This is a genomic window from Bacillus sp. BS98 (assembly GCF_008432245.1).
GTDB classification, from domain to species: domain Bacteria; phylum Bacillota; class Bacilli; order Bacillales; family Bacillaceae_G; genus Bacillus_A; species Bacillus_A toyonensis.
In genome coordinates this window covers 230,686-279,636 of sequence record NZ_CP043831.1, presented here as the reverse complement: position 1 = coordinate 279,636, position 48,951 = coordinate 230,686, and the positions used below count along the sequence as shown (strand labels likewise).

Sequence of the window (48,951 nt, the reverse complement as noted above, 5' to 3'; positions counted from 1 at the left end):
AAATCAAATGATTAATGAAGCCGATCTAGTTGTAATTGGTGAATATGGAGGTCTTGACTCTAAGTGGAATATGGCACGTAATCCAAGTAATCCATCGGAAGAGGACAAAGAAAACTATGTTGAAGGACATCTATATAATTTCAACATTTCCGAAACAATTAAAGGTGTGAATGAAAATAAACAAATAAAAATCAATCATCGTTTTGCTGAAACAGTTAAGCTTGAAGATTCTAATGCAGTTGTTGCACCAGATGGCACAGTTACAAAACAAGCTACTAAGGTAACTACTAAAGAGGTTCAAAATAAGGATCCTTTATATATCGAGCCTAAAGTTAATAAAAAATATATGATGTTTTTGAAGAAAGATCAATTATTTGGAAACTACTACGGAGCAATTGAACCATTTGCAATTACTTTTGATGAAAATAACAAAGCTGATCTTCAAACAAACATAGAAACTATTAATGAAAGTAAAATGTCTTCCAAGGCAGAAATTGCAGGTAAAACAATTGTATTGAAAAATGAAATACATGAAACTATTACTGACAATATTAGCGGTAAGACCCTTAATGAATTAAAAGATCAAGTAAAACAAAATACTAAGTAATAACCATAACTTATAATAATTTATCCTAATTCATACGATAGTAAAAATTAATTTATTAAAGTTATCATAAATTAAATACAAACTATCTTGAACTACCCCTACTTCCACATCGTTTAGAATTTTGGGATGAATGTCATGAAATAATAAAAAAGAAAGGGCTTATCTTTAAGTAATCCTTAACATAAGCCCCTCCTTCTATCTAATTATTTAAACACATTCGTTTCCATCACTCTATACAGCAATTTCTATAACAATGGATTACCTATTTCAAATAGTGAAAACTACAAATTAGTTGAAAAATTAAATGTTTATGCAGTTGGTTGGACTGCACTATTACCAACAATTGCGGTTATGCATATAATTGAAAAATAGTTCATTTCTAAATTTATAATGTGGCTACACTGAATATTATATAAATGTAGATATAAGACACTTCACTACACTAAAAATATATCTCCTCCTCATATGGTTAAAAGGACAACAGATAGGCTCTTATGCTATTACACATAAGAGCCTATCTGACTAGTATTATAAACAACTATTTATATAAAAGTCTTTCATACTAAATAAAAGATATCTCTACAATTATTCTGGGAAAATGAAGCTAGAGTTCCCTTCACTATTAGCTGAATCCTCTTTTGGGAATGTAATAGTAGATCCTTCATTTCCCTTATTTCCATTATTTATTTCTTGTTCCTCAGGAAACACAATGGAAGAATCATTACTTAAATTTGGTGAAAAACCAAGTTTAGATAAGATGGCTTTTAAGTCAGGTAACACACCAATTTTATCGGTAGTTGGATCATTAGATTTCGTTCCAGTACTAGAATCACTTAAAATATCCCTTAGCTGGCTTGGTGTATATACTTTCCCCTGATTATTTTTTGCGATCCCTTGAATTGATGCAGCAGCACCAGCAATAATAGGTGATGCACTAGACGTTCCGCTAAAGCTAGATGTATATAGATTTGTCATAAATTCACTTGGCTTTGCATCTGTTGTGTCTACTGCATTTCCCCACCCATAAACATCCACTCTACTACCGTAATTAGAGAAATATGAACGTTTATGAGGGACCCTTGCAGAAGCTGCCCCAACCATAATTGCCCCTGAATCTTTAAAATCAGGACTATTACGATTTAAAACTTGTTTACCATTACGGTCTCTAAATTGATCCAAATCATTTCCGCCGTTTGCACCTGCTTCAATAATAATAATTCCCTTATTTGCTCCTATACGAATTGCATCAAATATATCTGGTTTTACTTCTACAGGAAGATAGTTCTTATCTCCATATCCATCATATGTTGCTTGGGCTTCTAATAAAAGGATATCTCCAGCTTGCATATGGTTAACTGCACTTAATATAGCATCTGCTGTATTATATCTACCGTTATCTCTAATCTGGGATACAACTTTTACCTTAGCTTTTGGTGCAATCCCAATTCCGCCTATGTTATTATCTTCTGCCGAAACAATCCCTAAGACTGAAGTACCGTGATCATGGTGTTCACTCTTATTCTGTCCTGATATCAATTCGATTTTCTGATTCACTAAATCTTCATGAGTAAATAACCAGCCATACTCCATATCTACAAAAGTTGTTCCTTTTCCATCTCCACCTTTTATACCCCAGGCATAAGGTGCATTGATTCCTAATGGTGCTGGTTCAAGGTAACCTTGCCTTGTAAGTCTAGGCTCATCATATGGATTAACAGATAAATTTGGTAAACGCTCTTCTGGTGGTGCTTCTTCTTCCTGTAAATATGCCGTTTCAACAAGAGATGATTTCTCAAATTTTACAAGTAATGCTTGTACATCAATATTACCTTGGGTTTCTACAATATAATAGTTTAGCAAATTAGAAGAAATATGATCCGAGTCTTTTATTTCTTCACCTAAATTTTTAATTTCTGTAGGGTTTAAAGAACTAAAAAGTCGATTTATAGTTATATTTGGGTATTCGGCTAAAATTTTAATTAATTCAGGGTCTTGTTTTTCTTCTTTAATAAATTTTTCTACCCCATCCTGATATGGTAAATTTGCTTCATTTTTAAATTTCAAAATTAATTGTTTAGTAACTTGCTTATGTACAGTAGAATTCAATTGCTTATTTGAATAATTGTAAGTAGCGGCGTAGGCAACTTCTGATTTTTCGCTTGGAAGTATACCACCTACCCCATTAAATGCTGTTAACGCAATTGAAGAAACTAGAATTCCCTTAAAAATTTTCAAAATGTGCACCTCTTTTAATTTATATATAATTATAAAAAAATGTATATTACCTAACTTCTTTTCTTATACAAACGTCTTAAATGTAGGCTTATATTTTCAACTCCATTCATTTTTTAATAATTGCTTATACATCACTAATACAACTAATTCAGGTCATCAAATCTATTAATTCAGTTACTCAACTGTAACTATTATAGTTACAGCTATAGTGAATAGTCAACCTTATTTTTTATGCAATTTCGCATTTTTAAAAATACATACTTCTATTAATTTGCTCCTAATTATCTTAAGAGAAGTTGAGCTTCTATCATTTTAAGTACTTACATATATATAATAAAAAGCATATAAGGGGGATGGAAACGTGGTAATTTCAAGACAAGATTCCTGGACTAACGATAACGATTTACTCCTTGCAACAATAGTGCTTCAAAATATTCGTAACGGCGGAACACAATTAGCTGCATTTAAAGAAGCGGCTAAACCATTGGCCAGAACTCCTGCTGCTTGCGGATTTCGTTGGAACTCTTACTTGCGAAAACAATACGAAGAAGAAATACAACAGGCAAAACAAAATCGAAAAGTGGAAAATAACATTTCTCCCTCCCAACAAAAAAAGAAACAAACTCTTTATCTATTAACTTAGATGACATTATTTCATTTCTACAAAATTATAAAGAAATGGATGAATTGACAACTTTACAAAATCAAATTGAATATTTAGAAGCAGAGAAACACTCTCTTTCGCAACGTTTAGCTATGTATGAAGAAGAGTATAGTATGTTACTTAATCATATCGATAAGACAAGAAATTTAATTGTAGCCAAGTGAACTACCCGCCACTTAACGTCCTAACGGACTGTTTGAAGTGGGGGCTTCTCGGTTAGTCGTTACTTTTGGTAGCTAACGAATTCGTCCTAAGACAGCCGAGCTAACTCCCTTGTTCCAAGGGTTATTTTATTGCTATCTATGCTAACGCTAATAGGCGTATTGCTTCATTTTTGATATTAATAGCTGCGTTATAATCTCTATGGAGATTTACACCGCATATACAAGAATAGACTCGCTCAGATAATGACATATTTTTCACGTTTCCACAACTGCTACATGTTTTTGTGGAAGGAAACCATTTGTCTATTTTCACAAGCTGTTTGCCTTGTTCATTTAGTTTATAAGCTAAGAAAGAAGTGAACATACCCCAAGCATTATCAGCGATGCTTTTTCCAAAATGAAGTGCTTGCGATATTCCCTTCATATTTAGATCTTCAATAGCTACAACATCAAAATGAGTAGCTAACTCTTTAGACTTATGATGAAGGAAGTTCTTACGTTGGTTTGCTACTTTTTCATGCAGCTTAGCTACACGGATACGTTGTTTATTCCAACGCCCTGAACCTTTTGTACGTCTTGATAATACTCGTTGAGCATTTGCTAATCGGTCTAACATTTCACGATAGAACTTAGGATAATTGGCTCTCTCATCCTCAGAACTGACGTATAATTGATTCATCGCAAAGTCTAATCCAACAACTGTTTCTACTTCCTTTTGTACGATCTCTTTTTCGTATTCAGTCAAAATGGACACATAGTATTTACCAGTAGGTGTCATAGAAATCGTACATGACTTGATTATATGGTCTTGTGGTATTTCTCTATGCAGTTTGATACGTACCATTTTCAGTTTTGGCAATTTGATATGACCGTTAAGCAATATAATATTTCCGTTCACTACATTCGTTGTATAAGACTTTCTGTCTTTTTTGCTTTTGAATGTTGGGAAGTCATTTTGACCACTAAAGAAATTTTTATAGGCAGTTTGCAAGTTTAGTTGAGCATTTGCCAAAGCTAATGAATCAACTTCTTTTAACCACTCAAATTCTGATTTGTATTTTGCAGGAGTGGGGAGCTTTTGTTTCTTTAGTTGATCCTTATCATCTTTATGTTTTTCATACGCTTCTTTCCGTTCAGCTAACATTCTGTTATACACGAAACGTACACAACCGAAGGTTTTACGCATAAGATGTGCTTGGTCTTCTGTTGGATACAAACGGAATTTATATGCTTTATTCTGCTTTGTCATATCATTTCACCTCACTTTTCACTTTGATTCTCAATATATGTTTTTACTACGTCTATTGGCGAACCACCAGTAGTTAGCAAGCAAAAACTTCTTGACCAAAACATCTCTTTCCAAAGTTTCTTTTTCACTTGTGGAAAGTCTCTTTTAATAAGTCGAGAACTTGCACTTTTATAAGCATTGATGAATTTTGTCATTTCTGTATTAGGGTGTGCCTTGAACAAAATATGAACATGGTCTACATCATGATTCCATTCAACTAATGTGATGTTATAGTTTTCAGATAGTCGAACAAACATATCTTTTGCATAGTTTGACATATCATCATCAAACACATTTCTTCTGTATTTCACGACCAACACAAGGTGATAATACAACAAGAATACTGAATGGTTATTACTATCTAATTTCATTTATATACCAGCCTTTATAATTTATAAGACTGATTATATCAGAGGCAAAATAAAAAGGAAAACCTTTTGGCTACGCCAAACCGAAATTCATCTCCCACCTACCGTTAGGCTACACCCTTCACACGCTTGAGGAAGGAGAATTCTTTCGGGAAATTCGTTAAAAAACTGTATTGTTCTAGGATAGAAAACACTTTTTCTTGGTAAGCATTTAAATTTTTTTGACCAGTAGCTTTATACAAAGGACTGTTTGCAGGTTTTGTTCCATTATAAGCCATAACGGAGAAGTACCAGTTTTCGATTACTTCTAGTCCAGCAGCTTTTACTTTAGGTAGATCTGTTCGCTGATACATGCTACGAAGAACTTTAACACCTGCTTCAATATTATAATTAATATCATATTTTAACTTTTGTTGATCGAACTGAGGTTGATTGGTAATTTGCATAATCCCAATTCCACCATCTTGTGCTATGATTGGCTGGCCGTTTCCATCAAATTGTTTCCATCCACTTTCTTGTGTAGCTACAGCTTTTACAACTTCAGGAGGAAAATTTTCTTTTAATACTGCGTTCGTTAGTAGGCAATTTATGTGCTGGCGAGAGGGATTTTGGTTAGGCTTAATTTCACCATATGGCTCACACGTAGATGCAGCAGAGACATCTTCATACGACCAGCAAAATATCATGAAGCAAGCCAATATCCCTACTCTTAGTAATTGTACTTTCATTCTAGTATTCTCCAATCTATTTAATAATTTATAGTTATACACATTTTACCGTAAAATATTGCTAATATTCTATATTTTAAGAACCCATAGGGTCAATCACGAGAGTGGTAATGGGACACCGCGGTCTTGCAAGTCGGCGATAGCAGAAATGGATTTCGCCTTTGGTAGCAAGAATCCTACTAACGTTAGTCAACTTGCCTCTCTAGGAATAGAAGTTTCAATTTAAATAATGCGTTCTGAGACACTACTCTTCTTCTAAAATAGCGTAATAATATTCATCCCACCATTCATTCCCATGTGGTATACATTTCCTAAAATAGCCTTCTCTTCTCATTCCAATCTTCTCCATCACTCGATACGATGGGATATTTTGTGGCTGACATGTAGCGATAATCCTATGTAATTTCATTTCCTTAAAGCCATATTTCAATGTAGCTTGTGCTGCTTCAGAAGCATATCCTTTATTGCAGTATTTTGGATTGAACACCCAACCAATCTCATAAGTATGCTCACCAAAATATTTATGAAATACTATATGACCAATCAGGATATCTTCATCTATTAATACCACAGGAAAGTTCTTAGCGTTTTTACCAATGTTTTCATTCACAAAGTTCCTTGTATCTTCTTCAGTAAAAACCCCTTCAGGTATGTATTTCATAACATTGATATCTGATGTATACTCATAGACAGCTTGCCAATCTTTGAACTCAAATTTCCGTACTAATAATCTTTCTGCTTTTACAAACATGTACTTTTCCCCCTCAAAAAATTGCAATTATATTTTAAATCCATATATAACCCTTAAAACAAAAAGAACCTGTAGGAATCTCTACAAGTTCTTTTTAGTTTAAGATGAATATACGGGGCAAACAAACTATCTTACAGATTCATCATAGAAACTACAGGGGTAATGCTTTGACAAATACATTATATAACAAATATTAACATCTACAGATTTTAATTTTGAAAATTATGTGAATTAAGAACAATAGTAACTTTTTTCTTAACTATTATTAATTTCATTTACTACTAACTTCTTTTTACTTAAATAAACTGCTCGATCTGATATTTTTGCAACTTCTTGTGAATGCGTAACAACAATTACACATTTATTCTCTTGATGGGCGAGCTCCTGAAACAGCTCAATAATCTCTTTCGCTGTTTCTCCATCAAGGTTTCCTGTTGGTTCATCAGCGATTAGTAAATCGACATTACAAGATAGTGCTCGAGCAATTGCTACACGTTGTTGTTGCCCGCCACTTAATTGCAAGACATTTCGTTTTGCTTCTACTTCTGTGAGCCCTACCTTTTCTAATAATTCTAATGCCCTTGCTTTTTTATTTTGTACCTTCACACCTGTAATTTCCATTGCCGTTAATACATTTTGAAGAGCAGTCATATAGGTAATCAAATTATAAGATTGGAAAATTACAGATACATGTTGATTACGGTATCGATCCAAGCCAATTTTTCTAATATCCTTGCCGTTATACAGTACATAACCATTTTTAGGTATATCCAGCCCACAACCTAAGCTAAGAGTTGTAGTTTTACCAGATCCAGATGGTCCTAAAATCGTGTAGAAATGCCCTTTTTGAAAAGAAAAATTCACATTATCTAGTATCGTTACCTTTTTTCCGTTACTTTCATAATAATAATCTAAGTTTTTAAATTGTAAAATTGTCTCCATATCGAGCCTCCTTATTCATCTTTTAAAAGAATTTGTTTTGGATTTAAGCGTAGAATAGATAATGCCGGAAGAAGCGTTGCTAATATAGCAATAGTCAGTCCAATCCCCCCCATTTTCCCTAAATCCTCTCCTGTTACACTTACATCAATTTTATCTATTGGATCTTCATTTTGGTTTTGTGGAGTACCACCAGCTCCAACCATCATTACACTACCATGTTGTGAATTGTCTTTTTCTTCGCTTGCTGTAGCAATTTCACTCGAAAGTAAGTTATCCCCTACGAATTGAGAAACTTTAGCTCCTGTTGTTAGGGATAATCCAAATGCTAAAATAGCAATACATGCTACTTCTACTACGAACTGCGCCATCAGTTTCCATTTTTTCTCTCCAATAGATAATAAAATCCCCATTTCCTTACGACGCGCTTTAATCGATAACATAATGATTAATCCTAAAATAATCGCACCTGCAATAGATACCATATAGATAATCATTTGAGACGTAGAAGCGATATTTTCTATAGGACCAATCATTTGCTTGTACAATGAATCATGTGCATCTAACTTAAAATAATTAAAATCAATATTAGATTTTTTTGCTTCTTTTTTAAATGCATCAATATACTGTGGATCGTTCAATAAGTACACGACCTGAATGCTACTCATACCTTCATCTGTTTCTAATTTCTTTAAAGTAGAGTGAGGCATATATAGTTTATTAGCTGGATTCATCATAGGAGGGGGATTTTGACCCATTGGTTGCTCATTCGTTTCATAAATACCAATAATTTCAACTTCAAGAGTTTCCTTCTTATCCCCTGATTGAATTTTAACCTTATCTCCCACTTTCAAATTATTTTGTTCCGCTAATCGTTTTTCCATTAAAGTTACATTCTGATCTTGCATCTTTTCTGTAATTGGTTTCCCATCAATGATTTTACTTTTTCCATTTTTAAAACTTTCTTGTAATAAATTCTTGCGAACTCCTTCTATCATAAGAGAAGAATTCATATCTATTTCTGAACCTGAACCTGATCCTCCAACCATTGCAACTCTACCTTTTCCTTTTCCTTCATCTTCTCCTTCTGAAGCTCCTACTAATTTAAATCCATCCGCAATTCCGAAATTATGGGTTATATAATTATAGTCTTTAACATATTTGGACTTCGCTAATTGATCTGTTTCTTTTGTATTGAGCTGCGGCGGATTAGGCGCTTCTCCAGTTTCCCTTGCTTGTTTTCCTAATTTATCAAAATCAAGACCTAAAGTAACATCAGCACCCAGTTTTTTTCTTGCTGAATCAGCAGCTTTTTTTGATGCATTTTGGATTGCGAATCCTGCCAGCACTAAATTTGTAACAATCAGAAAGACCGCCATCAAAATTAATGATGTTCCTATTCTTTTTTTCATACTGAGAATTGCACGTTTTATAAAATTCATTTTTCCTAACCTCCTTGATAGTTGTTATTCTAAATACACTATCTGGAGTTTATATGAAGATATTCAGTAGATTATCTAAAGATATTAGGGCTTATCTGGAGTGCATATGTAGTGATTCGTTAATATAGTCAAAAAAAACTGGAACACAAATTAAAATATGTAATCGATTTTGAACATCGGTAAAGGGTCAGTCCATTTAATGTGGAATGAGGACAAACGGAATAATAAAAGGTATAAAATATTAGTCCCCAACCGATTTACTTGAGGAAGGAATACAAACACAGGATAACTCCCTTTATTTATGTCCCATACAGTACAGGATGAGCTACTATAGCTAGAAAATTAGCCTCCTGCATGGAATAACAATGTGGGCATTCTTTTTGCTTCATCACATTTACCACCTCTGATATATCTAGTACCCACACAAAAAGCACATATAAAAAAACCACCCAAAGGTGGCTATATTTTTAAGCGGTACTTGTTTAATCCACTAATTTCACGTTTTTTGTTAGTTTTTCACCATTTCGATAAACTGTTACTTTAATTGTATCCCCCAATTTTTTCTTTTCATATAAATATTTACGGAATTGAACGACATTTTCTATTTTTTGTCCATCTAATGCAATTACAACATCATATTGTTGTAATCCACCTTTTTCTGCTGGTGATTGGTTTGAGATATTCCTCAATACTGTACCATTCGATATCTCTTTTGGTAATTTTAATTGATGGCGTGCAGAATCTGTCATTTTCTCCACATCTAATAACTGTACACCCATCATCGGACGTTTAACTGTTCCATCTTTCTCAAGAGACTCTAGGATCGTTTTGGCTATATGAATCGGAATTGCAAATCCAATTCCTTCAACAGCTTGTTGTGCAATTTTACTCGAATTAATTCCAATGACTTCACCCTGTTCATTAAACAAAGCTCCTCCACTATTTCCAGGATTAATAGCTGCATCTGTTTGAATTACCTGTGCTTGCCAATCAACTTGTTGATTTCCGAGGGTACTAACAGGTATTTCTCGTTCCTTGCTACTAATAATCCCCTTTGTTACACTACCTTCTAGCCCCAATGGATTCCCAATGGCTATCACCGTTTCCCCTGTACGAATTTTTTCTGAGTCTCCAAGTGTTGCGACTCTTTTTACATCTGCCCCGTCAATTTCTAATACCGCTAAATCTAATAATGGATCTGTCCCTACTACTTTAGCGGGAACCTTTTTACCATTATTCAATTTTACTTCTACTTTATTCGCACCGTCTATCACATGATTATTTGTAACAATGAAAGCCTTATTGCCGTTTTTTTTATATATGACCCCTGATCCCGAACCAGCTTCTTCTGATTGATCTTGCGTATTAAATGAATCTGCATTTTGTTTATAGTTAATGACACCTACGACAACTTCTTTTGCAGATTCAATCATATTTTGAGGATTGCTCACATCTTCTGGTTTGTAAGAGATCGGCGTAGCCTGATTTACTTCGTTATGCTTAGGAGATTGACCTGCACTTCCTTTGATTTCATTTATATAAGGGATGGTCAATCCAATGGTAATTGCACCAATCACTGCACCAATTATTCCCGTGAAAAAATACCCTGTTTTTTTATAAGCTTTATTCCTATTGCTTTCTGTTTGATTTGTATCATAGTGTCCCATTGTGAACATCCCTTTCTCCTTTAATTTACAATTGAATATTTTTATCTTGATATTTGAAATAAGATGTATGAATGTAATATTTAAGAATCACCATTTCAAAAAAAAAAAAATTTACCTTTAGACATGGTTTAAACATAAATCAACTGTTTTTTCGTAGAGGTAACATTATATTTGAAATTTCCTATGAATATATGTATAACGATATTCAAACCCACTTCGAGCTTGTCTCTAAAAAAAGAGCCTATTCGGCACTCAACAAATAGAGTATTCAATGTACATAGTAGCATGCGTGTTTATACAGGTGTTTTGCAAAAAGCGGAAACAAGGGACAATCAACATCCATTAGATTATTTATTCTTTTGTTATAAACTTAGACCCTAGCATTCTCGTGAGAATGGATGGTAATAGGTTTGTGTGTAAATAAGAAGGAAGGGATAAAATTTGATAGATTGTGTAAGTCGTCAACATCATGTATCATTCCTTTCTTTTTGGTACATGTATCATACAAACTTAATCTGTATTCTATATGGAGTTAATCTAGAGTTATAGTAAAGATTTTCAGTATCTAGTTATTGAACACAAAAATAGAGAGAATCCATTTGATCCTCCCTATTTTTGTTCACTAGACTTATATAGCTTTCTTTTATTTACACTTGTGTATTTATTTAAGTACGGTGCTGATTTCAATTTTTGTTTTTCCTCTTTGATGCGTCTATTATTCGAATGAGGAACCATCCACAGTTGTACATCTAATAAAGAAAGAATGATGTTTGCTTCCAGTGACATCTTAATTACCTCCCTCTGTCTTGTTATGTATATAACCTATCTCATGCATCTGGAGCTGACTTGAAATACATGTAGTTTTCTTGTGAAGTTTTTATAGTGTTTCTAATACGTCTCCACATCAACTCCAGATTGGCAGGTTATAATGACTACAAGAGGTGATATTATGAAGAACTATCACATTCTGGTGGTAGAAGATGATCAAGAAATACAAGAATTAATCAAACAATTTTTAATGACACAACAGTATAAAGTTATAGTTGCATCAGATGGATTAGAGGGCATGAAACAATTTAATAAGCAATCCTTCGATTTAATTCTTCTAGATGTGATGATGCCAAACCTAAATGGATTTAAAGTTGCCAAAATGATTCGAAGTCAGTCAAATATACCAATTATTATGCTAACTGCGCTAGAAGAAGAACAAGATCAAATGAAAGGATTTGATCTTGGAATCGATGATTATATTACGAAACCTTTTTCTTTTCATGTTTTGATGAGACGAGTCGAAGCAGTACTGAGAAGAAGTAATAATCAAAGTACGGATAATCATTTTGTATTTAGAGAACTACATGTCGATGGCGATGCATATAAAGTATATGTAAATAAAGTTGAAGTTCCCTTAACGACAAAAGAATTTGAAATTTTGCAACTACTACTTCAAAATGAAAAAAAGGTACTCACAAGAGAAAATATCGTAGAAAAAATTTGGGGATATGAGTATGCCGGAGACACACGAATGATTGATACGCATATGAAAAACATACGAAAAAAATTAGATATACCCTATATTAAAACAGTAAAGGGCATTGGTTATAAAATCGATGAATAGGATTGTCAAAATCATGAAGATGAAGAGAATTACCTATAAACTCTTTATGACTACATCCCTCATTTTGTTAGCCTTTGCAGCCTTAATTTATGTAACTTTATACTTCTTTCTCCCTAAATTTTATGAGAAATACAAAACAGATCAGCTTCAAACGGGAATCGAAGAAATAATTGATAAATCTAAAGATCTTACGCTTCAAAATGCAACACCACTTGTTGATGAATACGCACAAAAAAATAATGCAATGATATATCTTCAAGATAATGAGGGAAGGCTTATTTATTATCCTTTTCTTCGAAGTACTATTCAAGGGAGTACTATTCAAGAGGGTACTGTTCGGGAGCGGACTATTCAGGGGGGGACTCCAGCAAAAGGTTTTGTTACAACAGTACCAATAAAGGGTTTGGCTCAATCTCGTAATTCATATGAGGCTACTAAGCCAATACAATTCCAAGATGTTAACTTAACGCTTGTGGTGTTCGCAACATTTCAACCAATCGATGAAGCTTCACAGGTCTTGGTACGTTTTCTACCCTATATTAGTATCATTGTACTGGTTATTGGTTTAGGAAGTGCTTATCTCTATTCAAGGTTTATTACTAAACCACTTATTTATATTAATAAAGGTGCACAAAAGATGGCAAACTTGGATTTCTCTGAAAAAATTGAGGTTCGTTCTATGGATGAATTAGGGGAATTGTCCAATAGCTTGAATGATATGTCCATCAATTTACAACAGGCAATTTTTGATTTACAAAAAGCGAATCAGCAATTAAAAAGTGATATTGAAAAAGAAAGAGAAATAGAAACAAAGCGAAGGGAATTCTTTGCTATTGTAGCACATGAATTAAAAACTCCTCTTACTGTTATGAAAGGATACTTAGAAGGGATGATATATAATATCGGCCCTTATCAAAATCGTGACCAATATTTAAAGAAAAATTTCCAAATAATTGAAAGTCTAGAACAACTGGTTCGCGAAATTTTAAGCATGTCAAGATTAGAACAACATACCTTTAAACTTCAAGTGGAAGAAGTAAATCTTTCGAAATCAATAGATACAATCACAAAAAAACTCGAATTTTTTGCTTCTCAAAAAGGCATTCAAATAATAAAAGAAGTCGATTCTGACATTTTTGTTTATACGGATTATGTTCTTTTAGAAAAAGCTTGTAAAAACATCATTCATAATGCGATTATGTATTCACCGTATAACGAAAAAGTCTATATAAAGTTAACAAAGGATTCTAAACAAAACAACATCCAAATACGAGTTATCAATACAGGTGTCAAAATAAAAGAAGAAGAAATACAACATATTTTTAAACCATTTTATCGAATCGAAAAGTCAAGAAATCGAAATACGGGAGGGAGTGGCTTAGGGTTATATATTGTAAAACAAATTTTAGAATCCCTTTTTATCACGTATTCTATGAGTAATACAAAACAAGGCGTACAATTTTTGATTACCATTCCATTATCCATAAAGTAAATAACAAAAGAGTCTCAATCTTATTTAACCTTATTGAAATAAGATTGAAATTTTTTATATAGGATACCGTTACATCGATAAAAAGACGTTATTTTTTCCAATGATTTCTCAGAAAGAATAACGTCTTTTTTTATTTTAGGGGATATTTTGTATTGTTAGCCTGATAGCTATATTTCGTGATCCCTATTATAGGAATCCTGCATCAGAACATAACAAAAATATAAACAAAAAATAATTATTTAAAATATAAGTTACATTCTAATATTTTATTGTTGATGACAGTATCATTTTACAGCTTATTTAGAAGGGGCATGTACATTTCGAAGAAGTTCTTCAATAAGTTTTGTTTTTTCATTTACCTTTGTGGCATATGTGAAATCACCATAACAATATGGATACCTAAAATTATTTTTATTTCCACCACAAGTGTATAACGCTGGATTTTGATCAACTTTCATCTTAGAAAACTTTTTAGCCGAATCTTCCGAGTGTTGTTTAACTTCTTGACTGGCAATAAAATCAATATACCCTGGTCCCATATTATAGCTTTGAATAATTGTCTCCATGCTAACATCTTTTTCTTTTCCATATTTGTACATTTTAGCAAAGTGTTTTACCCCTTGTTCAATGCTCAAGCTTGTCTCTTGAATTTCATTTGGCTTTAACCCCAGTGATTCAGAAGACTGCATTGGGTCGTTTCCCTCACCTCTACTCTCTTGGTACATAATTCCTAATAAAACTGCTGTTTTCTCTCCTAAATTATATTTTTCTAATTCTTTTTTCAAGGTGAGCTCATATTGCAAAACACGTTTTTCGGTTGCGAGCGCTTTATTTTGTTGAATATTGGTTTTATGATTAAGATATAGTATTCCAAGCATTGTTCCTAAACCTAAAATACTAATAAAGAATAATATAATAATTCGTATTTTACTCGTATTCTTCATATATTCCTCCTCGTATAAGAAATTCTATTTTTGAAAGATAATTGGTTATTCACAAAATATGTAATGAACATCTATCTCTCGCCCCTTTTTAGACTCAAACATCAATACCTTAAGGTTAAAGTTTAATATAAAAATTTAAAGATAAGGTAAAGATAAGATAAAGATAAGATAAAGGGCATTTTTTATGCGTACATTAGTAAGGTATTGGTACACACGGATATGTGGGAGAACTTGTTGATATGAATGGGTTTAGTGATAATTGAGATATTATCGTACAAGTTATTAATTTTGGAGGTATCATTCCAGAAGAAAATTTATCCTATCTTTTTAATATACTTTATATAGAAAACTAAAAGATAAAATATAATAAAAAACGGCTAACCCTCCACGTAAGAGAATCGGCCGTCACAAATAACTAATTATTTCATACTTGAGATATTATCACCCTTAGCGCTATACAATGAGATATTGGCTTAACCATTGAAAATTATTTAAAGGTTTACTTTTTTCATTTTTTTACTATTTCATAACTTGCTTCAAATTTACTCTTCCGCATTTATTGCCGTCTAACAATCATCATCACACATGACTTAATACATTATTGAAAAGAAACAGTTCTACACTATGCAGGCTTTCTTTATGATTTTACCGTTAAATTATTCATAAAACTCTCTATAGAATTCGCCTGGAATACACGAAAATAAGAAGATTGAACGTCGTAATGTTTGTCAGTAATGATAAGGATTGAAGGAAAGAATTTAGAAGTTTTCGGTTGCCAAGATTCATTATGCCATTCTTGGCTATGGAAGTATAACTCATATCTATTTATCTTATCTTGCATTATCTTTTTACTGTACACTGACTTTTGAACTTCAATAAAGAATGGCGATCTACGCCATATTGTAAAAGCATCCGGTTCCATATATTCTTTCCCATACTTTGGTTCAACTTCGAATAGCTTAGGGTTTTCATAATGAACGAGTTGTTTGTATACGTCCACAATACCAAGGAAATGAGGAATTTTTTGACTCGTTTTTTTGATAGAACTGGGTTGTGGAAAATAAATGTATGGGTGCTGTAATACGTTAGCATCAACATGCCCATCTCTTCTTAATCGTTTCATAACTGTATTACAACAAGTTATTGCATTCTTTAATCCTTGAAAATGTAAATAAATAATATCGTCACGAGACATACACCTAAATCGTTTCAAGTCATTCAAAATCCCTATATCTCTACTCTTCATCATCTAACACTCCAAATAAAGGCATTTCTTTTTGCAGAGGTTTTTTAGACATTATCTCCTCTTTAGCAATACGATATGGCTCAACAATTTGTTTCGCTTTACATAGTGACAAGTAAGGTGCTTGCACTTTCTTTAATCCATTTCGTTTAAAAATCATTTGGCCAGATTGCTCTAAATACTCTGAACCAGGAGTACCCATGATATTACTATTAATCACACTATCACATTTAAAGCCAATTCTTACAGTCATATTAAGTTTTAACTTACCATCTAACACCTTGGCATCTGGCCGCTGCATACTAAGCATAAGAAAGACTCCAAGCGATCGCCCGACTGCTGAAATCTTTTCAATTGTAGCCATACACTCTTTTTCATCTTTAAGCATAGCTACCTCATCGATAGCAAGTAGAATATATGGTTTTTGATAATTAGGATTTATTTTGTTGTACGCATCAATATGATCCACTTCATATTCTTCCATAAGTGTTCTTCGTTCTCTGATTTCCTTCCATAACTTTTGAAGCATTATTTTCATTTCGATTTCTTCCATACAAACTTCTTTTACATGCTTCACTCTACGCAAAAAATGAAATTCAGAGTTTTTTAAGTCACCAAGATATAAATGCAACTTTTCAGGAGACATATATTGAATAAGTGTGGATAATATAACACGTACCATACTACTTTTCCCGCTTCCCGTTTCCCCTGCAATTAATAAGTGCGGTGAATTGGAGTCAATCATATCGTACGCAATCATCTTTCCGAATTGGTCCCTACCGACAACAACAGGTAAACGGTACTCTTTTAATAGTGGCTTCCATTCTTTATAACAATAATTGTACGATTTTAGTCCAGCATTTGAACGAAATACATGTAGGACAAATTTTTTTACATCACCTTCAATCGTAATATTTCGTCCTAATATTTGCTGGAAACAAAACCACTTCTTTTCAATCTTTTGTGGATCTAATCCGTTTGGTATGGTAAACACATATCTCACACTTTCTGCTGAAGAAGAAACAGTATGTACCTTTGGATAAATAGGTACTTTCCCCCCGCGTGTTTGATGTTCCGTATATAGACCTGCTTTTCCAAATACCTCTATAAGTTGATTCCTTAACCTTTGTGTAAGAAGCCACTTCTTAATCAGTTTCATATACTCCCCCCTAAAACATGATTACGATGCGAATAAATACATATCCAACCAAACAAACTCCACCAATTCGCATGCCGTAATAAATTCCTTCGCTTACAAATTTGGCTGCGGATATATAGTCATGTCGTACCAAATATTTTTCTAACATGACCGCCCCAATTAAAACCGTTCCCATTACTCCTAATGCAATGTAAGTATGGAGTACCTGATCGGACATATGAAGGAATGCGAAAGGACTTAAAGAATTGTATTTACGTATTTTCTTTTCTTTATCTTCATACGACTGATCCATAAACTCACGAAAAGAAATTGTTTTCTTCCTACCACGCATTTATATTCCCCCTTTATAAACAGAATTTAGAAGATAGATATTACATAGCCTCATCTACTTAATACTATGGTAGTTTTACTTTGGTAGAAATCTTGATAAATACTTTGGCAATCATTCACACCTTACTTTGGTAACCTCGTAATCTTCTACATTTATAAATACCGTGTTAGCTACTTTGATACATCATATTGTAGACAGCTTGTACATTATGTAAAAAACTTTTTTCGTCTATGCGAATAGTTTTTTACATTTATGTCCACAATGTTGAAAATAGGTTCAGGAGGGATTTAAGTGTTTTGGAAATTCGGAGGTAAAAACCGAACGAAATTAGGTGATTTTTTAGATCGGAATGGCTTCACCCAAACTGATTTAGAAAAGACAGCAAAATTAAGCCGTCCTACAGTTTCAAAAGCCTGCAATGATAAAGAATACATACCTAGTCCAACTGTAATGAAAAAGATTTTAAAAGTTATCAGACAAATAAAACCCAATGTTAAATCCACCGACTTTTGGGATATGTAAAAGCCTTATAACAGAATTCACATTCGCATACACCGAGAATACACGTCTTTTTTAGGGGGTATACCGGTGTATGATTAGTCAATTTTTCCAAGTCGAATTGTATTATGTTTAGATCTTCTTAGCCTTGATGCAATCGTGTCCTGCATCAAGATGTGCTTAGACCTCTACATACTAAATTAGCTGTAATAGGAGATGCGAGTAGAAGTGACTCCATTGTTTTTGCTACAATTGTTGGTTTGGAATAAAGTTTGATCAGAAATATCCCCCAAACCCGTATTTTAAGTTAAACGATAAGAACCCGTTTTGAAAAAAAGATTGATCAAAACGGGTTAAGCCTTTGTAAAATACTATGCAATTTTTATAATAAAGTTTGATCATTTACTACCGATGCTCTTAAACAATCGCGCCCGTTTGCGGTATTTTTATATTGTTACCCTTTTGCCCTTTTTGGCCAAATAAAATTGCTTATGGCAATCAGAAAATCAATACCTAACACAAGTGTCCATAATTTTAGAAACCCAGCCAACACTTCTGTTCGGGAAAAATCGTTAATTAAATAGATTAGGACCAATAAAATTCCAGCACCTATTAGAAAGGCAAGCACATGTTGTCCCCAACTTTTAAAGTAGTGTTTCGCATAATCGATGCCAAATCTTTTAACTGGTTTCGATCCTTGTTTCATCACATAATATTGAAAGCGTAAATCAGCCCATTCAATCATACTTCTACCGTATGCGATAGAGATTCCAATATACACAGCAGCAATTGCATGCACTTTGGTAGCAGTCGCACCACGATACAAGTCTACACCCGTAGCAACCAATAAAATTAAATCAATGACAGGTGTCAAGGCTAGGAAAAGCAATCCTAATTTACTTCTTTTAAGGATATATCGTGTGAATAAACCTAAAGTGATAACAACCCAAAACCCTATTTCACATACAACGATTAACCACGCAATTACATTCACCCCAGCACCCCTGCTCCCCAATAGTTAATTTTGAATATAGTTCACTATCTAAAGTGATAAAAGAACGATTTAAAAGTATGTATTAAGTGGCATTGGATACTTCACCTACTTACAACAAACTTCTATTATCCCATAATTGTTAGCAGAACCATAATTCCATTAGTTAGACCATGAATGATAACTGGCGGCCAAATTGAATTGGTTCGTTCATACGCCCATGCAAAGACTATACCACTTAAGAAGTTTACAGGCATCGCATTATAAGTTGGAATGTGGATAATTGTAAAGATTAATGAGCTTAGAAAAATAGCCCACATCATACCAAAACGTGTACGTAGCCATCGATATAAAAAACCACGATAAAATATTTCTTCATATATTGGTGAAATGACCGCCGCAGAAATAAAAGCAATAAGAACAGTAAAGAAATTTACGCTTTGCTGTATCGCCTCAGTTTTGCTGTTCTCATAAGAATTTCCAATAAAGCTAGTAAGCACCATCACTATTACATCACCAGCCATTAATATAATAGTTAGTAAGACAATAAATTTCCAATCCTTTATAGAGAATGACCTGATTCCTACTTCACTCCAAGAAAGTTTCTTTGGACGAAGGATCATGAAATACACACCTGAAACTAAAACAATCGCTATTGTTAATCCTATTAAAGTTCCTGAATATAATTCATTATCACACCACTGAGAATAAATAGGCTTTACTAAGAATTTTATGCATCCTATAACAAATACAAATTCGAGTATCATCATTAATAGAAATTCTTTTAATCCCCAAGGGTCTTGGTCCTCCCAATTCATGTCTAATTTCTTCATTCATCACTCCTCTTTCTTTATATGATATAACCTAACTATAATAGGTGACGTAACGTCACTTACAACCTTCATTTTCAGGGCAAATTAAATAAATCGATGGATTACAGAAGGATATGCATCCAAACAACTTAATTTTACTCCGGCAATAAAAATACCCCTTTAGATATGATTACCTGAAGGGGTAAAGCATCGCGACTTTGTTCAAAACATCGCATCTTTATTATAAACATCGCGACTGTATTTCAAATCTACAACAATATCAATTAATATCTTCTCACCTTTACTTACTTTGTATATTTAAAACGCTTAATCACGATCTGGGCTTCGTTGACTATCCATACCCACCACCTTCTACATAAATAGGAAGTAGTTTGTCTAACTCCTCCATATGGTAATTCTCATTGTAAATCTTTTTATTTAAATGTATAATTATATAAAAAGTTCTAAATATTTGAATTGAGGTGAAAATCATGAGAAGTTTTAGTTCATTATTGATCTCTACTATCTGTTCAATCATCCTTTTAGTTTGGAGTTCCCTTTCTTTCTATACTGGATTCACAACAGGACATACATACTACTGGGTTAACGGTATCATAGCCTTGATTTTCCTTCTATTCTTTGTCTTAGATATGCGAGATATCATCAAGAAAAACTACAGAACATCAGGACAATAGGAGTTGATACATGTGTGGAAAAAAATTAAGAATTATAGATTAAGCTTAAAAGATTTAAAGTTCATGTTATGGTTATTCGGTATTACATGTTTTGTATACGGCTACAATTTCATTACAGGATTAGCTTTTGACCATAAATTCCAAGTCTATGATTTAGGTGGTGCTATAGCTACATTCGCCGCATTTATGGATACTAAAAATAGGATTCAAAATAAAAATTATAAGACAGCTTAAAAAGGGATCTATCGGGATTCCTTTTTTCTATGCAAAATAAAAAAGCATCCTATTTTGATGCTCTCTGCGCATAATTTTTCTATAAAATACTGATTCCCATTGTCATAAGGCTACCTAATACAATACATACTAACCCTACTAATATTAAAAACTCTGGTAACTCAAAGTGTCCGAATATCATAGTTAGAATTAAACCTATAGGAAATACCAGGACTTCTATCCAACTTATCCCTTCATTTTTCCTTGCTATATAGGACGTAGTTATACCGATAATTAAAATTCCTAATACAATTAAAATTAATCCTAGTGTAATTCATCCACCATCTTTTTTCATTCATATTACCATAAATAAACAGTCATTATCATTACTTCTTTATAAAATAAAAAAGTAGCGGATTCGCTACTTTTAATTAACAATGATACAGTTGACCACGAATTTCGCCATTAGGATGTTGTACTGTATGAACATTAATATAAATGTTTCCAGCGATGATTTCATTTACAAGAGCATCTAATGTTTGACCAGCCAACGGCCCAACCAAATCCTCTTGAGTGATTATTCCTGTAAAAGTTGCACATTCTATTGAAACTGGATTTGTTATAGGTCCAAATAAAAAAGCTACAACAGGACCGTTTGTTCCTTTTGCTCCTAGATGCAGATGGGCAACTACTACATTCTCTATATCAAATAACTCCAACTTAAATTTTAAACTAAGCTCGTCCCGGCTCAATTTAAAGAAAGCTTGTCCTCGAGCATCTGTTTCTACTGGTGGAACTTCATTTCGGCCACGTAACTTTGCGAAGAACATATTTATCACTCCTATGCTTTTTATATACTCCTAATATATTCATGTCCTTCTTAACTGGTGACAAAATAAAAAAGCAGCAGATTCGCTACTTTAAAGTAAATGATTTAATCTTGAATTTCCTGTATACTTTTTACCAGATATTGAATACATAATATCTTGGTATTTAATCAACCTCTTATGATCACGTGGTATATGAAAACTCTTTCGATGTTCTTTGAATAAATTTATCATTTTAACCAAGAAGACCCCTTCCTCAAGGAACGCGAAGTGAGTAGGTGGGAGATGAATTGGCTAAAATGATAAATCTATGTTTAATGTGTAATTTCTATATAACAAAGAAAAAAGCACCCGTTGTGGATGCTTTTCTAGTTTCATTTTAAAAATACCTCTTTATCATCCGTAATAATTTGCTGCCTCTCATCATCATTATCAAGTTCTTTTCTTAAGTATTCAAGGGTAATTTCGATTTCTTCCTTATTCTCATAATAAATCCCTTTTGTACTTTTAATTTCTTGGTCTAATTGTTTTTCTTTGTCTTGAAGCGGATTGATTTCTGCTCTTACAAAAAGTTTTTTCCTTTCCCCTTCAAACTTTTCACTCACTTTTTTTAGAATTTCAATTTTTTTCATCAGAGTAAAGGATTCAAGTTCTCTTTCTTTTTCCACTTTTACAATCGCTTTATACTTCTCTATTAAATTTTTTCCCACTTTAATAATTCATCAAAAATATATTTATCCATCTCCTAATCCCCTCCAAATTAATTTATTCGATAAGAGCCATAAATATCCTTTAATTCGAATAAACAAATTAAATATTTGGAATAGAAAGCCTAAATAGTATATGTAAAAATAAATGAAAAATTCACTATTAGTTCAAGGCTGATTACCCTCAATCTTCTCGTTTATACTCCATAGAGTCGGACAATACTTCGGCTGTCGCATAGCCTTCACTGACCAATTGTGTTTACACAACGTGATTATATCCAAGACGTATATCTTTCTTCCGACGCCTTGTTTAAACCAATACACTAGAGGGACTGAAGGGGAATGTTTCCGCTGTATTGGCTCAAACAAAGAGTGGAACTCTTTGCCCTCGTTTTGGTCATTAATAAGAATCGTGAGTAATTACTAATGTACGAGATCACATATACTGTTTTAGATTTTTAGAATGCAAGCGTCACCCAATCATGAGCAACCACCCCCATTCCATCTTCAAGAACCGACATACTAGAAAGAAATAGACTTATATTTATTATCAACCCAGAGGACGCATTCTGGGCTGAACACTAAATACTATAGAAACAGCATGACGAATGCGAGTCATCTCACACCCGCCACACTGGAATATGTCATTGTTATACATTCATTGGTCTCTTCGTCTTAATGCGGGTTCTTACCGCCTTGCCCGCCCTACTATGCGGTATACGTTACCGTGACATTCTCGCATCAGAACGTTTCACTAATAGGTGTACTAATCCTCTTCGATATGTTGTTGTCAAAGAGCTTGTACCTATACTTTACTGCCGATTTCATTTGCATAATTCCCCTTATTTTATCGGTTTTTTGTCGATTTTTTTTATTCCATAAAAAAAGCACCCCAATTTTCATGAGATGCATCTTTCTTATAAAGAATCTTGCTATTAAGTAAAACAAAAAGATAACATTTCCTTAACGATTATATCTTTGATTGAACTAGCTCATAAAATGAATTCACTTTTGATGGGGTAGAAAAATTATCAAATACAATAAAAGCATCACCGGAATCCATTGTTATTTTATTGATAAAAGGGATACTAGACATCTCTAAAACTATATCATTTGTATGACTGAAGTTATTCACCTCAGTGTATGCATATTCCCATTTAAGGCCTTTTCCAAACATATAGTCAGCACAAAACAATAACTTTTTATTTGTAGCAGCTAAAATTCCAGATCTACTAATATAACCAAGATTTATCGCACAATAAAGTGTAGAAATTACTTCTTCATTGCTCTGTAAATATTCTTTTACTGTTTCCAAGTTCGCCTTCACTAGTAATCCTCCATATTTTTAGTATTAAATTATCAATAATTTAATATATTCTATTATATATTAAATTTTAGCGCTAAAGCGGAAGCATTCCAACATACCCCCTTATATTAAAATCATCCCCAATGAAGTAGCAATCATTCGAATTGCATTTTTCTTCTTATAGTAGAAATGATCTTTCTTCATTGAGAGTTCTGTATACATAAAACTATCCTTTAATTTCTCTCCATTCAAATACTTCATCTTGATAATCTCCGCCTCATCATAATCTAAAACGTATTGTAAGGCCTGATTAATTTGTTTGAATTTGATATTGCTAACATGCCTTGTATTCCTTATCTCAGAAAACAGACTAATTACCTCTTGCTGTAGCTCCACTTCATTCTCAAATCGTGCTTTTAAAGCGCGGTATTCCTTTAGAATTTTCGATTGATAAGCTTCTCAAAAGCCATTCCTCTGTTCCCTTGTCCCTTTGTTATTCCTCATTTTCTATTAAAAGGATTATTTTATTAAGTTATTTTTCATTAACCAGAAAAATTGTCCCATGCCTTTTACATCTTTCTCATGCACTGGCATTACATATATCTCTTCATTGATTAACAGCTGCAACTCTACACATTGTTTCTCTGTATTCCACCCGTAAGATGCCATAGGTACCATTTTAGGCTCTCTTTTTCCCTCCAATTCTCTCTACCCCCTGGATAAAACTCAATATTCCGTCAATAATATAGATAGGCTGTTTAACAGCCGGAAATCTCTTATGTGTAACCGTACTGATTGAGACTTCCTTCAAGACTGAGCAGTTAGCTTTTGATGGCTGCTCTTTTATTTTCTGCAATTGGTTACATTTCCCTGATGTTTTTAACGTAATATTAAGTTACGATATAAAAGAATAAAATATATTTGGCTGTTATACCATTACCCTAGGAAACTAGGGTTTTTATTTCTACAAAATAAAAATTTTTATTAAATTGCTTATACTTTATTTCTCAACCACAACGGATGGAATTATAATGAAATGAATGGTAATATATAGACATCTCAATTACGTTAGAGCTTGTTTCCTTGCAAGCTCTTTTTTTATTATAATAGCGTTTTTGTTCAAAATGATGACCTTACCCATTTGGACACATTTACCAGTATTTTTACCAAAAAATTCATGATATGGTTATTTAGTCGAGTACGTCATTACTTGACAATTACCCTTAGAAGCCCCGCAGACAATCGGGGTTTCTTTTATTTAAAAAACGATTTTGTTCACTTTTATAGCTTACTATTCCTCATAGTTGTGTTTTTCTTCTAGGATTTTTATAAAGTTAAAGTGTCCATCTACATAACAATCATTGATATAACCCCAAAAATATATTTCATTAACTTCGCTTAAAGTAAAATTTTTATTTTTTCATTCAACCAAGTTCATAACATATTCTTTTTCTCTAGTAAAATAATGATTAGGTGCCCCATGCGCATTTTATCCACTATAAATAACACCTTTTACGTACTTAACTATTAGAAACTTCATTTCTGCTACTTCTGCAATAGTAATTTTGTTCACTTTTTCGATACATTTATGAAACATTCATATGTTATCTTCAGTACGTTCTATACTTTTTATAAAACCGTGTGAGATATACCAAAACAAGAAGCCCTAGAGCCCTAACTCTAGGGCTTCTTTATTTAAATACGGATTTTATACACTTTTATTATTTTCACAAACTTTCATATTTACCAAATTTAATATATAAATTATTTTTATAATGTCTTTATGAAACATCACGTGTTTCAAATACAACATTTTTTGATGACCTCTTATCTTTCCGTAAGGGGTCTTTTTTTATAACTATTTTGTTTGATTTCCTTACGTAATATCCTTAAATCACTTGAAGCAAAGAGTAAGACTGCAAAGTTAACAGATGAAGAGAAGAAGAAAGCACGTGATATTTTAAAGAAATTATCGGATGATCTTGATAAAACAGAGTAATAAACTTAGTCGGATCATTACAGATATAGTAATTTTAAAAAAAGGGGGGGCTACGGCACTCCTTTTTTATTTCTATTCGACAATATATGACAATATAAAGATGAATAATTTGTTATTATATTTACGGATTTATTTACATTAGGAGGAATGAACAACTATGTTTAAAAGATTAATAGTATTACTTATTGGAGCTCTATTATTATTTGGTTTATCCGCTTGTGACAGCGTTAAATCAATGACAAGTAATGTCACGGTTGGTAAGGTAATTGAAGAATTTAAAGCTGCAGGATTAGAAGCTGACAATCCTAGTGACCTACCAGAAAAAGAATTTGGAAATACTAGAAAAGAAGCAAAGCGCATTCTTGTTCCAGCATTAGGTGAAGATAGTGGTGGTAGAATATTTGAGTTTAAAAACAAAGAAGATCTTGAAAAAGCTAAGAAATACTATGACGATTTAGGTAATGGTAATCAGATGCTATTCTCTCATACTTACGCAAAAGGTAACTTCCTTATACAAATGAATGGTGATATGGAAGATGCCCAATTTAACAAATATAAAGAAGTTATGGACAAAGTAATTAAGTAAGTTAAAGAACCCGCTTTCATTTAAATAAAAACATGTTAGAATTATCTTTGGATGGGAGTTCAATACATATTATTAAAATTAAAGTGGTTCAAGTCGGAGGAAGGCACCTTAGGGTGTCTTTTCTTTATTTTCAAACGGACCTGCTCAATTAATCCTTAAAAACATAAGGTAAAGTGAATCCATTAAAATACATGAGTGACCTTAATTTTCCCCTCCTACTCAAAGGAGAGATTAAAATGGGCTTTGGTGGTAGTTGCGGTAGTTGTGGCGGAGGATTTGCCTTACTAGTTGTTTTATTTATTTTATTAATCATTGTTGGAGCTTCTTGCTTCTGCTAAAAAACTATCGGAAAAGGCACTCTTATATGGGTGTCTTTTCTTTTGGTTATTGTTTTATTTATAAAGTGCTTGAATTCAAAAAAGACATAGAATAGAACCTAATATGATAATCCTAATAAATCAATAATATCAATGATCTTCTTATCTTCTACTCTACAATAAAGCTTTGTACCCTTGCGCTCGATAATTACCATATTACCTTTAGTTAGTTTACGTAAATGTTGTAAAATCATAGGTTCCGAAATATGCGTCGCAGCGTTCAACTGGGAAACTGTCAAAGTCCCACTTACAGTCAATTCACGCACAATTAATAAACGACTTAAACTGCCTAATAATTCTAAGATTTCAGCACCACTTTCATAATTACTGGAATTCATATTGAAATCGCCCAACATACTATTCATCCCCCTAATATTAATACAAATACTAGCTCAAATAGTTTAACATAAAAACAGGAAGTATTCTCCTAATAATTTCTATAAAAATGTAAAAATTTCAGGTTTTTGATGGTTCAAGTCGTGGAAGGCGCCTTAGGGTGTCTTTTCTTTATGAATATGAGATACGGGGAAAAATAGGCCATAGGACAGGAATATAAAGTGATAATAAAGTTATTTAATTTAGATATAAAAAATACAAGAGCTTTGCTACATTGTATTGTATTAAAGCTCTTTAAGGTTGTTTAATTTCTATCCATTTAAAGGTGTGTGCACTCAAAAATCAATAATAAAGTTGTTTAAATCTTGTTCAACTAAAGCACCCATTAGTTCAATAAGAAAAAATTATCTATGATTATTAAAGTGGCCCACCTTCAAAACCAATAGGCCATCCATCCTCTTTAAATTTTACTTTATACTGAAACTCAAAGTGACCATCAAAAATAAAAGCTAAACTAAACCCTGAAAATATATAATCGTCAAAATTAACCATCTTTCCAAAACATATTGTGGATAGATAGTAGTTCTTCATTTCTTGATTAGGGAAGAATTCCTGTAAATATTTTAATGCACGGCTTATATGTAGATGGAGTTCATCGAATATTTTTTCTGCCATTTCGATAATCTCCACATCGGGATTTTCATTATTCCCTTGAATAAAAATCTCCACATCTTCCCATTCTCCGATATTAATACTATAAAACCACCGTTCTTGAATGAGATACTTCTCATTTTCGTATACAGGGGGATTAACTAGGTTTAATTTTTTCACCTCATCTTTAGTTAACGGTTTTTCAAGTATAAGCTTTTTATGCAAAATGTTTTTGATATTAGAGACAATATATTTAGATTTGTTTAATTCTAAAGAGCCCATTTTCCACCTCATAAATTATAAAATAAAGTACATTCCCCTTTAATTATATCAACATCCCTATTCCAGTATCCTGCACCGTTAGTTCAATAAGAATTAAATGTTGGTTTGGATTGAACTACCCCCACTTTCACTTCGTTTAGAAGTGAAAGTGGGGGATTCCTAAGTAAAGAGTTCTATCGAACTCTAATTTATTAGGCTAACCCCGCAGTCCTTGCGGTTAGAAGCCTTATCGCTTCATTCTTTAGATTGATACTTGCGTTAATATCCCTATCATGGTGTGTATGGCAAGAAGGGCAATCCCATTTACGTAGGTTCAGATTTTTAACGTCTTTGTTTTGATATCCACAACAAGAACATAATTGGCTTGAAGCAAATGTTTTCGATACGACAATGACTTGTTTACCGTACCATTTTGCCTTATATTCCCACATAGTTCGAAACTGTGACCATGATACCTCACTAATCGCTTTTGCTAACTTATGATTCTTTAACATATTAGATACTTGCAAATCTTCTATACCGATAACATCGTGGTTTTTGATGATTTCAGTTGAGATTTTGTCCAAGTAATCTTTTCTAGCATTTGCCATGTATTCATGAATTCTAGCTACCTTTACTCGTTGTTTATTCCAGCGAGAAGATCCTTTCATTCTTCTAGAAAGAACACGCTGTGCTTTTACCAACTTCTCTTCTAACAATCGAAAAAACTTCGGATTTTTATAGGTTGTTCCATCTGACAAAATGGCGAAATCTTTTAGTCCTACATCTATTCCAATATAAGAATTTGTTTTCGGAAGTTCTTGCACTTCTGTTCCAACTAACAATGAAACAAAGTATCTACCAGAAGGGTTCCGTCTAACCGTAGCATTTAAAATACGTCCTTTTACTTCACGACTTTTGGCAAATCGAACAAGACCTAGTTTTGGCAATTTTATTTTGTTTCCTATAACGGCAATGTTTTTATTTGTTTGTTTTGTGGTGTAAGATTGTACGTTGTTCTTCTTAGATTTGAAACGCGGGGCATTGTTTTGTTTTTGGAAAAAACGTGTATACGCATCCGCAAGGTTGCGAACAGAAGACTGAATCGCAATACTATCCACTTCTTTTAGCCAAACAAACTCTTTCTTCATGGCAGGAAGTTTGGCAGAGCATGTACCATATGTCAAACCTTTTCCTGTTTCTTTGTATGCATGATCCCATAGAGATAGGAAATGATTAAATACAAAACGAGAACAACCAATCGTTTTATTGATTAGAGTCGCTTGTGCTTTATTTGGATAGATACGAAATTTATATGCTTTATTGATCATCATTCATTTCACCTCCATTTCGATATGTATCTATTATATAACAAACATACATTCGATAGGTAGTGAAGTAACAATTTATGTATGTCGAACAATTAAGATGGCTCCCTGCCATCCCTTGTCCGAAGCCAATTCATCTCCCACCTACTCACTTAGCGTTCCTTGAGGAAGGAGTCTTCTTGGCTAAAATGATAAAGTTATTTAAATCTAGTTCAACTAAAGAACCTGTTAGTTTAAGTATACTTCTTCACAAATTATTGAGATTATTCTTCCTCGCCTAGAAAATTAAAATTCCCATCAATAAGATTATGTAAATACTCATCAAAGCTGTTTGCAATCACTTCATATTCATCAGGGTCGTGTAAAAAACGAATTATTTGACCGCATACACCTTCAGCAGAAGGGTTAAAATCAATATACAGCTTTGATGTTCCACCATTGTTCATACAATCTGAAAAGTGAATATACGTGCCAGGGAGAAGTCCTTCTGGATTTATCTTAGAATCAACAGCTTCCTCGTCATCTTGGTATTCTAAAAGATAGGAGACGTCTTCTCCTTCTTTTGAACTTTCGATCATCTCCTGTGTAGAAAGCAAATAATATGGATACTCTTCAACATCTGAACCTAAAATACATACCGTGACTTCGTTTTCTCCATATTTCCGCCAATATGTACCATCGATATTTTCAAGTAAAGAGATTAATGATTCTGGACAATTTGGATATTTCGTCCTTAATATATCAATATCCCCTTTTGTAGCACCGTATGCTTTATTTAGTGCTTCGAAATTAGCTGTTGATAATGCTGCTTTCAAACCGTTTAAAAATTTGTTTACCAAATCCATTATTTTGTCCTCCCAATAATCCAATATGCATTTTTTTAGTCTATATACCTAACATAAATAAGATTTGACCTTTAACTGTTTTCACATCTAATTTAATTAGTACCATTACGCTCTAGCTCTTCTCGATTAAAGTATTGTTCTAGTAACTCTTTACCTGTTTTGATTGTAGTATAGTACTCTCCACCATACAGTTTCCCTTCTGATGGTTTATGGAAATCTTCGTATTTAGGGAAGTCTTCATTCTCTTCAAATGATTTCTTTGCAACTTCCATGTCTTCTGCTTCTATTTTAGCAAACAATCTACCTATACCGAATACCCCTTCATCATCAATACTTTCTTCTACAAGATAGTGTTCCTCTTCCTCGATAGGTGTCATTTTACTTTTTCTAACAGAATATAGATGACCCGTTTCTTCTTCTCTTACCGTAATAAAAATCCAACCAACTCTTACAACTGTACAAGGTTCTAATCCTAATAGTGTATAGGCAACTACCTTTTGGTCTTTCACATATTTCCCCATTTTATCTACCCCTTGTAGTTTATTTTGTTTAAAATATTTTCAACGTGGTGATACATATCTATACCCATATAAAACAGTAATTCCCTTTACTACAACTGTATTTTTTTCAATATTTTTCACTACCGCCTTTCCTGTTAAACGATTCATATATTGAATATAAATTGCAAATTCTATAGGTTCATTTTTTTGTTTTGCATCTTCAAAATAATATAATTCTTCTTCATAGGCACTTAATTCTAACTCCCAGTCTTCAAAGTTAGTTTTATGTATAGATAGTGTTTCAGATCCAGACAATCTTATTTCATATTTTAAGTCTTTAACAAAGACACGGTCTATGCCATGCGAGTTCCTTTTTCTTCCCATTTTGATCATCCTTTTCGTTCCTATTAATAATTTTTTCTACTTCTATTAAGCTAATTATTGTCTATGAAAATATTGGAATATCCCTATTTTCATCATACAGGATAAAGAACGATTGCACCAATTATTACCATGTGTTTCTAAAGTTTTTTGAAATGGCGTTATTACTTTTAACAGGTTTATTATTCGCGTAACATGTAAAGTGATAATACAGTTATTTAATTTAGATATAAAAAATATAAGAGCCTTGCTACATTGTATTGTAGTAAAGCTCTTTAAGGTTGTTTAATTTCTATCCATTTAAATGTGTTTGCACTCAAAAATCAATAATAAAGTCGTTTAAATCTTGTTAAACTAAAGCACCCGTTAGTTGAATAACTTACCTATACTGTTTCGGATCTTTTTCTCTTCTAATTGGACCATTATGAGCAATACTCCATTCAACAACTCGGTCAGTAATTCTATCATATAAATCGTCTTCAAGATAAGGATTTTCATAATCGAGTAATGTTTTAATATCAAATTTAATTTCTTCTAAAGAATTGCTTTCGAAGGTTTTACTGTCATTTAAAATATCCCAAATGTATTCACAAAAACGCTCAAGGCCCTCATCCCAATTGCCATTCCCATTGTTTTGTGCTTCATATCGAAGCTTTTCTACTGCTCTTATTAGTTCACCTTCGATAGTGTCTGATTGACCATTCTTTGGAACCTGGTTTTTCCAAATGTTTTTAGCTTCTTCAAAGTACTTCATAATAGCCCCCTTGAAAATCTTTTCGCTCTTTTTATAAAACATGTACTTTAATAACAATTTCCTTTTAAAAAATTATAGCATTCCTTATTAAGCAACTTTATTATCTCTTAACAGTACCATGATATTTATTTTTCCATTATTGAAACAGGGTAAGATATTAGCTAGTTCGTATTAAAGCGAGCTTTTTATTTAAAATTTAAAAGAGCTATCATCATGGGAATGATGATAGCCCTTATATTAATCCAAACTAATTTCTTGATTATTTTTTTCTAAATCTCCACCAACTAAAACAAGTTGTAATTGTTCATATATTTCCTGTGTATCAGGTGTACTTTCTGCCTGCTTACGTTCACGTTTAACTGCAGTATCATTTTCCACTAATATTTCTTCTTTAGTTTCTGCGACCATTTCTATGTGCTCGAGTACCGCTACACGTTCTAAACCTTCCATTTCTTCTAAATCCTCTACATCATCTGCATCATCAATTATTTCTGGCGCTTCTGTTTTTATAATATCCTTTTGTTCTTTTTTCAATTCAATTACTGGTTGCTCTTGTACTATGTTCTCTTTTTCAAGTTTAACTTGAGCAACTTCAATTACCTCTAAAGGTTTATTTTTAGCATTTGCTTTCTTATTTGCTCTTGCAATAGCAACTTTCACTTTCATCGCTCTTAATGAAGAGGATATTTTATCTAGTATTCTTCCTAATCCATAGAAACGAATTGCCTCAACTATAACGCCCATTACAATACCAAAAATCCATGAATTTGAAAAATATCCAACTAACCCAAATGTAATAACTCCTGGTAAATATAAGCTAGCATACACTATTAAATTAGGTATAGCTTTTTCTACTGTTAATTTGAAGCTATATTTAATTATTAAATATATAGCACTTAACCCCACTATTAAACCAGCTAGACTTAATAATAAATTTTTAAAAGTTTCACCTATCATTACAATTTCCTCCCTTAATGTTTAATTTTAATTTTTTTATTAAATTCCTCTTTGCTTTTCACTTTTTTTCAAAAATCAAATAAATTCATCGCTAATTGACCTTCTTCAATTTTTCGTTTCTTCATAATTGATTTTTTGTCTCAGATACTATTTCGATATCATTAAATTGTATATATGCTGCTACATCATAGAAATGTTGATAAACATCTGAATCGGATACATTAGTTGTACCAAATGCAACAATCTCATCTACCATAAGTTCATTTTCTTTATATTTAAATCCGTTTATCTGATCTTTAAGTATGCGTTCAACTATTTTCTTCTTATCATGGTTAACTGAAGATAGCATAACTTCATGAATCCCCTTCTTCTTCATCCATGAAATTAAGGAGTTATATACACCTTCTTCAAGAAATTTAGTCTTATTAGTTTTTCTATTAAGTAATTCTCGTGCTTTCGCAGAAGCATGAGTTACCCATTCTTCAGTTGTGCCTTTAATTTTCTTCCCATTTTGTATTTGTTTGATTAATGCTGCCTGAAGATTACCTGAATCTCCTAACATGGCTGATAATCCTTCAGATGATACAGTTCCATTAATCGCCTGACTAGCTCGATTTTTTTCCGCTATTAACTGAGCCATCTTCATTTTGAATTTGTTCTACTTCTGTCTCTTTACTAACTATTTCTTGTCCTTGTACTATATGGAGATCCTCAGCATTACCAATCATCCCATTTACAAAACCACTAGCCATTAATAAAGCTAATTGTCCTGAGTTAAGATTAATAATTGGTTGATTATCCAATAAAATTTCTCTAGGTTTGGTTTGGCCAATAAATTGCTCAAATCCTGAAGAATTAATAATTCCTTCATAATAGTTATCTTTAGAATCCAACTTACTATAAACAATATTTATTGGCTTAAAAGCAGCTGGGACATCCCATTTCAATTTTCCAACAAGAGAACTAATCGTTCTTACGTTTTTTAAGACAAATTCTTCATTATCCATATCTATAAGAAAGTTATAGACTTTTTTGTTAATGAATTTTGAAGTATCGCTACTGCGCTTTCTTGCAATCAGCACACATTGCTTAAAGTCATCGTAATCTTCATCAGAAAATCTAACGACAGCAATTTTTTCAAAATGGGTACTAATAAATCTTGCCACCTTTTTTGCAGCAAACCTATATGACGGAATTACATAACACATAATACCTTCATCCGCTAAGTACCTTGTAGCTCTTTCTAATTCAATAAATTCCTTTCTTTTTGCACCCTCTAAATCATCTGCACCAAGCATTTCAAAATCATAAGGTGGATTTAAATAAATGAGCTAAAATGCATTTCGCTGCACTACCATTGTCTCTATAGCTGCATTACTGCAGTGATCCAATAGTTCCATAGCAACTTTACATCTAGCCTTATCTACCTCAACTCCGTATGTTTGTAGTTGATTTTCATCACTTTCTAAACTCTTAGCTATTTGCTTTAATATTCGCCCTTCGCCACAAGTTGGATCAAAGATATTTATTAAGCCTTTGGGTTTATTAAATAGTTCAACTAGATATCGTCCTTGTTGCTCTGACGTCGCGAAAAATCCACTTCTTAACTTGTTACCAATATTACTCATAATTACATCTCCCTTTAATATTTTTTACTTTTTAATACCACAAAAAAGCGGTCTTCGGATAAAGATATTAAGCACATTAAGCTTAATTCTCAGTCCGAAAGACCGCTAATATTTGTGAATATAAAAATAAAATTAAAAAGTATACTTTTATTTTAACTATAAACCTAAAAAAATTCAATTTGATTAAGTTGTATAAAGACAATAAAGTTATTTTACTTTAATACCTAAAACAAGCATTACCCCATACTAAATTTAGGACGGGGTTAAAATATAGTTATTTAATTTTCGATATAAGATACTTCACTGTACTTAAAAATATAACAATAAAGTCGTTTGGAAATCTAAGGTTTATTCAACAATAGCGCGCGATTCTAGGAAATTTAAAAACGTTTATTTTTCTTTTAACATTGAATACTTTTGATAATTTTTATAGAAGCTGATACCAATGAAAACAAGTATAAAGGCTGGAAGCAACCTCAAAAGGACAAATGGAGTTTCAAATAATAATGCTTTCCAAAACAATGCACCTTTCATACTCGAAAGACCTTCAGTTAAATATAAACCTGAATTCTTGTAAAGCATATGAAAATAAGGCAATAATAGTATACCAATACCAGATGAATAGCCCATCAATCTTTTATAATAATTGCTCTTTGATTGGCGATCCGAGAAGATTTCATTTTGATTATCATCTTCTTTTTGCCAATATCGAGTTCCACTAAGCCAAGGCCCCTTTATATAGTTCCAACCGAAATCTTCATATATCCCTCTGTAATCTTTAGACTTTTTCTTTGACAAATAATCTTGATAATCCAGTCGCATCACATATCTCTTGTCGGTTTTTTCGAAAGTGTATATTCCTAATCCACTAATATTTGTACAACGATAGCCTTTTTGTAATTGCTCATTCAGCCATTGCTCCTCTTTTTCGATATCAAAAAATATCTTAGCTTTCTTCATTCGATTCACTTCCTTCGTACAGGGATAAAATATGTAATAGCCTATTTTGCTCCATTTTCAAAATGGCACTTCCTTCCGCAGTTATCATATAAACTTTTCTCCGACCTGACTCTCCAACAGATTCAATCCAACCATGCTTATTCAAGTTTTCAATCGCACCGTATAATGTACCAGCTGCTAAAATAACAGTTCCGTTACTTATCTTTTCTATCTTCTGCATTACGGCATAGCCATGGAGTGGCTCACGCATAGCTAATAAAATATAATGCATGGTTTCAGACAACGGTAATAATTTATGTTTCATATCCTCACCCTTTATTCAGTTCGACTATATAGTTCAACTTAATAATAACATAATACAGTTCAACTGAATAGTCAACAACATTTTCGAAATTAGTCAAAGGAACTTAAAATAAATAGCTTGATAACATGGAGGAAATCAAGCTAAAAAGTCACTTTCCTTACGTAAGGGAAAGCGACTTTTTATGTAGTCTTATTCAATTAAATGACTCAATTGTTGAATAACATGACCAGCATTTTTTAAATAACTTTATTATGTTTTAAACGAATTTATTGTAAATTAAACAACTTTATTATCTTTGGACACCAAAAGTATCTAAAATAGTTCTTTTAAGACTTTTATAGCTCTTCTTTGACAACCTGCATTTGATTCTCCTCCCTTTAGGGGTGATAAACCTAGATGTGAATTCATTCATCTGCCATTGTAACGATACTCTGTAAAATTAAATTGTGACAATCATTTCCATAGTTTAATATTAATGTAGACGTTCCTTAAATACTTTTATCGGAGGGGTAAAAAAATGAATTATGATGAGTTGTCAGAGAAGGGATTTCCTCGATTTATATGTGAGAGTGTTATAGATAGAGTACCTTTGGACCCGTGGGATATGAAATTTCAATATCTGGATAAACCACGTTTCGATTATACAGGTCAAGTAGTGGTCGATGATAAACGAGAACAGGACATTGATGAGCATGGTAACGTTACATTAAACGAAAATATCGAAGAAGTTCTTGTTATTAGAGGCGACACCTATGACAATAAAGTATTAATCACGAGATGCGGCTGGGAAGGGCGATGTGTCTCATTGATCTTTGTAATGGAAAGTCATTTTCCTAAAGAAGAAAAGTTACATATCTGGGCTCCAACATTCGACGAACTCTTTGATGCTTTTCTTCAAGACCCATACGGACCTGATACTCATGTTGAGATAATGGAAGAAATGATTGAAAAGATTGGTAACGGAGAAAAATTCGATACCTTTGAGTTAGTTGATAAATACGACCCTTGCAAAGATATCGATTATGATGAATGGGTATTTGCACGATACCCCCAAGACTCCATTATTTTTCATCCTGCTGTCTATCATGCTTTGATGAGGCAAATCATGATATCAGAAGATATTGTTTATAATAAACCTTATCATGATGGTCGTAAGCGACCATTAAAGGAATTCAAGGAGAAACTAAATAGAGCTCGTTAAGCAGCCGCCCAATTATAGAGGATATATGCTCATATATTGAACATAATATCCTCTTATTAGTTTAGTCTATTTAAATTATATTGTAGTAAGGCTCTTTAAAGTTGTTTAATTTCTAACCATTTAAATGTGCTTGTAGACAAAAATTAATAATAAGGTTGTTTAAATCTTGTTCAACTAAAGCACCCGTTAGTTCAATAAGAATTAAACTCTCTTAACATATTAAATTCAGCAATTATTGGCATATGATCACTAAACTCAATCCACTCATCATAAGAACCTATTTCAATAGATTGTAATTCGTTAAGGAATATTTCAAAGGCAAATAGATAATCAATATGAAATGACCTCGCTTTTTCTTTTCTAAAATAATGGGTCGCTTTCAACTCTTCACCATGTTCTATCTTAAATAAATGATGATATGCACTCTTAATTCCAAATCCTTCAAGGAATTCAACAACCTCAGAATGTGTCTTAACTCTTTTGACATGATCAAATAACTTATTACTGTTCCAATCACCTACAATAATACATGGTTCTTTTAGCAAAGAAGCATATTTCTCTAACGCTAAGTATATTTGACCTATGTAACTATCATAACGTTTTTCACCCTTTTGTGACCAAACTGCAAACAATATAAACTCCAGCTTACCAACTGAGACTTTATATGGAACAATATAGCGGTATGACTTATCATAAGCTGGATGAGTTTCAATTTGATAATTTGCATCAAAAGTAATTATTCCAATACCCTTGTTTGGATTATCCCCTTCCCATAAAAATTTATGGATACCTTTTTCATCAATAATCTGTCCCCACTTTTCCGGCTTTTCACACTCTGAAATTACTAATATGTTTGCTTTAAGCGGTAATATTTCATCAATTTTCTTTCTAAATGCCATTCCTGCATTCCATGCGACTACTTTCATTTACCCAGCCCCTATATGTAATTAAATTGATAATATACACTCTTTTATAACTTCTATTATTTGTGTACCTCCCAATATTATTGAATTATACACATTCAAGTAAAAAAGGTCATTGCAACAATGACCCCTACCTCTCCTGTATTTACAAACCTTCTAACTATTCCGAGGTTTGTTTGTTGGTAAATTAAATGCTTTAAAAACTTCTAAATGTACACTTGTTATTTGTCCCTCTATAAAATCAATAAATTTATTAATCTCCATATCAGATGTTTTTGAATTTAAAGTAAAGTCATAAGATACTATAGATTTAGCCTCATCAATATCATAATATGTTAAATTAAATTTCGGACGATTTTCTACACCTTTAACTAATTCATTAAAAAAGTCCTTAATTGAAAAACCATACACCTTAGGTCCTTCTCTCTCCTCAATCACTTCAACCTTAAGTTTCATATCTTCAATTTTAGTAATATTTATTTGAACCTTTCTCATTAGAGCCGTCTTAGGTTCACCATAATTAACAAGAGTATAAGTCGTATTCAGATGCAGCTGTGTTAAATTCATTTCCATAGCTGCATCTCTGGATAAAAATACTTTCATAAATATATCCTCCCCTCTAAAACATTTGACTAAATAAACACCGGTTATATAAGCCTGTTAAACAATATTGCCAACAGGTTTTTATATTCTATAGATATACAATGATTTCGTGATTCATTAATAATAATCCTTTTGGCACTAACTATTATAGCCAAATTCCATACACTCTATTACCATATAGCAACCGTATATCAACATAATTTTACCATATTATGTTGTACAACATCAAACTAACTTTTAGAAAATTCAATTTATTTGAAAAGTTAAAAATAAACCATTGCCATATGGTAACCCTGAATGATAATATAAAAACAAAGGTATCACATTACTTCACTTTTTCGTGTCTATTAAGGAGAAAGAATGCGAATGAATATAACATCGGAACTAAAGAAATGGCTCGCACAAGAGCTCATGATAACTAAAGATGTAGCTGCGCTTCTTGGAGTTTCTAATGCACGAGTTAAAGCCCTGGTTAAAGACGGCCGTTTAATCCCTATTAAGTCTGAAGAAAAATGTACTATTTTCCTTCGTTCTGAGGTTGTTATATTAAAAGAAGAATTGAGAATTAACCGATCAAAGTTTATGAAAAAGGATCCAAAAGATAAATAATATGATTAGACAAGGAGGATAAAAAATGAACAATACAAATCAAAAATTGGTTGATAAAGACGCTAAGAAACTAGGTGCGAAAATACTAGTATTAAAACTCAAAAAAAATAACCAACCTGCAAAATCACGCGTGTTAATTAAAGTGAAATATTCAAATTGCATCGAAGTACATTTGCGAGACAATTTACACTCCACTACAAATGTTTCAATTTTAGAGAGTATCAATGATGTACAAGAACAAATAATCTCAGCTTTAGGCATTCATGATATTAGACTAAAATTTTTACAAGATTCCCGCTGGTTTTTATATGGTCATGATGGTACGATCCGTGAATTTTGCTATGGAGAATTAGAACCAATCAATTTAGATTCAGGCCACTTAGACCGAAACTTCTTAAAACTCACCCTAGACTCTACTCCAGATATTACTTTTGATGTAAGTATTCCTAAGAAACAAAAAAAGAACATCATTAACAAAAAACACCATCAACTTGAATTCCATCTCATCTAATTTAGCCTAAATAATATATTTTCATTTACAACCATGTTTAAAGAAGTGATTTTTTGAAATCCCTTAAAGACCTTTTAAAAAGGAATACCAGGCCGCAATTTCCTATTCAAAATACTAAAGCACTTTCCTCAAAAGAAATTGATTATTTAATTTTAGATTTAAGAGTTAAAAATGATGATAGAAAAAAATTGGATATACCGAAGCCTGTTAAAGAATTCGGGGATTTGATTACTGAAAAATTAGTAAACAAATTAATGTATGGTATCCAATTTAGCGAACTAGAGATAAAGATCTTAAATGGGTTTTATCGTGACGTAGATGTTTCGTTTATTGAATTTCTATTGTTAACCGATTTAATTCAATATGAAGAGCCTAATAAAGTAATAACGGACTTACAACATCAGGAGTACTCTTATATAGAGGGTATTGGTTATTTACGGTTTAGTAGTTATTATTGAACTGATTTGCGGTTCTTAAGAGGATATATAAATTGACTGAAGTTAAATTCTTAAAAAGCATGTGCACAAGTTTCGATAAAGAGGTAATCAAATTAACACCCCAGGTACCTGAAAAAGCATTTTTCACTCGGTCCTGCGAGCATCTCCTTTCTGTATTAAGTATTTATATCATGAGTGAAAAATTTGTAAATGAAGCACCACGAGCAGTTAAGTATAATGGTTTAGTTGGCAGGGATGTACCCTGTACTTCACAAAATAAACATCATGGTCTAGAAATTATTCTTCTATTATCTGTATTACAAATAAGATTTATAAACAAGAAATTCAAACCAAACTCATTATAATTATCATATAGCAAAATAATGATTATTAATTCTCAGCAATGCAATTTAAAATAAAGTTTGATCAAATTGATACGTAAGCGTCAAATATTCCCCACCTACTAGTTGTAAATAACTCATGAGATAATCTCCTTACATACTACATGTGGAGGTTTTTTTATGAAAAGACACCTATTAAAGAAAGAATGGGAAACTTATATTCAAGACTATAAAAACAGTGGATTATCCAAAGTTACCTGGTGTAAAAAACAGAACCTACCGGTTCATCGGCTATATTACTGGCTACAAAAATTATCACTTGAAACTGAAAATCAAAATGAGTGTGTGAATTGGATTTCTATGAATGTCCCTGTCGTAGAAGAAAACGTACATGCCACGATTCGAATTCACATTCAAGAAGCAACCATTGAATTAGATGTACCTTTTACCCCACAAGTACTCCTGCAAGTGATGCAGGCAGTGAAACAACAATGATATCGGAAGTAGCTATTGAAAAGGTATATCTTGCACAAGGGGCAACAGATTTACATAAATCAATTAATGGTCTAGCGGCTATTGTAAAAGAAGAATTTGAGTTAGACCCCTTTTCTTCTTGTTTATTTGTTTTTTGTAATCGCTCACGCGATAAACTAAAAATTCTTGTTTGGGAACATAACGGTTTCTGGTTACATTATCGCAGATTGGAAAAGGGAACGTTTTACTGGCCAACTGGGCATCGGGGTGCGCCACTTACCATATCAAGACGACAACTGAGATGGCTTCTTGATGGATTTGCTTTTCACCAAATACAAGGGCATCAAGCCGTACATGCGAGAACCATTCTATAATAATCATATATGTAAAAGGAATTTGGATAATTTTTTCGAATGGATTTATCTATGAAAACAACACTCTCACATTCAAACCAACCCACAATTGAATCACTTAAAGCTCAAGTAAAGGAACTCACGGCAAAAGTGAGATGGTATGAAGAACAATTTCGTCTTAGTCAACAAAAACAGTTTGGTACGTCTAGCGAAAAAACACCTAATAATCAAATCGCTTTAGAACTGTTTAATGAGGCTGAGAAAGAAAGTAATTCTGAAACACCCGAACCAGCTATTGAAACGATTGAATATCGTTTACCTAATAAGGAACAGGTTTGTTCGTGCTGTGGTGGTGTTTTGCATGAGATGAGTGTAGAAGTCCGTAAGGAACTGACGATTATTCCTGCGGAAGTAAAAGTGACGGAACATAAGAGGTATGTATACGCATGTCGTAAGTGTGAATTAGATGAGATATCCACACCAATTGTGACGGCTAAGATGCCAGCCCCTGCCTTTCCTAAAAGTATCGCTTCCCCATCCATTATGGCGTATATTTTGACACAAAAATATGTAGAAGGATTGCCCCTTTATCGTCAGGAAAAGCATTTTGAACGAGTGGGAATCTTCTTATCACGACAAACAATGGAGAATTGGTTATTGTATGGAGCTGATCGGTGGTTAGTGGCTTTATATGAAAGGATGCATGAACATCTACTTACTCGAACCATCCTTCATGCGGACGAAACAACCTTCCAAGTCTTACGTGAACCTGGGCGAGCCGCAACAACCCAGTCCTATCTGTGATTATATCGTACAGGACGAGATGATATCCCTATCGTTCTCTATGACTATCAACCTACAAGAGCAGGGGAACATCCGAAACGTTTTTTAACTGGTTTTCAAGGGTATTTACAAGTAGATGGATATAGGGGTTACCATCAAGTATCGGACGTCACCCTTGTTGTATGTTGGGCACATGCCAGACGGAAGTTTGATGAAGCCTTAAAGGCTTTACCTGATTCACAGAAGGGGAAAAAAATGAAAGCGAGCGAAGGCTTACACTTCTGTAATCAACTCTATTCGATTGAAAGGAAGCTCAAACATGTTAACCATACAGAACGATATGAGCAGCGACTGGAAAAAAGCAGGCTCATTCTGGACCTTTTTTCAGCATAGACAAACAACAGCTGTGGATACATTTTCATATTGTCATCTCTATATTCCTATCATCCTAATATTATACAGTAAATGTTGTTTATAAAATTAATAAATTATTTTAAAGTCTACGGGAGGAATTTTATGTAGATTTACTTTTTCACAAATCCATATCCTAATGAATTACTTTGGTCCTGTTGCAAAATTTGAAAAAAGAATAAATCAGGTGATAAATGAATAAAAATATTTAAGCAGTGGCTAGTAATTGTTGTAATTCATTGTACGCAGAAAAAACCGAGTCCAGTTGAAGACTTCGTCTATGTTTATATATAGGTAATCGTAAATAAATAGAAGACAGGAGGAATAGCACATGCCGCAAGTTATCTACAAGGAATTTAATAGAGAGGAAATAGGAATGGGCTTTAATACGCAGTCAGGGCTTGCTGTTGGCACAGCCTTAGACGTTGGTGAAATTTCAGAAAACAAAGTTGCACCTGGCTCTGAAGTATTAGCAGAAATCACCATCATAAATACCCATGAAGAAATTATGGATAAATTAGGAATGTCATTCGGAGCACAAGGTAGATATGGATTTTTTTCAGCTTCTGCAAAAGCAAAATTCTCAGAATCCACGAATTACAATTCTACTTCAACCTTTTTAGTTGCGCGTTGTATTGTCCAAAATTCTTTTATTCGAGGAAAGAATTTCCACTTGAAACCGGGACTGGAAGAAGTACTTACAACACCGCCTTTCGACAAGTTTTCCACTGCTTTCGGCGATAGTTTTGTACGTGGACTCCAAACAGGAGGAGAATATTATTGTGTCATCAGGATCACGTCTTTCTCAGAATCCACGCAGTCAGAATTAGCTGCCGAACTAAAAGCTGAATTTGATGGTATAGTCACTGGCATAGGCTTCGAAGCCGCTTATAATAAGGCCAATGCTAATGAAAGAACTAAATCTGAATTTACAGCTACCATGTATCAGCGCGCCGGCATCGGCGAAGAAATCTCTCCGACTATTTCAGTTAAAGAAGCAAAAGATCGTTTCAAGCAATTCCCAAAAATAGCGAAAGCAAACCCGGTTGCGTACGAAACAGAGATTGCAAGCTACGACACACTGGCTCTTCCAGTTCCTTCAGCTGAAGAGAAAGAAGATTTCCTTTTAGCTTTGCGCGATGCACGGGAGAAAAAGCTCTACTATATCCAAAAAAAAAATGATTTTGAATTTGCGTATAAAAATCCGCATTTCTTTGAGATGGGTCCAAAACCAGAGGATCTATTAGATGCCATAAACGTCTATACAAAATTGGCTAATGCCGCAATGGACCACGCCATTAAGATTTCTCGGGGTAAAATGGAGGAACCGAAGCTTTTCGTTCCTTCAATTAACGAGCCTAATATCAAATTGAAGAGAAGGATAGCATCATTTCCTTTTCTTGTGCCATCAGGCATGGCACCTGTACCTTATGTCACCTTTTTGCCAGTAAACGATGCAATTGAAAGAATTAAACATAATGGTCTAATTCCAAAGCTCATCCCGACTTTTGTTGAAGAAGATTCAACCGTAATAAAAGATCACGTTGAGAAACAGTCTCCTGACCCAGGTGCAATTGTCCGGTTGGGATCGTATGTCGAAATATACTACAATACAATTCAAAATCGTGGAGTTCATGGACCACATCTAAGACCAGCGTTTCCCTTTTTAGATCTCCCACGGAGATTATACGAGGTGGAACATTCATTGAGTCGAACAAACTACAGACAATTTTCTAATTACGGACACTCTTTATTTCATTATCCCTATTCCTCCCCAGGCTTTATAGCATGCCAGCACTATAACTATCCTTACTCAATTCGAACAGTAACCTTCCCCTTTATTCCAAAAAAGGTCAATCCCTATTCACTTCCAATAGACACCTATTATTTTTTTGACCCAATTATGCAATTGCAAAAGTGCCCGACCCTAATTTATTTACAAGGGAAAATTATCCCAATAGAGGCTTTCCCGAAAATAATTCAAGGAATTATCAGGGGATTTATCTGACAAACAGTAAGTATAAATAGGTTAACCAAAATTCCCAATGAAATCGTCAAATTGGCACGCCAATACCGCCGTTATCAGGAGGTACACCACCGAGAGTTCTCATTGAAACTTTTCCCACAAAATGAAAGATATGGTCCAACTTGCGGCTCGTCCAGACGAATTGATCCATAATAATCAAATCCGCAAAAAGCTAGAAACGCATTTACTATCCGGTGATGGTGGTTCGTACAAGGCATATTTTAATTTACATCCTGCACCAACCCTACCGAGTTTCTGAGCGAAAGGAGATTATTTGATGACAAATCCATTTCCATCCCCCTATAAGAATCTGCTTAGCGACGACCCTATATTGGGGTTGCGTCTGAATGCTGCTGTCGCGGAAGGGCTCCTTCGGTATCCAATCCTTAACCCCTTTGGAGTTGCCATTTCGTTCGTGGCGATCAATGAGACAACTAATCCTAAAGATTTCACGCATGCAGGAATACGTTTCGGCGACAGCTTTTATACGGCAAGTCTTGTAAAGATGGGCGTACTATACGCAGCCTATGAGTTGCTTAGTAGCGTCAACAAAATATTTGCTGAATCGGGCGTACCAACACCGAATGAAATGTATTCACGGCTGCATCAGGCCTTTGACAAAATAATTACGGAAAAGTTTCTTGCCATACTACAGGTGGCTGAAATTAAATTAACCCCTGTGAACGAAAAAGTAATAAAACCGCCGAAATACGAGCAAATCTTCATCCCTAGTACAACTGGAGGTAGGAAGGTGACATTCCGCCCTCAGTTCCAAGACCATCTTCAACGCATGATTATCAAAGGTGACAACAATTCTGCAGCTGCCTGCATCGAAGCGCTCGGCTACTGCTGGATTAACGGGACTTTGAGCGCGGGAGGTTTCTTTTTTCCTAAGGGGAAGACAGGCATCTGGGTTGGAGGAACCTTCACCGGATCCTTGCCTCCTATCCGTATACCTACCGTGAACGATGGTGAAAATGCGCAGGCTTCAACATGTTTTGACATGGCCACTCTTTACGCGCACATATTCCAAAGGTCGCTAGTGGATGATACGAGCTCATTCGAAATGGGAAAGTTGCTCAGCGATTCAGCAAATATAGGCGATGACTCATCATGGTTGGATTTCAATTCACGAGGACTCCCTACAAGAAATTTCACCGTGACTGGCTCGAAAATTGGGCATGGACCATTGAAGTCAAGGAATTGGGTCGCATCTGAAGGTGCAGTTATAAAACGCAAGCTCAGTGATAACACCGAACGGAAATTTATAGTCGTCTTTCAGAATAGCTTAGATAATAATGATGCGTTGGCCGGGCTCGGGTACATCGTGGACCGCACAATCGACCTCATCCTCTCAGGTCCTTAAGATAACAACGCACCTATCTGACTTGACCTACCCCCATCTTTGTATATAAAGAAGAGGCATTGTATTAATTTTCACAGTAATTTTTAATTCTACTACAATCTGGCCTTTAGTCATAATGAACTAAACGGCTCCCATCGCTTAGCGTAGGTTGCACTTGGTCATAATGTTACTACCGAAAATAGGAAAACCAAGTGTAGAGATACACACGAAAAGGATCCGATATTATGAAGGATGTACAAAAATTTGTTGGTTTAGACGTTTTTAAAAATACTATTGCGATTGCTGATTCTGGTCGTGGTGAACCTAGATTTCATGGAACTATTCAAAATACACCTGAAAACATTCGCAAACTAATGAAAAAGTTAGGAAATCATGAAAATCTACTTGTTTGTTATTCCGGGTATTACCAGCAAAAATAGCTCTCACTCTGATGTTTCTTACCTTATTCATCGTTAGTTTACATAATTAATCTTTCAGAAATTTACACGCAACGAACCCCCTTGGGTGCCAAGAGGGTTCAATTGTTCACAATTTATTATTTATGCGGGATTTTATACAATGTCGATAAATCAACGCTTGCGCACGTTCAAGTGCGCATGAAGGCTGTTATAAAAAAGTATGGTATTATGCAACCTCTTACTCCACAAAATGGCCCTTTAACAGAACAACTTATTGTCACTCAACAGTTCCTTAATCGATTTTTCAATTCCAGATGTTCTTTTCCTTTTCACTATAAATACAACTGTTTGAAAGGAATTATAGAAGATCACCAAGAACACCTTTAAATTTTACAAGATCCTACGAATTGGGTATACTTTTTAATCCCCAATTACCGAGTACTCATCCCTCTCACACATATAGCTTCACCCCAATCACCGAGTACGTTTATTTCTCCAAACTACTGTCCATAATAATAAACAAAGACAAGCCCTTTATTCTTAATAAGATAAGCTCTATTTCAAAAGTCTCAAACTCGGTGATAGGGTGGATGTGGTATAAGCACGTTATTATTTACATTTTATATTTGGACCTTAACTCCAAATGCTCTCAAAACATTAATTATGTCTTTTGCCTTAAGATGAATTTTGGTATTTGGCTCACAAACACCTAATTCAAACAGTGTAAATAGCGTATTATCTGCTACATCTTTAACTATGACTTGTTTTGACTTTAAGTAGTTTTGAAAATGTTGTAGCTGATTTAATGTAAGAATTATAGGTACTTTTGAGACATTGGATTTTTCATCAACGAAGTATATTTTTAAAATCATGTCTCCAGCACTCAACTCCTCCGTTATTCGAAAATCATCTTTTGCATTACCCTTTTTTTCTTTTTCAAGATTTTCAAATACCTGTTCTAAATGATTTAAAAGTACACTCGTTTCTTTAGAAATAACTTTCATATTAATTCTCCTTTCACTTTTTATAATTTGTAATTCTTTAAATCACAATTGAATATCCAAACAATGGATAGAATCTGTTCCTCCCCCCTATAAACTTTTCCTATATCCATTCCCAAAACGCAAAAAGCCTTTCGGAATTACATCGTTATTAGACATGCGAACAAAATGTACGCAATGCATTAATAATGAGTAAACCCGAAAGGCTTAGGTTAGTTATGGATTAGAAAAATATAAAAAAGATATGTTACCATTATATAGCAAATGTAATTTTCAAACAATTTTGTCAATATAATCATTTATTCATAAGGTATCATTTTCATATTTTCCTTAATGGTCGATTTAACAATCAGATCTTGACCTACCATTAAACATGGATACTTTAATGAATTACTCTTCATATATATATGATTCTTGTTTTTGAGTATAATTTTCGCATTATATACGGAAGCTTCTATACATTCTACTTCTGCATTACGACTATTGAAGGCATCATTTGCATGGTCTGTTATGATTATTTTTCTTGTTTTGTTAAAGATAATCACGCGCTTTTCTTTCAATTTCTTCAACCAATTTAATTGAAAGATCATAATCAAAATCGTCTATAACGGTCCCCATAGCCATTACAAATGGTACAATTCCCTTCTCCTTGATAAAATCTTCAATTTTCTTCTCCGCATCCTTTGAAATAATACCAACCCTTTGTGCAATCCCATCTTTAATCTCTTGTATCTCTGTTTGGTCTTGTGTTTTTCCCATGTATTTTTGTTCTAATTTTAAATGTAAGGTTGAGAATGCCAGGCTATCCTGAGTAACATCTATTATTTTAACATCTTCAATTATATCCCCAATTTGCAAGAAATCTTTAATACGTTTAACATACATATTTTGAAACTTTGTAATATGCAATAAACCTTTTCCCTTGTTTTCATCCTGGATTTGCACAAAAACACCATATTTCACTACATTTTCAACCTTAACTGTAACTGATGAATTTTTCTTATACAAATCATTGTAAGATTTCGGTAATAAAGTTGTTTCGTCTATATATCTAGCAATATTCTTATCTAGCGTACCCTTATTTGACACATATCCTCACTCCTTTATATAAAGAAATAATAAAATATGTTAAAGATTATAAAAGTATTACAAATGATTAACCGGTTAAAATCTTGGATTTTTGAACGATTCTAATAAGTCACCAACAACGAATTGATAAACACGAATTACTAAATAAGAAAAAGTAACTGGAATCATGAGGCTGAGCAAAATCATAAAGAAGTCGTATTCTACTCAATCAAATGAAATAATAGTAAAATTTATTGCTATTAGAAATCCAATAATCATATCTAACCTTTGTATACATGGTGTTAATAGATACTTAACTAACTTCTTCATTAATGTGCTCCCCCTATAAAAAAATACTTTTTGATTTGTTTATTTTGTCTACAAAACAACAAGTTTTTTAGTTTATTATTTCACACCTTTATTTTCACTGGACACTATTAGTAAATCGTTTTGTTTATACTTCTTCAAACATTGTATTTTTTAATCTTTGTTCTTCCTCCCATTCTAAAGCTTGAAGTTTCATATGGTTTTCCAGTGCTAATTCTCATGCTTCATCTCGTTCTTTCTCTAGCCGCAATACCTTTTCTTCTAGTCTTTTAATTTGTTTGGCCCTTTTGAAAAACATAGCATCTGCCCCTTGATTTCATTTTTTATCTTCAAGTAATGCAATGTAAACTAGATACTACGAATCTGAAATAAAACAACATTATTATTACAGCTGACCTTAATGAATATATAGTGACATATAAATTATAATTTTCTCCTATACTTCTTATTAGTCCTTTAAAGGCCTACTTTTTAAATTAATAATGGGTAACCGTTACTAATTGTGTAGATTCCTGTTCCCCGTATAACATAACTTTATAGTAATGATACTTCTTCCTGTAATACCC

General features: G+C 33.2%; 53 protein-coding genes and 7 pseudogenes (1 of these 60 only partly in view). 22 read left to right on the top strand and 38 right to left on the bottom strand.

The genetic code is table 11. The features are described 5' to 3' along the window. Both F0362_RS28540 and F0362_RS31120 read left to right on the top strand, forming a co-directional pair. Window positions 1-607, top strand: a 607-nt coding sequence (locus F0362_RS28540) for a cardiolipin synthase (RefSeq protein ID WP_149890172.1), incomplete at its 5' end; no start/stop codon positions are given. A 258-nt stretch (window positions 608-865) separates the two neighbouring features. Next, window positions 866-979, top strand: a pseudogene (locus tag F0362_RS31120) (DUF3221 domain-containing protein); the annotation flags it as partial. A 213-nt stretch (window positions 980-1,192) separates the two neighbouring features. On the opposite strand, the gene F0362_RS28530 reads toward F0362_RS31120, so the two are convergent. Continuing rightward, on the bottom strand, window positions 1,193-2,842 hold the full coding sequence (locus F0362_RS28530) for a S8 family peptidase (protein ID WP_149890171.1): 1,650 nt from the start codon (window positions 2,840-2,842) through the stop codon (window positions 1,193-1,195). 361 nt (window positions 2,843-3,203) lie between these two features. On the opposite strand from F0362_RS28530, the pseudogene F0362_RS28525 reads away from it, so the two are divergent. Continuing rightward, window positions 3,204-3,670, top strand: a pseudogene (locus F0362_RS28525) (RsfA family transcriptional regulator). A gap of 136 nt (window positions 3,671-3,806) precedes the next feature. On the opposite strand, the gene F0362_RS28520 reads toward F0362_RS28525, so the two are convergent. The 8 genes from F0362_RS28520 to F0362_RS30690 all read right to left on the bottom strand — a co-directional run bounded on the left by F0362_RS28520 (window position 3,807) and on the right by F0362_RS30690 (window position 11,639). Further along, window positions 3,807-4,919 carry an RNA-guided endonuclease TnpB family protein gene (locus tag F0362_RS28520; protein WP_061531667.1) on the bottom strand — a complete coding sequence of 371 codons (1,113 nt, stop codon included), beginning with the start codon at window positions 4,917-4,919 and terminating at the stop codon, window positions 3,807-3,809. Window positions 4,920-4,930: 11 nt separating this feature from the next. Continuing rightward, a complete protein-coding gene (tnpA, locus tag F0362_RS28515) occupies window positions 4,931-5,329 on the bottom strand; it encodes an IS200/IS605 family transposase (protein ID WP_061531668.1) in 399 nt (132 codons plus the stop codon). 104 nt (window positions 5,330-5,433) lie between these two features. Beyond that, entirely contained in the window at window positions 5,434-6,054 is a 621-nt protein-coding gene (locus tag F0362_RS28510) for a lytic transglycosylase domain-containing protein (RefSeq protein ID WP_149890170.1), read from the bottom strand. A 244-nt stretch (window positions 6,055-6,298) separates the two neighbouring features. Further along, the gene (locus tag F0362_RS28505; protein WP_149890169.1) at window positions 6,299-6,805 is read right to left on the bottom strand and encodes a GNAT family N-acetyltransferase; all 507 of its coding nucleotides are present in this window, start codon (window positions 6,803-6,805) and stop codon (window positions 6,299-6,301) included. A 255-nt stretch (window positions 6,806-7,060) separates the two neighbouring features. After that, window positions 7,061-7,747, bottom strand: coding sequence for an ABC transporter ATP-binding protein (locus F0362_RS28500; RefSeq protein ID WP_000447838.1), 687 nt, complete (start codon window positions 7,745-7,747; stop codon window positions 7,061-7,063). 11 nt (window positions 7,748-7,758) lie between these two features. Next, a complete protein-coding gene (locus F0362_RS28495) occupies window positions 7,759-9,186 on the bottom strand; it encodes an ABC transporter permease (RefSeq protein ID WP_149890168.1) in 1,428 nt (475 codons plus the stop codon). Between the two features lie 482 nt (window positions 9,187-9,668). Further along, window positions 9,669-10,862 carry a S1C family serine protease gene (locus F0362_RS28490; protein ID WP_149890167.1) on the bottom strand — a complete coding sequence of 398 codons (1,194 nt, stop codon included), beginning with the start codon at window positions 10,860-10,862 and terminating at the stop codon, window positions 9,669-9,671. A 600-nt stretch (window positions 10,863-11,462) separates the two neighbouring features. Further along, a complete protein-coding gene (locus tag F0362_RS30690; RefSeq protein WP_172624236.1) occupies window positions 11,463-11,639 on the bottom strand; it encodes a hypothetical protein in 177 nt (58 codons plus the stop codon). A gap of 163 nt (window positions 11,640-11,802) precedes the next feature. On the opposite strand from F0362_RS30690, the gene F0362_RS28485 reads away from it, so the two are divergent. Both F0362_RS28485 and F0362_RS28480 read left to right on the top strand, forming a co-directional pair. After that, window positions 11,803-12,468: a response regulator transcription factor gene (locus F0362_RS28485; protein WP_149890166.1), complete on the top strand. Its 666-nt coding sequence runs from the start codon at window positions 11,803-11,805 to the stop codon at window positions 12,466-12,468. Window positions 12,469-12,481: 13 nt separating this feature from the next. Continuing rightward, on the top strand, window positions 12,482-13,960 hold the full coding sequence (locus tag F0362_RS28480; protein WP_144467402.1) for a sensor histidine kinase: 1,479 nt from the start codon (window positions 12,482-12,484) through the stop codon (window positions 13,958-13,960). A 296-nt stretch (window positions 13,961-14,256) separates the two neighbouring features. Here the strand turns inward: F0362_RS28480 and F0362_RS28475 are convergent, their stop codons facing one another. The 4 genes from F0362_RS28475 to F0362_RS28460 form a co-directional block, all read right to left on the bottom strand. Then, entirely contained in the window at window positions 14,257-14,904 is a 648-nt protein-coding gene (locus F0362_RS28475) for a lysozyme family protein (RefSeq protein ID WP_144467401.1), read from the bottom strand. 637 nt (window positions 14,905-15,541) lie between these two features. Then, window positions 15,542-16,099 carry a replication-relaxation family protein gene (locus tag F0362_RS28470; protein WP_033658465.1) on the bottom strand — a complete coding sequence of 186 codons (558 nt, stop codon included), beginning with the start codon at window positions 16,097-16,099 and terminating at the stop codon, window positions 15,542-15,544. Window positions 16,100-16,139: 40 nt separating this feature from the next. Continuing rightward, the gene (locus F0362_RS28465; RefSeq protein ID WP_149890165.1) at window positions 16,140-17,306 is read right to left on the bottom strand and encodes an FtsK/SpoIIIE domain-containing protein; all 1,167 of its coding nucleotides are present in this window, start codon (window positions 17,304-17,306) and stop codon (window positions 16,140-16,142) included. Window positions 17,307-17,316: 10 nt separating this feature from the next. Next, the gene (locus F0362_RS28460; RefSeq protein WP_149890164.1) at window positions 17,317-17,637 is read right to left on the bottom strand and encodes a hypothetical protein; all 321 of its coding nucleotides are present in this window, start codon (window positions 17,635-17,637) and stop codon (window positions 17,317-17,319) included. Between the two features lie 291 nt (window positions 17,638-17,928). On the opposite strand from F0362_RS28460, the gene F0362_RS28455 reads away from it, so the two are divergent. Together F0362_RS28455 and F0362_RS31115 are read left to right on the top strand one after the other, a co-directional pair. Then, window positions 17,929-18,159 (top strand): helix-turn-helix domain-containing protein, encoded by a 231-nt coding sequence (locus tag F0362_RS28455; protein ID WP_000498615.1) that lies wholly within the window; start codon window positions 17,929-17,931, stop codon window positions 18,157-18,159. Between the two features lie 81 nt (window positions 18,160-18,240). Next, window positions 18,241-18,383 (top strand): annotated as a pseudogene (locus F0362_RS31115) (DNA repair protein); the annotation flags it as partial. A 206-nt stretch (window positions 18,384-18,589) separates the two neighbouring features. Here the strand turns inward: F0362_RS31115 and F0362_RS28450 are convergent. Next, window positions 18,590-19,129, bottom strand: coding sequence for a hypothetical protein (locus F0362_RS28450; protein WP_149890163.1), 540 nt, complete (start codon window positions 19,127-19,129; stop codon window positions 18,590-18,592). 125 nt (window positions 19,130-19,254) lie between these two features. Further along, complete coding sequence (locus F0362_RS28445; RefSeq protein ID WP_149890162.1) at window positions 19,255-19,959, bottom strand: CPBP family intramembrane glutamic endopeptidase; 705 nt, start codon at window positions 19,957-19,959, stop codon at window positions 19,255-19,257. 470 nt (window positions 19,960-20,429) lie between these two features. Between F0362_RS28445 and F0362_RS31110 the strand changes: the two genes are divergently transcribed. Both F0362_RS31110 and F0362_RS28435 read left to right on the top strand, forming a co-directional pair. Next, a complete protein-coding gene (locus tag F0362_RS31110) occupies window positions 20,430-20,633 on the top strand; it encodes a hypothetical protein (protein ID WP_098138783.1) in 204 nt (67 codons plus the stop codon). Window positions 20,634-20,645: 12 nt separating this feature from the next. Beyond that, window positions 20,646-20,867 carry a hypothetical protein gene (locus F0362_RS28435; protein WP_149890161.1) on the top strand — a complete coding sequence of 74 codons (222 nt, stop codon included), beginning with the start codon at window positions 20,646-20,648 and terminating at the stop codon, window positions 20,865-20,867. A gap of 410 nt (window positions 20,868-21,277) precedes the next feature. On the opposite strand, the gene F0362_RS28425 is transcribed toward F0362_RS28435, so the two are convergent. The 5 genes and pseudogenes from F0362_RS28425 to F0362_RS28400 form a co-directional block, all read right to left on the bottom strand. Then, the gene (locus tag F0362_RS28425) at window positions 21,278-21,676 is read right to left on the bottom strand and encodes a CHRD domain-containing protein (RefSeq protein ID WP_098138789.1); all 399 of its coding nucleotides are present in this window, start codon (window positions 21,674-21,676) and stop codon (window positions 21,278-21,280) included. A 371-nt stretch (window positions 21,677-22,047) separates the two neighbouring features. Further along, window positions 22,048-22,383 carry a hypothetical protein gene (locus F0362_RS28415; RefSeq protein WP_253265961.1) on the bottom strand — a complete coding sequence of 112 codons (336 nt, stop codon included), beginning with the start codon at window positions 22,381-22,383 and terminating at the stop codon, window positions 22,048-22,050. 967 nt (window positions 22,384-23,350) lie between these two features. Then, window positions 23,351-23,707: a PH domain-containing protein gene (locus F0362_RS28410; RefSeq protein ID WP_149890159.1), complete on the bottom strand. Its 357-nt coding sequence runs from the start codon at window positions 23,705-23,707 to the stop codon at window positions 23,351-23,353. Between the two features lie 102 nt (window positions 23,708-23,809). Beyond that, window positions 23,810-24,130 (bottom strand): annotated as a pseudogene (locus tag F0362_RS31500) (ArpU family transcriptional regulator); the annotation flags it as partial. Window positions 24,131-24,205: 75 nt separating this feature from the next. Continuing rightward, window positions 24,206-24,388, bottom strand: a complete 183-nt coding sequence (locus F0362_RS28400; RefSeq protein ID WP_149890157.1) for a hypothetical protein — start codon at window positions 24,386-24,388, stop codon at window positions 24,206-24,208. Window positions 24,389-25,842: 1,454 nt separating this feature from the next. Between F0362_RS28400 and F0362_RS28390 the strand changes: the two genes are divergently transcribed. Both F0362_RS28390 and F0362_RS28385 read left to right on the top strand, forming a co-directional pair. Continuing rightward, entirely contained in the window at window positions 25,843-26,271 is a 429-nt protein-coding gene (locus F0362_RS28390) for a stress protein (RefSeq protein ID WP_149890156.1), read from the top strand. A gap of 236 nt (window positions 26,272-26,507) precedes the next feature. Then, on the top strand, window positions 26,508-26,609 hold the full coding sequence (locus F0362_RS28385; protein ID WP_079995239.1) for a YjcZ family sporulation protein: 102 nt from the start codon (window positions 26,508-26,510) through the stop codon (window positions 26,607-26,609). Window positions 26,610-26,707: 98 nt separating this feature from the next. Here the strand turns inward: F0362_RS28385 and F0362_RS28380 are convergent, their stop codons facing one another. From F0362_RS28380 to F0362_RS28325, 12 genes and pseudogenes are all read right to left on the bottom strand, one after another. Next, a complete protein-coding gene (locus F0362_RS28380) occupies window positions 26,708-27,004 on the bottom strand; it encodes an ArsR/SmtB family transcription factor (protein ID WP_000900156.1) in 297 nt (98 codons plus the stop codon). Window positions 27,005-27,401: 397 nt separating this feature from the next. Beyond that, window positions 27,402-27,917 carry a hypothetical protein gene (locus F0362_RS28375; RefSeq protein WP_098804103.1) on the bottom strand — a complete coding sequence of 172 codons (516 nt, stop codon included), beginning with the start codon at window positions 27,915-27,917 and terminating at the stop codon, window positions 27,402-27,404. Between the two features lie 191 nt (window positions 27,918-28,108). Continuing rightward, window positions 28,109-29,230: an IS200/IS605 family element RNA-guided endonuclease TnpB gene (gene tnpB / locus F0362_RS28370; RefSeq protein ID WP_149890155.1), complete on the bottom strand. Its 1,122-nt coding sequence runs from the start codon at window positions 29,228-29,230 to the stop codon at window positions 28,109-28,111. A gap of 257 nt (window positions 29,231-29,487) precedes the next feature. Next, window positions 29,488-30,069 carry an SMI1/KNR4 family protein gene (locus F0362_RS28365; protein ID WP_149890154.1) on the bottom strand — a complete coding sequence of 194 codons (582 nt, stop codon included), beginning with the start codon at window positions 30,067-30,069 and terminating at the stop codon, window positions 29,488-29,490. 92 nt (window positions 30,070-30,161) lie between these two features. Continuing rightward, a complete protein-coding gene (locus tag F0362_RS28360) occupies window positions 30,162-30,590 on the bottom strand; it encodes a hypothetical protein (RefSeq protein WP_149890153.1) in 429 nt (142 codons plus the stop codon). A 39-nt stretch (window positions 30,591-30,629) separates the two neighbouring features. Next, on the bottom strand, window positions 30,630-30,962 hold the full coding sequence (locus F0362_RS28355) for a transposase (protein WP_172624235.1): 333 nt from the start codon (window positions 30,960-30,962) through the stop codon (window positions 30,630-30,632). A 367-nt stretch (window positions 30,963-31,329) separates the two neighbouring features. Beyond that, window positions 31,330-31,704, bottom strand: a complete 375-nt coding sequence (locus F0362_RS28350; RefSeq protein WP_060751059.1) for a hypothetical protein — start codon at window positions 31,702-31,704, stop codon at window positions 31,330-31,332. 237 nt (window positions 31,705-31,941) lie between these two features. Then, window positions 31,942-32,661 (bottom strand): hypothetical protein, encoded by a 720-nt coding sequence (locus F0362_RS28345; RefSeq protein WP_149890151.1) that lies wholly within the window; start codon window positions 32,659-32,661, stop codon window positions 31,942-31,944. A gap of 121 nt (window positions 32,662-32,782) precedes the next feature. Then, the gene (locus F0362_RS31100; RefSeq protein WP_253265959.1) at window positions 32,783-33,307 is read right to left on the bottom strand and encodes a hypothetical protein; all 525 of its coding nucleotides are present in this window, start codon (window positions 33,305-33,307) and stop codon (window positions 32,783-32,785) included. Then, window positions 33,267-34,289, bottom strand: a pseudogene (locus tag F0362_RS28335) (DUF6094 domain-containing protein). The gene F0362_RS31100 and the pseudogene F0362_RS28335 overlap by 41 nt, the downstream one beginning before the upstream one ends. Before the next feature lie 390 nt (window positions 34,290-34,679). Beyond that, window positions 34,680-35,249 carry a DUF2812 domain-containing protein gene (locus tag F0362_RS28330; protein ID WP_149890150.1) on the bottom strand — a complete coding sequence of 190 codons (570 nt, stop codon included), beginning with the start codon at window positions 35,247-35,249 and terminating at the stop codon, window positions 34,680-34,682. Then, window positions 35,236-35,553, bottom strand: a complete 318-nt coding sequence (locus F0362_RS28325) for a PadR family transcriptional regulator (protein WP_000681020.1) — start codon at window positions 35,551-35,553, stop codon at window positions 35,236-35,238. The genes F0362_RS28330 and F0362_RS28325 overlap by 14 nt, the downstream gene beginning before the upstream one ends. Window positions 35,554-36,070: 517 nt before the next feature. Between F0362_RS28325 and F0362_RS28320 the strand changes: the two genes are divergently transcribed. Next, window positions 36,071-36,754, top strand: coding sequence for a hypothetical protein (locus F0362_RS28320; RefSeq protein ID WP_149890149.1), 684 nt, complete (start codon window positions 36,071-36,073; stop codon window positions 36,752-36,754). A 191-nt stretch (window positions 36,755-36,945) separates the two neighbouring features. On the opposite strand, the gene F0362_RS28315 is transcribed toward F0362_RS28320, so the two are convergent. Continuing rightward, the gene (locus tag F0362_RS28315; protein WP_149890148.1) at window positions 36,946-37,680 is read right to left on the bottom strand and encodes an exonuclease/endonuclease/phosphatase family protein; all 735 of its coding nucleotides are present in this window, start codon (window positions 37,678-37,680) and stop codon (window positions 36,946-36,948) included. Window positions 37,681-37,833: 153 nt separating this feature from the next. After that, on the bottom strand, window positions 37,834-38,280 hold the full coding sequence (locus F0362_RS28310; protein ID WP_149890147.1) for a hypothetical protein: 447 nt from the start codon (window positions 38,278-38,280) through the stop codon (window positions 37,834-37,836). Between the two features lie 366 nt (window positions 38,281-38,646). Between F0362_RS28310 and F0362_RS28305 the strand changes: the two genes are divergently transcribed. The 7 genes and pseudogenes from F0362_RS28305 to F0362_RS28275 form a co-directional block, all read left to right on the top strand. Then, window positions 38,647-38,889, top strand: a complete 243-nt coding sequence (locus F0362_RS28305; protein ID WP_253265958.1) for a helix-turn-helix transcriptional regulator — start codon at window positions 38,647-38,649, stop codon at window positions 38,887-38,889. Window positions 38,890-38,914: 25 nt separating this feature from the next. Further along, window positions 38,915-39,400 (top strand): hypothetical protein, encoded by a 486-nt coding sequence (locus F0362_RS28300; RefSeq protein WP_149890145.1) that lies wholly within the window; start codon window positions 38,915-38,917, stop codon window positions 39,398-39,400. 53 nt (window positions 39,401-39,453) lie between these two features. After that, complete coding sequence (locus F0362_RS28295; protein WP_149890144.1) at window positions 39,454-39,858, top strand: hypothetical protein; 405 nt, start codon at window positions 39,454-39,456, stop codon at window positions 39,856-39,858. Between the two features lie 32 nt (window positions 39,859-39,890). After that, a complete protein-coding gene (locus F0362_RS30755) occupies window positions 39,891-40,202 on the top strand; it encodes a hypothetical protein (protein WP_216370152.1) in 312 nt (103 codons plus the stop codon). Between the two features lie 156 nt (window positions 40,203-40,358). Then, complete coding sequence (locus tag F0362_RS28285; protein ID WP_149890143.1) at window positions 40,359-40,673, top strand: IS66 family insertion sequence element accessory protein TnpA; 315 nt, start codon at window positions 40,359-40,361, stop codon at window positions 40,671-40,673. Continuing rightward, complete coding sequence (gene tnpB / locus F0362_RS28280; RefSeq protein ID WP_149890142.1) at window positions 40,670-41,026, top strand: IS66 family insertion sequence element accessory protein TnpB; 357 nt, start codon at window positions 40,670-40,672, stop codon at window positions 41,024-41,026. The genes F0362_RS28285 and tnpB (F0362_RS28280) overlap by 4 nt, the downstream gene beginning before the upstream one ends. 39 nt (window positions 41,027-41,065) lie before the next feature. Continuing rightward, window positions 41,066-42,178: pseudogene (locus F0362_RS28275) on the top strand (IS66 family transposase); the annotation flags it as partial. Between the two features lie 229 nt (window positions 42,179-42,407). On the opposite strand, the pseudogene F0362_RS31095 reads toward F0362_RS28275, so the two are convergent. Continuing rightward, window positions 42,408-42,491, bottom strand: a pseudogene (locus tag F0362_RS31095) (IS6 family transposase); the annotation flags it as partial. Between the two features lie 39 nt (window positions 42,492-42,530). On the opposite strand from F0362_RS31095, the gene F0362_RS28265 reads away from it, so the two are divergent. From F0362_RS28265 to F0362_RS28255, 3 genes are all read left to right on the top strand, one after another. After that, entirely contained in the window at window positions 42,531-44,207 is a 1,677-nt protein-coding gene (locus tag F0362_RS28265) for a PASTA domain-containing protein (protein WP_149890141.1), read from the top strand. Window positions 44,208-44,502: 295 nt separating this feature from the next. Then, window positions 44,503-45,591, top strand: coding sequence for a hypothetical protein (locus tag F0362_RS28260; protein ID WP_149890140.1), 1,089 nt, complete (start codon window positions 44,503-44,505; stop codon window positions 45,589-45,591). Between the two features lie 224 nt (window positions 45,592-45,815). Continuing rightward, the gene (locus F0362_RS28255; RefSeq protein WP_149890139.1) at window positions 45,816-46,010 is read left to right on the top strand and encodes a hypothetical protein; all 195 of its coding nucleotides are present in this window, start codon (window positions 45,816-45,818) and stop codon (window positions 46,008-46,010) included. A 599-nt stretch (window positions 46,011-46,609) separates the two neighbouring features. On the opposite strand, the gene F0362_RS28250 is transcribed toward F0362_RS28255, so the two are convergent. The 3 genes from F0362_RS28250 to F0362_RS28230 all read right to left on the bottom strand — a co-directional run. Continuing rightward, window positions 46,610-46,993, bottom strand: a complete 384-nt coding sequence (locus F0362_RS28250) for a hypothetical protein (RefSeq protein WP_149890138.1) — start codon at window positions 46,991-46,993, stop codon at window positions 46,610-46,612. 528 nt (window positions 46,994-47,521) lie between these two features. Beyond that, window positions 47,522-48,079 (bottom strand): S1 RNA-binding domain-containing protein, encoded by a 558-nt coding sequence (locus F0362_RS28240; protein WP_149890136.1) that lies wholly within the window; start codon window positions 48,077-48,079, stop codon window positions 47,522-47,524. Window positions 48,080-48,861: 782 nt separating this feature from the next. Continuing rightward, window positions 48,862-48,951 carry the 3' portion of a hypothetical protein gene (locus F0362_RS28230; RefSeq protein WP_253265957.1) on the bottom strand. Its footprint extends 243 nt past the window's final position, so the window shows 90 of its 333 coding nt (coding positions 244-333); its start codon lies beyond the right edge, outside the window — the gene reads right to left on this strand; the stop codon is at window positions 48,862-48,864.

What these genes read in the sequence shown, in the direction of transcription:
- F0362_RS28465 (WP_149890165.1), bottom strand. Translation starts at nt 17,306, where the DNA reads ATGAAACTGATTAAGAAGTGGCTTCTTACACAAAGGTTAAGGAATCAA.
- F0362_RS28365 (WP_149890154.1), bottom strand. Translation starts at nt 30,069, where the DNA reads ATGGATTTGGTAAACAAATTTTTAAACGGTTTGAAAGCAGCATTATCA.
- F0362_RS28375 (WP_098804103.1), bottom strand. Translation starts at nt 27,917, where the DNA reads ATGGGCTCTTTAGAATTAAACAAATCTAAATATATTGTCTCTAATATC.
- tnpA (WP_061531668.1), bottom strand. Translation starts at nt 5,329, where the DNA reads ATGAAATTAGATAGTAATAACCATTCAGTATTCTTGTTGTATTATCAC.
- tnpB (WP_149890155.1), bottom strand. Translation starts at nt 29,230, where the DNA reads ATGATGATCAATAAAGCATATAAATTTCGTATCTATCCAAATAAAGCA.
- F0362_RS28345 (WP_149890151.1), bottom strand. Translation starts at nt 32,661, where the DNA reads ATGATAGGTGAAACTTTTAAAAATTTATTATTAAGTCTAGCTGGTTTA.
- F0362_RS28305 (WP_253265958.1), top strand. Translation starts at nt 38,647, where the DNA reads ATGAATATAACATCGGAACTAAAGAAATGGCTCGCACAAGAGCTCATG.
- F0362_RS28255 (WP_149890139.1), top strand. Translation starts at nt 45,816, where the DNA reads ATGAAGGATGTACAAAAATTTGTTGGTTTAGACGTTTTTAAAAATACT.
- F0362_RS28355 (WP_172624235.1), bottom strand. Translation starts at nt 30,962, where the DNA reads ATGATCAAAATGGGAAGAAAAAGGAACTCGCATGGCATAGACCGTGTC.
- tnpB (WP_149890142.1), top strand. Translation starts at nt 40,670, where the DNA reads ATGATATCGGAAGTAGCTATTGAAAAGGTATATCTTGCACAAGGGGCA.
- F0362_RS28330 (WP_149890150.1), bottom strand. Translation starts at nt 35,249, where the DNA reads ATGAAGAAAGCTAAGATATTTTTTGATATCGAAAAAGAGGAGCAATGG.
- F0362_RS30690 (WP_172624236.1), bottom strand. Translation starts at nt 11,639, where the DNA reads ATGTCACTGGAAGCAAACATCATTCTTTCTTTATTAGATGTACAACTG.
- F0362_RS28445 (WP_149890162.1), bottom strand. Translation starts at nt 19,959, where the DNA reads ATGAAGAAATTAGACATGAATTGGGAGGACCAAGACCCTTGGGGATTA.
- F0362_RS28320 (WP_149890149.1), top strand. Translation starts at nt 36,071, where the DNA reads ATGAATTATGATGAGTTGTCAGAGAAGGGATTTCCTCGATTTATATGT.
- F0362_RS28505 (WP_149890169.1), bottom strand. Translation starts at nt 6,805, where the DNA reads ATGTTTGTAAAAGCAGAAAGATTATTAGTACGGAAATTTGAGTTCAAA.
- F0362_RS28350 (WP_060751059.1), bottom strand. Translation starts at nt 31,704, where the DNA reads ATGAAGTACTTTGAAGAAGCTAAAAACATTTGGAAAAACCAGGTTCCA.
- F0362_RS28310 (WP_149890147.1), bottom strand. Translation starts at nt 38,280, where the DNA reads ATGAAAGTATTTTTATCCAGAGATGCAGCTATGGAAATGAATTTAACA.
- F0362_RS31100 (WP_253265959.1), bottom strand. Translation starts at nt 33,307, where the DNA reads ATGAAGATGGCTCAGTTAATAGCGGAAAAAAATCGAGCTAGTCAGGCG.
- F0362_RS28265 (WP_149890141.1), top strand. Translation starts at nt 42,531, where the DNA reads ATGCCGCAAGTTATCTACAAGGAATTTAATAGAGAGGAAATAGGAATG.
- F0362_RS28260 (WP_149890140.1), top strand. Translation starts at nt 44,503, where the DNA reads ATGACAAATCCATTTCCATCCCCCTATAAGAATCTGCTTAGCGACGAC.
- F0362_RS31110 (WP_098138783.1), top strand. Translation starts at nt 20,430, where the DNA reads ATGAGAAGTTTTAGTTCATTATTGATCTCTACTATCTGTTCAATCATC.
- F0362_RS28285 (WP_149890143.1), top strand. Translation starts at nt 40,359, where the DNA reads ATGAAAAGACACCTATTAAAGAAAGAATGGGAAACTTATATTCAAGAC.
- F0362_RS28490 (WP_149890167.1), bottom strand. Translation starts at nt 10,862, where the DNA reads ATGTTCACAATGGGACACTATGATACAAATCAAACAGAAAGCAATAGG.
- F0362_RS28470 (WP_033658465.1), bottom strand. Translation starts at nt 16,099, where the DNA reads ATGTCTCGTGACGATATTATTTATTTACATTTTCAAGGATTAAAGAAT.
- F0362_RS28520 (WP_061531667.1), bottom strand. Translation starts at nt 4,919, where the DNA reads ATGACAAAGCAGAATAAAGCATATAAATTCCGTTTGTATCCAACAGAA.
- F0362_RS28480 (WP_144467402.1), top strand. Translation starts at nt 12,482, where the DNA reads ATGAAGATGAAGAGAATTACCTATAAACTCTTTATGACTACATCCCTC.
- F0362_RS28325 (WP_000681020.1), bottom strand. Translation starts at nt 35,553, where the DNA reads ATGAAACATAAATTATTACCGTTGTCTGAAACCATGCATTATATTTTA.
- F0362_RS28475 (WP_144467401.1), bottom strand. Translation starts at nt 14,904, where the DNA reads ATGAAGAATACGAGTAAAATACGAATTATTATATTATTCTTTATTAGT.
- F0362_RS28460 (WP_149890164.1), bottom strand. Translation starts at nt 17,637, where the DNA reads ATGCGTGGTAGGAAGAAAACAATTTCTTTTCGTGAGTTTATGGATCAG.
- F0362_RS28500 (WP_000447838.1), bottom strand. Translation starts at nt 7,747, where the DNA reads ATGGAGACAATTTTACAATTTAAAAACTTAGATTATTATTATGAAAGT.
- F0362_RS28300 (WP_149890145.1), top strand. Translation starts at nt 38,915, where the DNA reads ATGAACAATACAAATCAAAAATTGGTTGATAAAGACGCTAAGAAACTA.
- F0362_RS28425 (WP_098138789.1), bottom strand. Translation starts at nt 21,676, where the DNA reads ATGTTCTTCGCAAAGTTACGTGGCCGAAATGAAGTTCCACCAGTAGAA.
- F0362_RS28495 (WP_149890168.1), bottom strand. Translation starts at nt 9,186, where the DNA reads ATGAATTTTATAAAACGTGCAATTCTCAGTATGAAAAAAAGAATAGGA.
- F0362_RS28390 (WP_149890156.1), top strand. Translation starts at nt 25,843, where the DNA reads ATGTTTAAAAGATTAATAGTATTACTTATTGGAGCTCTATTATTATTT.
- F0362_RS28315 (WP_149890148.1), bottom strand. Translation starts at nt 37,680, where the DNA reads ATGAAAGTAGTCGCATGGAATGCAGGAATGGCATTTAGAAAGAAAATT.
- F0362_RS28385 (WP_079995239.1), top strand. Translation starts at nt 26,508, where the DNA reads ATGGGCTTTGGTGGTAGTTGCGGTAGTTGTGGCGGAGGATTTGCCTTA.
- F0362_RS28380 (WP_000900156.1), bottom strand. Translation starts at nt 27,004, where the DNA reads ATGTTGGGCGATTTCAATATGAATTCCAGTAATTATGAAAGTGGTGCT.
- F0362_RS28510 (WP_149890170.1), bottom strand. Translation starts at nt 6,054, where the DNA reads ATGAAAGTACAATTACTAAGAGTAGGGATATTGGCTTGCTTCATGATA.
- F0362_RS28360 (WP_149890153.1), bottom strand. Translation starts at nt 30,590, where the DNA reads ATGGGGAAATATGTGAAAGACCAAAAGGTAGTTGCCTATACACTATTA.
- F0362_RS28250 (WP_149890138.1), bottom strand. Translation starts at nt 46,993, where the DNA reads ATGAAAGTTATTTCTAAAGAAACGAGTGTACTTTTAAATCATTTAGAA.
- F0362_RS28485 (WP_149890166.1), top strand. Translation starts at nt 11,803, where the DNA reads ATGAAGAACTATCACATTCTGGTGGTAGAAGATGATCAAGAAATACAA.